Source organism: Pseudoxanthomonas helianthi (genome assembly GCF_017939625.1).
Lineage (GTDB): Bacteria > Pseudomonadota > Gammaproteobacteria > Xanthomonadales > Xanthomonadaceae > Pseudoxanthomonas_A > Pseudoxanthomonas_A helianthi.
The window spans coordinates 114,319-170,193 of record NZ_JAGKTC010000001.1 but is presented as its reverse complement, the minus strand read 5'-3'; the positions used below and the strand labels follow the sequence as shown (position 1 = coordinate 170,193).

The 55,875-nt window shown below is 65.9% G+C and carries 54 protein-coding genes and 1 tRNA gene (2 of these 55 cut by a window edge); 35 read left to right on the top strand and 20 right to left on the bottom strand.

Annotated features, from left to right (window positions below; genetic code table 11):
• The 8 genes from corA to J5837_RS00770 form a co-directional block, all read right to left on the bottom strand.
• Window positions 1-257, bottom strand: partial view of a magnesium/cobalt transporter CorA gene (corA, locus tag J5837_RS00805; protein WP_210534822.1) — the start only. The gene continues 748 nt to the left of window position 1, outside the view; only the first 257 of its 1,005 coding nucleotides appear in the window; its start codon is at window positions 255-257; its stop codon lies beyond the left edge, outside the window.
• A gap of 180 nt (window positions 258-437) precedes the next feature.
• Window positions 438-2,465 (bottom strand): glycoside hydrolase family 97 protein, encoded by a 2,028-nt coding sequence (locus J5837_RS00800; protein WP_210534821.1) that lies wholly within the window; start codon window positions 2,463-2,465, stop codon window positions 438-440.
• Window positions 2,466-2,500: 35 nt separating this feature from the next.
• Window positions 2,501-3,679: a lipoprotein N-acyltransferase Lnb domain-containing protein gene (locus tag J5837_RS00795; protein ID WP_244755482.1), complete on the bottom strand. Its 1,179-nt coding sequence runs from the start codon at window positions 3,677-3,679 to the stop codon at window positions 2,501-2,503.
• Between the two features lie 120 nt (window positions 3,680-3,799).
• Window positions 3,800-4,672: a CorC family transporter gene (locus J5837_RS00790; protein ID WP_210534819.1), complete on the bottom strand. Its 873-nt coding sequence runs from the start codon at window positions 4,670-4,672 to the stop codon at window positions 3,800-3,802.
• A gap of 68 nt (window positions 4,673-4,740) precedes the next feature.
• Window positions 4,741-5,325, bottom strand: coding sequence for a hypothetical protein (locus tag J5837_RS00785; protein ID WP_210534818.1), 585 nt, complete (start codon window positions 5,323-5,325; stop codon window positions 4,741-4,743).
• A gap of 191 nt (window positions 5,326-5,516) precedes the next feature.
• Entirely contained in the window at window positions 5,517-6,008 is a 492-nt protein-coding gene (ybeY, locus tag J5837_RS00780; protein WP_210534817.1) for an rRNA maturation RNase YbeY, read from the bottom strand.
• Between the two features lie 10 nt (window positions 6,009-6,018).
• Entirely contained in the window at window positions 6,019-6,999 is a 981-nt protein-coding gene (locus J5837_RS00775) for a PhoH family protein (RefSeq protein ID WP_210534816.1), read from the bottom strand.
• Window positions 7,000-7,020: 21 nt separating this feature from the next.
• Entirely contained in the window at window positions 7,021-7,344 is a 324-nt protein-coding gene (locus tag J5837_RS00770) for a hypothetical protein (protein WP_210534815.1), read from the bottom strand.
• Window positions 7,345-7,506: 162 nt separating this feature from the next.
• Here J5837_RS00770 and J5837_RS00765 point away from each other — a divergent pair, with 162 nt between their 5' ends.
• The 5 genes from J5837_RS00765 to J5837_RS00745 all read left to right on the top strand — a co-directional run bounded on the left by J5837_RS00765 (window position 7,507) and on the right by J5837_RS00745 (window position 12,997).
• A complete protein-coding gene (locus J5837_RS00765; protein WP_210534814.1) occupies window positions 7,507-8,202 on the top strand; it encodes a TetR/AcrR family transcriptional regulator in 696 nt (231 codons plus the stop codon).
• Complete coding sequence (locus tag J5837_RS00760; protein ID WP_210534813.1) at window positions 8,199-9,173, top strand: HlyD family secretion protein; 975 nt, start codon at window positions 8,199-8,201, stop codon at window positions 9,171-9,173. The genes J5837_RS00765 and J5837_RS00760 overlap by 4 nt, the downstream gene beginning before the upstream one ends.
• 80 nt (window positions 9,174-9,253) lie before the next feature.
• A complete protein-coding gene (locus J5837_RS00755; RefSeq protein WP_210536094.1) occupies window positions 9,254-10,177 on the top strand; it encodes an ABC transporter ATP-binding protein in 924 nt (307 codons plus the stop codon).
• Window positions 10,174-11,256, top strand: a complete 1,083-nt coding sequence (locus tag J5837_RS00750; protein WP_210534812.1) for an ABC transporter permease — start codon at window positions 10,174-10,176, stop codon at window positions 11,254-11,256. Before J5837_RS00755 ends, J5837_RS00750 begins: the two co-directional genes overlap by 4 nt.
• Window positions 11,257-11,335: 79 nt before the next feature.
• Entirely contained in the window at window positions 11,336-12,997 is a 1,662-nt protein-coding gene (locus tag J5837_RS00745) for an amidohydrolase (protein ID WP_244755472.1), read from the top strand.
• 20 nt (window positions 12,998-13,017) lie between these two features.
• Here the strand turns inward: J5837_RS00745 and J5837_RS00740 are convergent, their stop codons facing one another.
• Together J5837_RS00740 and miaB are read right to left on the bottom strand one after the other, a co-directional pair.
• Window positions 13,018-13,515 carry a GNAT family N-acetyltransferase gene (locus tag J5837_RS00740; protein WP_210534811.1) on the bottom strand — a complete coding sequence of 166 codons (498 nt, stop codon included), beginning with the start codon at window positions 13,513-13,515 and terminating at the stop codon, window positions 13,018-13,020.
• Window positions 13,515-14,930: a tRNA (N6-isopentenyl adenosine(37)-C2)-methylthiotransferase MiaB gene (miaB, locus tag J5837_RS00735; RefSeq protein WP_210534810.1), complete on the bottom strand. Its 1,416-nt coding sequence runs from the start codon at window positions 14,928-14,930 to the stop codon at window positions 13,515-13,517. The genes J5837_RS00740 and miaB overlap by 1 nt, the downstream gene beginning before the upstream one ends.
• 215 nt (window positions 14,931-15,145) lie before the next feature.
• Here miaB and J5837_RS00730 point away from each other — a divergent pair, with 215 nt between their 5' ends.
• From J5837_RS00730 to J5837_RS00705, 6 genes are all read left to right on the top strand, one after another.
• Window positions 15,146-16,087, top strand: a complete 942-nt coding sequence (locus tag J5837_RS00730) for a lytic transglycosylase domain-containing protein (protein ID WP_210534809.1) — start codon at window positions 15,146-15,148, stop codon at window positions 16,085-16,087.
• A gap of 173 nt (window positions 16,088-16,260) precedes the next feature.
• A complete protein-coding gene (petA, locus tag J5837_RS00725) occupies window positions 16,261-16,875 on the top strand; it encodes a ubiquinol-cytochrome c reductase iron-sulfur subunit (RefSeq protein ID WP_210534808.1) in 615 nt (204 codons plus the stop codon).
• A gap of 3 nt (window positions 16,876-16,878) precedes the next feature.
• Window positions 16,879-18,150 (top strand): cytochrome b, encoded by a 1,272-nt coding sequence (locus J5837_RS00720; RefSeq protein ID WP_210534807.1) that lies wholly within the window; start codon window positions 16,879-16,881, stop codon window positions 18,148-18,150.
• Window positions 18,143-18,886, top strand: a complete 744-nt coding sequence (locus tag J5837_RS00715) for a cytochrome c1 (protein ID WP_210534806.1) — start codon at window positions 18,143-18,145, stop codon at window positions 18,884-18,886. Before J5837_RS00720 ends, J5837_RS00715 begins: the two co-directional genes overlap by 8 nt.
• 141 nt (window positions 18,887-19,027) lie before the next feature.
• Window positions 19,028-19,663 carry a glutathione S-transferase N-terminal domain-containing protein gene (locus J5837_RS00710; RefSeq protein ID WP_210534805.1) on the top strand — a complete coding sequence of 212 codons (636 nt, stop codon included), beginning with the start codon at window positions 19,028-19,030 and terminating at the stop codon, window positions 19,661-19,663.
• A 77-nt stretch (window positions 19,664-19,740) separates the two neighbouring features.
• Window positions 19,741-20,184 carry a ClpXP protease specificity-enhancing factor gene (locus tag J5837_RS00705; RefSeq protein WP_210534804.1) on the top strand — a complete coding sequence of 148 codons (444 nt, stop codon included), beginning with the start codon at window positions 19,741-19,743 and terminating at the stop codon, window positions 20,182-20,184.
• A 126-nt stretch (window positions 20,185-20,310) separates the two neighbouring features.
• Here J5837_RS00705 and J5837_RS00700 read toward each other — a convergent pair whose 3' ends face one another.
• The 3 genes from J5837_RS00700 to J5837_RS00690 are packed head-to-tail and all read right to left on the bottom strand — an operon-like array spanning window position 20,311 to window position 21,790.
• On the bottom strand, window positions 20,311-20,640 hold the full coding sequence (locus J5837_RS00700; protein ID WP_210534803.1) for a DUF3301 domain-containing protein: 330 nt from the start codon (window positions 20,638-20,640) through the stop codon (window positions 20,311-20,313).
• Between the two features lie 2 nt (window positions 20,641-20,642).
• The gene (nadC, locus tag J5837_RS00695; RefSeq protein WP_210534802.1) at window positions 20,643-21,524 is read right to left on the bottom strand and encodes a carboxylating nicotinate-nucleotide diphosphorylase; all 882 of its coding nucleotides are present in this window, start codon (window positions 21,522-21,524) and stop codon (window positions 20,643-20,645) included.
• Entirely contained in the window at window positions 21,521-21,790 is a 270-nt protein-coding gene (locus J5837_RS00690; RefSeq protein WP_210534801.1) for a Trm112 family protein, read from the bottom strand. Before J5837_RS00690 ends, nadC begins: the two co-directional genes overlap by 4 nt.
• A 57-nt stretch (window positions 21,791-21,847) precedes the next feature.
• Between J5837_RS00690 and purE the strand changes: the two genes are divergently transcribed.
• Both purE and J5837_RS00680 read left to right on the top strand, forming a co-directional pair.
• Window positions 21,848-22,351, top strand: a complete 504-nt coding sequence (gene purE / locus J5837_RS00685; RefSeq protein ID WP_210534800.1) for a 5-(carboxyamino)imidazole ribonucleotide mutase — start codon at window positions 21,848-21,850, stop codon at window positions 22,349-22,351.
• Window positions 22,348-23,487, top strand: a complete 1,140-nt coding sequence (locus tag J5837_RS00680) for a 5-(carboxyamino)imidazole ribonucleotide synthase (RefSeq protein ID WP_210534799.1) — start codon at window positions 22,348-22,350, stop codon at window positions 23,485-23,487. Before purE ends, J5837_RS00680 begins: the two co-directional genes overlap by 4 nt.
• 107 nt (window positions 23,488-23,594) lie before the next feature.
• On the opposite strand, the gene J5837_RS00675 is transcribed toward J5837_RS00680, so the two are convergent.
• Complete coding sequence (locus J5837_RS00675; RefSeq protein ID WP_210534798.1) at window positions 23,595-24,173, bottom strand: superoxide dismutase; 579 nt, start codon at window positions 24,171-24,173, stop codon at window positions 23,595-23,597.
• A gap of 102 nt (window positions 24,174-24,275) precedes the next feature.
• Here J5837_RS00675 and grxD point away from each other — a divergent pair, with 102 nt between their 5' ends.
• The 5 genes from grxD to ppnN all read left to right on the top strand — a co-directional run bounded on the left by grxD (window position 24,276) and on the right by ppnN (window position 31,032).
• Window positions 24,276-24,596 (top strand): Grx4 family monothiol glutaredoxin, encoded by a 321-nt coding sequence (gene grxD / locus J5837_RS00670; RefSeq protein WP_210536092.1) that lies wholly within the window; start codon window positions 24,276-24,278, stop codon window positions 24,594-24,596.
• Between the two features lie 2 nt (window positions 24,597-24,598).
• Window positions 24,599-25,339: an SDR family NAD(P)-dependent oxidoreductase gene (locus J5837_RS00665; protein ID WP_244755750.1), complete on the top strand. Its 741-nt coding sequence runs from the start codon at window positions 24,599-24,601 to the stop codon at window positions 25,337-25,339.
• The gene (locus J5837_RS00660; protein WP_210534796.1) at window positions 25,336-25,938 is read left to right on the top strand and encodes a YhgN family NAAT transporter; all 603 of its coding nucleotides are present in this window, start codon (window positions 25,336-25,338) and stop codon (window positions 25,936-25,938) included. Before J5837_RS00665 ends, J5837_RS00660 begins: the two co-directional genes overlap by 4 nt.
• Window positions 25,939-26,171: 233 nt before the next feature.
• Window positions 26,172-29,519 carry a TonB-dependent receptor gene (locus J5837_RS00655; RefSeq protein WP_210534795.1) on the top strand — a complete coding sequence of 1,116 codons (3,348 nt, stop codon included), beginning with the start codon at window positions 26,172-26,174 and terminating at the stop codon, window positions 29,517-29,519.
• A gap of 130 nt (window positions 29,520-29,649) precedes the next feature.
• On the top strand, window positions 29,650-31,032 hold the full coding sequence (gene ppnN / locus J5837_RS00650; protein ID WP_210534794.1) for a nucleotide 5'-monophosphate nucleosidase PpnN: 1,383 nt from the start codon (window positions 29,650-29,652) through the stop codon (window positions 31,030-31,032).
• A 10-nt stretch (window positions 31,033-31,042) separates the two neighbouring features.
• On the opposite strand, the gene J5837_RS00645 is transcribed toward ppnN, so the two are convergent.
• Window positions 31,043-31,447 (bottom strand): type IV pilin protein, encoded by a 405-nt coding sequence (locus J5837_RS00645; protein WP_210534793.1) that lies wholly within the window; start codon window positions 31,445-31,447, stop codon window positions 31,043-31,045.
• Between the two features lie 168 nt (window positions 31,448-31,615).
• Here J5837_RS00645 and J5837_RS00640 point away from each other — a divergent pair, with 168 nt between their 5' ends.
• From J5837_RS00640 to J5837_RS00615, 6 genes are all read left to right on the top strand, one after another.
• Window positions 31,616-32,194: a prepilin-type N-terminal cleavage/methylation domain-containing protein gene (locus J5837_RS00640; protein WP_210534792.1), complete on the top strand. Its 579-nt coding sequence runs from the start codon at window positions 31,616-31,618 to the stop codon at window positions 32,192-32,194.
• A 17-nt stretch (window positions 32,195-32,211) separates the two neighbouring features.
• Window positions 32,212-33,003, top strand: coding sequence for a prepilin-type N-terminal cleavage/methylation domain-containing protein (locus J5837_RS00635; RefSeq protein WP_210534791.1), 792 nt, complete (start codon window positions 32,212-32,214; stop codon window positions 33,001-33,003).
• Window positions 33,004-33,017: 14 nt separating this feature from the next.
• Window positions 33,018-34,697: a hypothetical protein gene (locus J5837_RS00630; protein WP_210534790.1), complete on the top strand. Its 1,680-nt coding sequence runs from the start codon at window positions 33,018-33,020 to the stop codon at window positions 34,695-34,697.
• 13 nt (window positions 34,698-34,710) lie between these two features.
• On the top strand, window positions 34,711-37,206 hold the full coding sequence (gene pilV / locus J5837_RS00625) for a type IV pilus modification protein PilV (protein ID WP_210534789.1): 2,496 nt from the start codon (window positions 34,711-34,713) through the stop codon (window positions 37,204-37,206).
• Window positions 37,207-37,309: 103 nt separating this feature from the next.
• A tRNA-Asn gene (locus J5837_RS00620) sits at window positions 37,310-37,386 on the top strand.
• A gap of 331 nt (window positions 37,387-37,717) precedes the next feature.
• On the top strand, window positions 37,718-38,425 hold the full coding sequence (locus J5837_RS00615; protein WP_210534788.1) for a cupin domain-containing protein: 708 nt from the start codon (window positions 37,718-37,720) through the stop codon (window positions 38,423-38,425).
• A 77-nt stretch (window positions 38,426-38,502) separates the two neighbouring features.
• Here J5837_RS00615 and J5837_RS00610 read toward each other — a convergent pair whose 3' ends face one another.
• The 5 genes from J5837_RS00610 to J5837_RS00590 form a co-directional block, all read right to left on the bottom strand.
• Window positions 38,503-39,675 (bottom strand): M20 aminoacylase family protein, encoded by a 1,173-nt coding sequence (locus J5837_RS00610; RefSeq protein WP_210534787.1) that lies wholly within the window; start codon window positions 39,673-39,675, stop codon window positions 38,503-38,505.
• 14 nt (window positions 39,676-39,689) lie between these two features.
• A complete protein-coding gene (locus J5837_RS00605; RefSeq protein ID WP_210534786.1) occupies window positions 39,690-40,082 on the bottom strand; it encodes a helix-turn-helix domain-containing protein in 393 nt (130 codons plus the stop codon).
• Between the two features lie 261 nt (window positions 40,083-40,343).
• Window positions 40,344-40,838 carry an Lrp/AsnC family transcriptional regulator gene (locus J5837_RS00600; protein ID WP_210534785.1) on the bottom strand — a complete coding sequence of 165 codons (495 nt, stop codon included), beginning with the start codon at window positions 40,836-40,838 and terminating at the stop codon, window positions 40,344-40,346.
• 88 nt (window positions 40,839-40,926) lie between these two features.
• A complete protein-coding gene (locus J5837_RS00595) occupies window positions 40,927-42,375 on the bottom strand; it encodes an aminotransferase class III-fold pyridoxal phosphate-dependent enzyme (protein ID WP_210534784.1) in 1,449 nt (482 codons plus the stop codon).
• A gap of 162 nt (window positions 42,376-42,537) precedes the next feature.
• Entirely contained in the window at window positions 42,538-43,416 is an 879-nt protein-coding gene (locus J5837_RS00590; RefSeq protein WP_244755470.1) for a GNAT family N-acetyltransferase, read from the bottom strand.
• Window positions 43,417-43,825: 409 nt separating this feature from the next.
• Between J5837_RS00590 and J5837_RS00585 the strand changes: the two genes are divergently transcribed.
• The 11 genes from J5837_RS00585 to J5837_RS00535 form a co-directional block, all read left to right on the top strand.
• Window positions 43,826-45,187, top strand: a complete 1,362-nt coding sequence (locus tag J5837_RS00585) for an NAD(P)/FAD-dependent oxidoreductase (RefSeq protein WP_244755460.1) — start codon at window positions 43,826-43,828, stop codon at window positions 45,185-45,187.
• Window positions 45,184-46,452: a TolC family protein gene (locus J5837_RS00580; protein WP_210534783.1), complete on the top strand. Its 1,269-nt coding sequence runs from the start codon at window positions 45,184-45,186 to the stop codon at window positions 46,450-46,452. Before J5837_RS00585 ends, J5837_RS00580 begins: the two co-directional genes overlap by 4 nt.
• A gap of 187 nt (window positions 46,453-46,639) precedes the next feature.
• Complete coding sequence (locus tag J5837_RS00575) at window positions 46,640-47,386, top strand: DUF4198 domain-containing protein (RefSeq protein WP_210534782.1); 747 nt, start codon at window positions 46,640-46,642, stop codon at window positions 47,384-47,386.
• A 23-nt stretch (window positions 47,387-47,409) separates the two neighbouring features.
• On the top strand, window positions 47,410-47,778 hold the full coding sequence (locus J5837_RS00570; RefSeq protein ID WP_210534781.1) for a hypothetical protein: 369 nt from the start codon (window positions 47,410-47,412) through the stop codon (window positions 47,776-47,778).
• Between the two features lie 139 nt (window positions 47,779-47,917).
• Complete coding sequence (locus J5837_RS00565; protein WP_343227622.1) at window positions 47,918-48,643, top strand: HupE/UreJ family protein; 726 nt, start codon at window positions 47,918-47,920, stop codon at window positions 48,641-48,643.
• 6 nt (window positions 48,644-48,649) lie between these two features.
• A complete protein-coding gene (locus tag J5837_RS00560; RefSeq protein WP_210534780.1) occupies window positions 48,650-49,252 on the top strand; it encodes a hypothetical protein in 603 nt (200 codons plus the stop codon).
• 137 nt (window positions 49,253-49,389) lie between these two features.
• Window positions 49,390-49,773 (top strand): copper homeostasis periplasmic binding protein CopC, encoded by a 384-nt coding sequence (gene copC / locus J5837_RS00555; protein ID WP_210534779.1) that lies wholly within the window; start codon window positions 49,390-49,392, stop codon window positions 49,771-49,773.
• A gap of 10 nt (window positions 49,774-49,783) precedes the next feature.
• A complete protein-coding gene (gene copD, locus J5837_RS00550) occupies window positions 49,784-50,707 on the top strand; it encodes a copper homeostasis membrane protein CopD (RefSeq protein WP_210534778.1) in 924 nt (307 codons plus the stop codon).
• 680 nt (window positions 50,708-51,387) lie between these two features.
• Entirely contained in the window at window positions 51,388-53,574 is a 2,187-nt protein-coding gene (locus J5837_RS00545) for a TonB-dependent siderophore receptor (protein WP_210534777.1), read from the top strand.
• 87 nt (window positions 53,575-53,661) lie between these two features.
• Window positions 53,662-54,873: an acetyltransferase domain-containing protein gene (locus J5837_RS00540; protein WP_210534776.1), complete on the top strand. Its 1,212-nt coding sequence runs from the start codon at window positions 53,662-53,664 to the stop codon at window positions 54,871-54,873.
• Between the two features lie 81 nt (window positions 54,874-54,954).
• Window positions 54,955-55,875, top strand: partial view of an aldehyde dehydrogenase family protein gene (locus tag J5837_RS00535; protein WP_244755457.1) — the 5' portion only. Its footprint extends 525 nt past the window's final position; the window shows 921 of its 1,446 coding nt (coding positions 1-921); its start codon is at window positions 54,955-54,957; the stop codon falls past the right edge of the window.

Below are 55,875 nucleotides of genomic sequence, written 5' to 3'. Positions count from 1 at the left end.
TAGGCCTCGATCTTCGGGCGCTGGTGCGCGCGCTGCGCGTCCTCGACGGCCAGGTCGTGCAGGCCGAACTCCTCCTGCAGCTTGTCGAGGATCGCATCGCTGGGCTGGTACAGGCCGACCCAGACGAAGCTGCCATCGTCGTGCGCGAGCACGTCGCTGATCGCATCGAGGCCGATGTTGCTGCGTCTACCCTCGCGGTCGTAGACCGCGCAGTTGATCACGCAGGCGGGGACATCGGGCTTCGCGGCATCGGTCATGCGCGAATGGTGCGGCAGTCGTGCCGATGCGGCAAGCGTGGCCCTCCCCTGCGGAGGCAGGGGAGCCCGAAGCCGCGTCCGGCGGCTGAGGGGAGGGAGCGCGTGTTTCCGGAGAATTTCCGGACTCCGGCTTCACTCCCTCCCAACCTCCCCTCCTTTCGCAAGGGGAAGGGCAGTGGATTACTTCGCGGCGAAACGGATCGCCTGGCCGCCGCCGGGCGCCAGCTTCAGCTCCAGCGTGTCGTTCGAGGTGACTTCGTGCTGCTCGACCACGATCGACTCGCGCTTGCCCTTCCAGCTCGCATCCGGGCCGTCGCGGTAGATCTGGGCGACGTACTTGCGGCCCTTGTCGAGGAACGACAGCGGCACCTTCAGGTCGCGCGGGTTCTCGTCGGTGATCGAGCCGAGGAACCAGTCGTCGCCACCGCGCTGCTTGCGGGCGATGGTCACGTAGTCGCCGACCTCGCCGTTGAGCGTCTTCGATTCCTCCCAGTCCACCGCCACGTCCTTGATGAACTGGAACGGGCCGGGGTTGGCTTCGTAGTTCTCCACCAGGTCCGGCACCATCTGGATCGGGCTGTAGATCACCACGTACAACGCCAACTGTTTGGCCCAGGTGGTGGCCACGCCGTCCGGCGCGCGCGTTTTCATGCCGAAGATGCCCGGCGTGTAGTCCATCGGCCCGGCCAGCAGGCGGGTGAACACCAGGTTGGTTTCATGCTCCGGCGGATTGCCGGGCTGGCCCCACGCGCTGAACTCCATGCCGCGCGCGCCTTCGCGCGAAATCCAGTTCGGATAGGTGCGGCGCAGGCCGGTGTCCTTGATCGGTTCGTGGGCGTTGATCGCGATCTGGCGTTTGTACGCTTCGGTCACCACCTTCAAGTGGTGGCGCGCGCTGTCCTGGCCTTCATGCCAACCCAGGTGCACCTTGCCGTCGCGGCCAACCAGCTTGGCACCGCCGGCGTCGGCCACGTAGCCGGTCTTGACCGCATGGATGCCCATCTCCTTGTCCAGGTCGAAGGCCGCTTCCATCTGCGATTCGTAATGCGCGGCGTTGGCCGAGGTTTCGTGGTGGCCGATCAGCTGCACGCCCTTCGACTTCGCGTAGGCGGCCAGCTTGGGGAAATCGAAGTCGGGGTAGGGCTGGGTGAAGCTGAAGTCCTCGCCGTTGCCGAACCAGTCGCCGTCCCAGCCCACGTTCCAACCTTCCACCAGCACGCCGCCGAAGCCGTTCTTCGCGGCGAAGTCGATGTGCTTGATCACGTTCTCGGTGGTCGCTCCGTGCCTGGCGCCGGAAGCCCAGGTCTTCAGGTCCAGGTGCATTTCCCACCACACGCCGGCGTACTTCATCGGCTTGAACCAGGACACGTCGCCGAGCTTGTTCGGCTCGTTGAGGTTGAGGATCAGCGAGGAATCGGCCAGCGCGGCGGCGTTGTCGCCGATGGTGAGCGTGCGCCACGGCGTGTGGAACGGCGCCGTGCGCTCGACCTTGGCGAAGCCCTCGCTGCCCGGGGTCAGGTCGGCCTTCAGGCGCGTGCCTTCCACCCGGGTCAGGTTCATGCCCGAATAATCCACCAGCGCGGCTTCGTGGATCGAGACGTGGGTGCCGTCGGCGAAGCGCAAGGTGATCGGCGTCTGCGCATCGCCCACCTCGCGCAGCGGGGTGCGGTGGTACAGGTATTCCTCGCGGTTCCATTCGAACGACGGGATCCACCACGCCGTGGCGTCGTCGCGGGCGAAGTTGAATTCGGTGAGCTCCTCGCCGATCTTCACCTCGGTCAACGCATCCTGCTGCGGGAATTCGTAGCGGAAACCCAGGCCGTCGTCATAGAGGCGGAACACCACGTCGATCTTGCGGAAGGGCTTGTTCTTTTCCGTCAACGCCACCCGCATCTGGTTGTAGCGATTGCGCACATGGCGACGTTCGCCCCAGGGCTGCTCCCAGGTTTCGTCGAGTTTCGAGAACTGCGGTTCGCCGATCTGCAGCCCGCGCTCGATCTTCGGCGCATTGGTCAGGATGAAGCCCAGCCGCGACGGCGCCAGCAACGGCTTGCCATTGCGCGACACTCTGTAGCTGGGGCGACCGTCGTTGTCGGTGGAAATTTCCACCGCGATGCGGCCGTCGGGGGAGGCGACCTTCGCCGGTTGCGCCACGGCGACGCCGGCGGAGCAGAACAGCAGGATCGACGCGAACAATCGGATCAGCATGGAGGGCTCCGCGGGTCGGGGAGCCGCATCCTGCGTCAGCGCATGCGATACGGCCGTGTGAATACGTATGCGAGCGCCAGGTGCACCGGCAGCAGCAACGCGATCCAGGTCTGGTTGTACTGGTAGCCGAACGCGAAAGGCAGCCATTGCACGAACCATGCGAGGAATGCGCAAGCGGCGACCACCACCAGCGCCGCGCGGAACCAGCGCGCGCTGTTGCGGCGCCGCAACACGGCGATCGCGCCGATTGGCAGCAGCAGGCACAGCGGATTCAGCAACAGCAGGTTGTGGTTGCGCCATGCGGCCCAGTGCTCGGTGAAGCCCCATAGATAGACCAGGAGGAGGCCGAGCACGCCGCACGAGAGCCAGAACGGCAGTGCGAAAAACAGGGCCGCGCGTGGATGGCGTGGTCCGAACGCGACCAGGGCGATGGCGACGGCAAGGCCAGCGACCAGCCACGGCCACCAGCGCCGCGGTTTTTCCGGCGGCTCGGGTGCGATGCGGTGCGGCAGCAGTTCCACCTCGGCCTGCACCAGCGGGCGCCCGTCGCTGTTCTTCGCTTCGCGCAGGCTGTCGGCCAAGCGCATCGGTACGAAGGCTTCTTCCCAACGCGACATCGGCTTGTCGCCGGCCGGTCCGATCCCGATATCGAAGCCGAGCCACATCCACGTCGCCGGCGAGGCCAGGCGCACGCTTTCGCTGCGGTAGGTGTTGCCGCGCGAACGGCCTTGCAGCTGCGGTTTCAGCGCGCCGCCGAGCGCCGCGTCGATGGCGTCGCGCACTTCGGTGGCGCAGTTGGCGGCGAAGTAGTCGTAGTGATAGCGGGCGTTCTCGGGTCGCGCGCGCACCGCCAACGCATCGGCGAGCTTCTGCGCCTGTTCCGGTCGCAGGTCGAGCCATTGCAGGCGCACGCCGCGGCCGGATTCGCGATACTGCGACAGGTCTTCCTCGATCGGCAGGGCGACCAGGTAGTACTGCATCGCGCCCTTGGCGAAGTTGCCGACGAAGTTCGCTTCGCTGGGGTCGAAGAAGCCGAAGTTGTAACTGGTCGCGGCGCCAGTGGCTTCGTCCTGCACGATGATGGCGTTATGGCCGAAGCGTTCGAAGAAGATTTCGCCGGGGGCCATGGTCATCACGCCGACGCGGGGAGCGGCGGAGGCGAGTATCGGAAAAATCAGACCGAGGGTGATGAGAATGAGTTTGGCGAAGCGCATGCTCTTGCTCGTCATTCCCGCGAAGGCGGGAATCCAGTGTCTTTAGCTCTATGAGTAGGTCACGCCATCAGGCGGAAGTCGCTGGATTCCCGCCTTCGCGGGAATGACGACTTCGAAATTTCAACTATCCGCCGATACGGTGACATGGAACGCATGCACCCGTCGCGCATCCGCCTTGCTGACCCGGAAGGTGAAACGGCCCAAGGTCAGTTCCTCGCCGGCTTCCGGAAGGTGGCCGATTTCCGCGGTGACCAGGCCGCCGATGGTGTCGTACTCGTCGTCGGGGAATTCCGCGCCGAAGCGTTCGTTGAAGTCGGCGATCGGCGTCAGTGCGTCGACCACGAACTGGCCGTCGGCCTGCACCGCGATCAGCGCCGATCCGTCCTCGGCCTCGTCGTGCTCGTCGTCGATCTCGCCGACGATCTGCTCCAGCACGTCCTCGATGGTGACCAGTCCGGCCACGCCGCCGTATTCGTCGACCACGATCGCCATGTGGTTGCGCGAAAGGCGGAATTCCTTCAGCAGCACGTTGAGCTTCTTCGACTCCGGGATGAGCACCGCCGGGCGCAGCAGTTCGCGGATGCTGCCCGGGCCATTGTCGGCGACCACGCCGCGCAGCAGGTCCTTGGCCAGCAGCACGCCGAGGATCTCGTCCTTGTCGTCGCCGTGCACCGGGAAACGCGAGTGGCCGGATTCGACCACCTGGTGCATCAGGTCGAGGAACTTCGCGTCCACCGACAGCGAGACCATCTGTGCGCGCGGGATCATCACGTCGCCCACGGTCAGGTCGGCGATGCCCAGCGCGCCTTCCATCATGCGCAGGGTGTCGGAGGCGATCACGCCGTCGCTCTGCGCATCGCGCAGCAGCGCGACCACGTCGCCGCGCGAGGAGGGTTCGCCGGAGAATGCGGAACTCAGGCGTTCCAGCCAGCTGCGTCGTTTCTCGGGTTTCTCCGCCTCGGGCGCGGAGAGGCTACTGTCGTCTTCGGACATCATGTGCGAGGGAGCGCCCGTGTGGCGGGCGACGGGGGGAGTCTAGCAGGACGCGGCGACGGTTTCGCTCAACCGGCCTTTTGCGCCGGTGCCGGCGCGGCTTCTCCGGCCGGTGCGGCGGGCGTTTCCGGTTCCTCGAGCAATTCCTGGCTGTAGCTGCAGCCGGCCAGGGTCTTGCCGGGATGCGAACCGACGTTGGATACGCTGATCACCGCCGAATCGATGATGGCCTTGCCGTCGGCGCGGGTGGCATCGTCGCTGCGCACTTCCTTGCCGGCCATGAACTTCTCCGGCGCGTCGTAGGCGGTATCCAGGTCCAATTCCTTGGCCAGCGGGCGCGGATCGGCCAGGTCGAGCACGGCGACGACGCCGGTGCCGGTGAAGGCGATGCGGTCGGCGTCGCGGCCGAACACGCGAATTGGGCGCAGCAGGCGGAATTCGCTCATGAACATGTTCGCCTGCGGCAGCGGTTGCCAGCCGGCGGCGACGGCCTTCAGCGGCTCTTCCAGCAGCGGGCCCAGCGCGACGAAGTCGGCGTGGCTTGCGCGGCATTCGATCAGCGCGGGGAGGTCGATGGGCTTGGGCGTGTCTTCGGCGCAGGCATTCGTCGCGCAGGCGAGCAGCGAAAGCGTTAGCAGGTAATGGCGGGCCATGTTTCCGGGTTCGAAGTATGTCGACTGTCGATATCGTCATTCCCGCGATGGCGGGAATCCAGCGACTTTCGCTCGTGATCCTACGGTCGTTCCGAACAGCAACGACACCGGATTCCCGCCTTCGCGGGGCTTCCAACCGACGAACGTCGGGTCATGACGAGCAAAAGCAGGAGCGAGTTGGAGGAAAGGCGTCACTCGTCGTCCGCGTACGGATCCGCGATGCCGAGCTCGGCAAGGATCTCGCGTTCGAGCTGCTCCATCGCCTCGGCTTCCCTGTCGTCCTCGTGGTCCCAGCCGAGCAGGTGCAGCGCGCCGTGCACGGTCAGGTGCGCGTAGTGCGCGGCCAGCGGCTTCTTCTGTTCCTTCGCCTCGCGCGCGACCACCGGGGCGCAGATCACCAGGTCGCCGAGCAGCGGCATCTTCACGCCTTTCGGCAGCTTGACGCCCTCGGCCACGTCGGCCGGGAAGCTGAGCACGTTGGTGGCGTAGTCCTTGCCGCGGTAATGGCGGTTCAGCGCGCGGCCTTCCTTCGCGTCGACGATGCGGATGGCGAGGTCGGCCTCGCGGATGCGGCCCTTCAGCGCGGCGGCCACCCACTTGCGGAAACTGACCGCCGACGGCAGCCCGGCGCGGGGCAGGGCGTAGTTGACGGCGACTTCGAGACGGACGGGGCCTTGGGTCATGGCGTCGAGTTTACGCTGCTCCGGTTTCCGCATCCTTGCCGTCGCGCGCGTCGTAGGCGCGGACGATCTTCGCCACCAGCGGATGGCGGACCACGTCGCGGGCGGTGAAGAAGGTGAAGGAAATGCCATCGACGTCGCGCAGCACCTCCAGGGCGTCCTTCAGCCCGGATTTCACGTTGCGCGGCAGGTCGATCTGGGTCAGGTCGCCGGTGACCACCGCGGTGCTGCCGTAGCCGATGCGGGTCAGGAACATCTTCATCTGCTCGATGGTGGTGTTCTGCGCCTCGTCGAGGATCACGAACGCGTCGTTCAGCGTGCGCCCGCGCATGTAGGCCAGCGGCGCGATCTCGATCACGTTCTTCTCCAGCAGCTTGACCACCTTCTCCACGCCGAACATCTCGTACAGCGCGTCGTACAGCGGGCGCAGGTACGGGTCGACCTTCTGGCTGAGGTCGCCGGGCAGGAAGCCGAGCTTCTCGCCGGCCTCCACCGCCGGGCGCACCAGGACCAGCCGCTGCACGCGCGATTCGTTCAGCGCCTCGACCGCGCTGGCCACGGCGAGGAAGGTCTTGCCGGTGCCGGCCGGGCCGATGCCGAAGTTGATGTCGTGGGTGGCGATGGCGTGCAGGTACTTGGCCTGGTTCGGGCCGCGTCCGCGCACCGTGCCGCGCTTGACCTTGATGTTCACTTCCTGCGGCTGGTAGCCGCTTTCCGCGACGTGTTCGATGTTGGCCGAATTCAGGCGCAGGTGGATCGCCTGGCTGTCGAAGGTCTCTTCGCCGGCTTCCTCGTACAGCGCGCGCAGCAGCTTCTCGGTCGCGGCCACGGCCTTGTCCGGGCCGGTGACGCGGAACAGGTTGCCGCGGTTGGCGATTTCCACGCCCAGCTTCAGCTCGATCTGGCGCAGGTGCGCGTCGAACGGCCCGGCCAGGTTGGCCAGGCGCTCGGTGTTTTCGGGTTCCAGGGAGAATTCGCGTTTTTCAGCGGACATGTCGTTTGCGGGCATTTCGGTTCAATGTTTGGTTTCGCCGGCGCTGTCTTCCACCCGCCACTGGTGGAACACATAGGCCTCGTCGTCGATCAGGGCCTGTTCGAACGGCGCTTCGTCGGGCGCATCTTCGCAGGCCAGCAGGGCGGGAGTGGTTTCGGTGGCGACGACCTGCCAGCCGGCCGCGCGCAGGAAGTCGCTGGCATGGCGGACCGGGTCGTCGTCGAGGCCGGGCATCTGGTAGCAGGTGACGAAGGCACCGCCGTATTCGCTGAAATCCGGGCTGTCGGGCAGCGGCGCGGCATGCAGCACGAAGACCCAGAGTTTCGGCGGATCGGTATCGGTCACGGAGCGGGGTGGGAGCCGGGCGGGCAGGTTAGCGCGGCGGGCCCGTCGCGGCCAGAGGCGGGCCGGACCTGGGGCGGAGAAACCGGCGGTCCCGACCAGCCCCGGCAACCGCTCGTCGGCTCGCAATTGCATTTAATTAATCATTGAATTAAATATAGCGGCATGAACGATGCCACCCCCACTCCGACGCGCCGCAAACCCACGGCCACCGGTACTGCCAAGCCCCGAAAGCGCGCTCCCGGTCGCCCTGCGGCCGATTCCCCGGACCTGCGCGAACGCCTGCTGGATGCCGCGCTGGCCTGCTTCGTCCGCCAGGGCATCGCCGCCACCTCGCTGCGCGACATCGCCGCCGAGGCCGGGGTGACGCCGGCGCTGCTGCACTACTACTTCGGCGACAAGCCGCAGCTGCAGGAAGCGCTGGTCCAGCAGCGCCTGCTGCCGGCGTTCATGACCGTGCGCTCGCGGCTCGCCGCGGCGGGCGACGACCTCGCCGATACCATCGCCGCCTTCATCTGCGGCGTGACCGAGGCGATCAAGCAGCATCCGTGGTGGCCGCAGCTGTGGGTGCGCGAAGTGCTGTGCGAAGGCGGCGCGCTGCGCGATCTGCTGCTGACCCGGATCGCGCCCGACGTGGCACGGATGCTGTCCGGGCGTTTCGCCGCCGCGCAGGCGCAGGGCAAGCTCAATCCCGACCTCGATCCGCGCCTGCTGATGACTTCGCTGGTCGGCCTGACGATGTTCCCCGCGGCCGGCGCGCCGATCTGGCGACAGGTTTTCGCAGCCGACGATCTCGGCATCGACGACGTGCGCCGCCATGCCCTGGCCTTGCTCGACCGCGGACTGGAGTTGAAACCATGAACCGGAAACCGCGCGGCGCCTTCGCGCTGCTGTTCGCCCTGTCGCTGGCTGCCTGCCACAAGTCGCCGCCGCAGGCGCTGGGCACGCTGGAATGGGATCGCATCACCCTGCCTTCGCCGGTGGCCGAGAAGATCGTCCGCATCGACGTGCGCGAAGGCCAGCAGGTCGCAGCCGGCGCGCCGCTGCTGCAACTGGAGCTGACCCGCACCGAATCGCAACTGGCGGCCGCCCGTGCGCAGGCGCAGCAGAGCCGCGAGGCGTTGGCCGAACTGAAAGCGGGGCCGCGCAGCGAGCAGATCGCGCAGGCGCGCGCCAACCTCGCCGCCGCGCAAGCCAGTGCGCGCGACGCGCGCGCCTATTACGCGCGCCTGCAGCCGCTGGGCCGGCAGAAACTGGTCGCCGCATCCGACGTGGACCGCGCCCGCGCTGCTGCCGGCAGCGCCGACGGGCAAGTGCGCGCCGCACAGGCCGCGCTGGACGAGCTGTTGCACGGTACCCGCGCCGAGCAGATCGCCCAGGGCCAGGCCGCCGCCGCTGCCGCCGAGGCGCAGGCCGCGGTGCAGAGCGTCACCCTGGAAAAACTCAACGTCATCGCGCCGCGCGCGGGCCGGATCGACAGCCTGCCGTACAAGTTGGGCGACCAGGCTCCGGTCGGCGCCGCGTTGGCGATCATGCTGGTCGGCGACGCGCCGTATGCGCGTGTCTACGTGCCCGAGCCGATGCGCGCGAACGTGAAGCCGGGACAGGCGGCGCAGGTCTTCGTCGATGGCCGCGAAGGCGCCTACGCCGGCCACGTGCGCATGGTGCGCAGCGAGCCGGTGTTCACCCCGTACTACGCGCTTTCCGGCGACGACGCCGAGCGCCTGAGCTACCTGGCCGAGATCGTGCTGGACAAGCCCGCGGACCTGCCGGCCGGCGTGCCGGTGCGGGTCGAATTCTCCTCCTCCCCTGCGAAGGCAGGGGAGGATTGAGGAGGGGTGAAGTGAATCGCACGGAGCCCACAACTCCCTCCCAGCCGCCCCCTGCGTCCGCAGGGGAGGCCGACCTCGCCATCCGCGCCAGCGGGCTGAGCAAGCGCTTCGGCCAACTGCTCGCCGTCGACCACGTCGACCTGCGCGTGTCGCGTGCCTGCGTGTACGGCTTCCTCGGTCCGAACGGATCAGGCAAATCGACCACCATCCGCATGCTGTGCGGCCTGCTGACGCCGAGCGAAGGCGACATCGAGGTATTGGGTTTGCGCATTCCCGAGCAGGCGGAGGAATTGCGCAAGCGCATCGGTTACATGACCCAGAAGTTCGCCCTGTACGAAGACCTGACCGTGCGCGAGAACCTCGAGTTCATGGCCACCGTGCAGGGGTTGCCGCGCGACGCACGCCGGGCGCGCATCGACGAACTGCTCGCCGCCTACGATCTGGCCGACCGGCAGAAGCAACTCGCCGGCACGATGAGCGGCGGACAGAAGCAGCGCCTCGCGCTGGCCTGCGCGGTCGTGCACAAGCCGGAACTGTTGTTCCTTGACGAGCCGACCAGTGCGGTCGACCCGGAATCGCGGCGCGATTTCTGGGAGAAGCTGTTCGACCTAGCCGATGCGGACACCACGATCCTGGTTTCCACGCACTACATGGACGAAGCCGAACGCTGCCACCGGATCGCCATTCTCGACACCGGCCGTCTGGTCGCCGATGGCACGCCGGCCGAGCTGACCGCGAAGCTGGCCGGGCGCACGCTCGGTGTGCGCGCACGCGAGCCGCGCCGCGCGCAGGCCCTGCTGCATGCCGTGCCCGGCGTGCTCAGCGTGGCCCAGATCGGCAATGAACTGCGCGTGCTGTGCGCCGGCAACGGCGATGCCGCTGCACGCATGGGCGAGGCGCTGCGATCGCAAGGCATCGAGGCGGAGGTCGCGGCGATCGAACCGAACCTGGAGGACGTGTTCGTCTCGGCCACCCACGGCAGCGCGGAGGCGCGAGCGGCATGAAGGCGCGGCAGGTGTTCGCGGTGATGCTGAAGGAAGTGCGGCAGATGGCGCGCGACCGCATGACCGTGGCGATGATGATCGGCATTCCGACCCTGCAGCTGCTGCTGTTCGGCTATGCGATCAACCCCGACGTGCGCAACCTGCCGGCGGCGGTCGCCGATATGGCCGATACCGCCGGTTCGCGTGCGCTGGTACAGGACCTGTTCGCCACCGGCGTGATCCGGCCGGTCGCCGGTGCGCGGACGCCGCAGGAATTGCAGGCGCTGTTGCGCGAAGGGCGGATCAAGGTCGGCGTGGTGGTGCCACCGGATTTCGAACGCCGCCGAATCGATCGCCGCGAAGCCATGCAGGTGATCGTCGACGGCAGCGACATCTCGGTGCAGGCCACCGCTCGGCAACTGGCGGCGATGCCGTTGGACGGCAGCAGCGGCGTGCAGACAGGCCAGATCAGCGTGCTGCCGCTGTACAACCCGCGGCGCGTTTCGGCGATTAACGTGGTGCCGGGCCTGGTCGGGGTGATCCTGACCATGACCATGGTGATGTTCACCGCGATGGCGATTGTGCGCGAACGCGAGCGCGGCAACCTCGAATTGCTGATCACCACGCCGGTGTCCAGCGGCGAACTGATGGTCGGCAAGGTGCTGCCCTACATCGTGGTCGGCCTGGTCCAGGTGACGGTGGTGCTGCTGCTGGGTTCGCTGCTGTTCCAGGTGCCGATCCGCGGCGGCCTGCTCGATGTGTATGGCGCATCGATGCTGCTGATCGTCGCCAACCTGACCCTGGGCCTGCTGGTATCGACGGCGGCGAAGACCCAGTTCCAGTCGATGCAGATGGCGTTCTTCCTGTTCCTGCCGTCGATCCTGCTGTCGGGTTTCATGTTCCCGTTCGACGGCATGCCCCGGTTCGCGCAATGGATCGCCGAAGTCCTGCCGCTGACCCATTTCATGCGCCTGATCCGCGGCATCGTCCTGCGTGGCGCCTCGCTGGCCGAATTGTGGCCGGACGTGCTGGCCTTGCTGGCCTTCACCACGGCGATGATGACGCTGGCGATCCTGCGGTTCCGCAAGCGGCTGGATTGAGCCTTTGTGCGGTGCGTGCTTGCACCGCCACCGACGTTTGCGCACAGTCCGCGTTTCTGAGGCTGCGGGAGCGACGGGAATGCGCAAGTTCGGCTGGATGTTATCGGCGGTCATGGTCGCGGTGCCGGCGCAAGCATGGGCGGCGAAGGTGACCGTGCTCAGCGCCGCACGGATCCATACGATGGAAACCGCGCAGCCGCGTGCGCAGGCGATGGCTTTCGACGAGCAAGGCCGCATCCTGGCCCTCGGCGACACCGCGGCGTTGCTCAAGCGCTACCCGGGGGCGCAACGCCTCGACGTGGGCGCGGCTACGGTGATACCCGGCCTGATCGATGCGCACGCGCACGTCAGCGGGCTTGGCTTTTCGATGATGGGCGCGGACCTGACCGGCACCCGCGACAAGGACGAGATCTTCGCGCGCTTGAAAGCGAAGGCTGCGGGCCTGAAGCCCGGCGAATGGTTGCTGGGCAGCGGCTGGGACCAGAACGACTGGCCGGAAAAGGAATACCCGAGCGCGGCGGAACTGGATGCATTGTTCCCCGACCGTCCGGTGTGGCTGTCGCGCATCGATGGCCACGCGGGTTGGGCGAATACGCAAGCCATGCGTGCGGTGTCGCGCGACCTGTCCGGCACCTGGCAGCCGGACGGCGGCATGATCCGGCGCGACGCGGCCGGCAAGCCGACCGGCATCTTCGTCGACAACGCGATGGGCCTGGTCGAAAGCGCACGGCCCGCGCCCGACGGGGCCACTTCCGAGCGCGCCTTGGTACTGGGCATGCAGGCGGCGGTCGAACATGGTCTGACCGGCGTGCATGACGCCGGTATCAGCCTCGACGAACTGCATCGTTACCAGCATCTGGCCGACCGCGGTGCCATGCCGCTGCGCATCTACGCGATGGCCGACGGCAACAACGCCGCCTTGGAGTCGCTATGCGCCAATGGCCTGTACCGGCATCCGTCGGGACGTCTGCAGATGCGAGCGGTGAAGCTGTACGCGGACGGCGCACTGGGCAGCCGAGGGGCGGCGATGCTGGAGGACTACAGCGACGACCACGGCAATCGCGGCTTGCTGGTGATGTCGGCGGAAGAACTGGCCATGGCCAGCGCCAAGGCGAAACGCTGCGGCGTGCAGGCGGCGACCCACGCCATCGGCGACCGCGGCAACCGGCTCGCGCTGGATACCTACGAGAAAGCATTGGACGCGGATGCGGCCGGCGACCATCGCTGGCGCGTCGAGCATGCGCAGATCCTGGCGCCGGCCGACCTGCTGCGTTTCGCCAGGCTGCACGTGATCGCTTCAATGCAGCCGACCCATGCCACCAGCGACATGCCGTGGGCGGAAGATCGCATCGGTCCGCAGCGCATCGTCGGCGCCTACGCGTGGCGGAAGTTGCGCGACAGCGGTGCGCGGCTGGCCTTCGGTTCCGATTTTCCGGTGGAATCGGTCGATCCGCGCCTCGGCCTGTACTCCGCGGTTACCCGTGCCGATGCCGAAGGCAAGCCGGCCGGCGGCTGGATGCCGCAGGAGAAGCTGACTGCGTTCGAGGCCCTGCGTGGTTTCACCCTCGACGCCGCCTACGCCGGTTTCGCCGAGAACGAACTCGGCAGCCTCGCGGTCGGCAAGCGCGCCGATTTCGTCGTGCTGAAGGAAGACCCGCTCGCCGTGCCGGATGCGCAGTTGCGCACGCTGGACGTGCAGGCCACCTACGTCGACGGCAAGCCGGTGTACGAAGCGAAGTAGCCTGACGCGATCCGCGCGGCTTACAGGCTGCGGTACATCACCAGTCCGTCCACGGGTCCGTGCGAGGGATGGCGGAACGCGCCGGGCAGGGTGCCGACGATGGCGAAGCCGCAGCGTTGCCACAGCCGCACAGCCGCAGTGTTCGTGGACACGACGAAATTGAATTGCATCGCGGTGTAGCCGGCTTCGCGTGCGGTTTCGAGCGAGTGCCGGCACAGGGCTTCGCCCAAGCCGCGCCCGCGCGCACGCTTGGCGACCATGTAGCTGCCGTTGGCGACGTGGTCGCCGGGGCTGCCGACCATCTGGTTCGGCGCCAGCCGATAGCAGCCCAGCACTTCGCCATCCGCTTCGGCCACCAAACACTGTGCCGGCGGCGCGGTCCACATCGCGCGCGCCTGCTCCAGGGTCAGCCCGGGCGGATAGGTGTAGGTGTCGCCGGCGGCGAGCACTTCGCCGAAGATCGGCCAGACGGATTCGAATTCCGGGGCAGCGAGCCGGCGGATCGCGAAGTCCGCCATCAGGCCGCGGGCTCCAGCGTCGCCACGCGCCCGCGCAGCGAATTGCTCAGCGCCTCGGTGATGACGACATCGACGAACTGGCCGACCAGCCGTGGGTGGCCGGGGAAGTTCACCGAGCGCATGTTCTCGGTCTTGCCGGTCAGCTCGTTCGGGTTCTTCTTCGACGGACCTTCGACCAGAACGCTCTGCACGCTGCCGACCATCGCCTGCGAGATGCCGGCGGCGAACTCGTTGATGTGCTTCTGCAGGCGATCCAGCCGCGCGTGCTTGACCGCGTCCGGAGTGTCGTCCTCGAGGTCGGCGGCCGGCGTGCCGGGGCGGCGTGAGTAGATGAAGCTGAAGCTCTGGTCGAAGCCGACGTCTTCGATCAGCTTCATGGTCTTGTCGAAATCGGCATCGGTTTCGCCGGGGAAGCCGACGATGAAGTCCGAGGAGATCGAGATGTCCGGGCGCACCGCGCGCAACTTGCGGATCTTCTGCTTGAACTCGAGCGTGGTGTAGCCGCGCTTCATCGCGGCCAGCACGCGGTCGCTGCCGGCCTGCACCGGCAGGTGCAGGAAGTTGGCCAGCTTGGGCACGTCGCGATAGGCCTCGACCAGCGAGTCGGAGAACTCCAGCGGATGCGAAGTGGTGAAGCGGATGCGGCCGATGCCGTCGATCTCGGCGATGGCGCGGACCAGCAGGCCGAGGTCGGCGACCTCACCGTCGCCATAGGGGCCGCGGTAGGCATTGACGTTCTGACCGAGCAGGTTGATCTCGCGCACGCCCTGCGCGGCCAGTTGCGCGACTTCGACCAGCACGTCCTCGAACGGGCGGCTGACTTCCGTGCCGCGCGTGTACGGCACCACGCAGAAGCTGCAGTACTTGCTGCAGCCTTCCATGATCGAGACGAACGCGCTGGGGCCTTCGGCGCGCGGCTCGGGCAGGCGGTCGAACTTCTCGATCTCGGGGAAGCTGATGTCGACCTGCGGCTGGCCGGATTCGCGACGGGCGCGGATCAGTTCCGGCAGGCGATGCAGGGTCTGCGGGCCAAACACCAGGTCCACGTACGGCGCGCGCTTGACGATGGCGTCGCCTTCCTGCGAAGCGACGCAGCCGCCGACGCCGATGATCACCGGCTTGCCGCCGGCCTTCAGGGCTTTCCAGCGGCCGAGCTGGCTGAACACCTTCTCCTGCGCCTTCTCGCGGATCGAGCAGGTGTTGACCAGGACCACGTCGGCGTCTTCGGGGTTGTCGGTCAGCTCCAGGCCTTCCGACTCGGCGAGCACGTCGGCCATCTTGGCCGAGTCGTACTCGTTCATCTGGCAGCCGTGGGTCTTGATGAACAACTTGCCGCGGACCTGGGCCGGCTGGCGTGGCAGGGCGGAGGGCAGGGGCAGCAGGCCAGAAGCGGCCGGGGCGGTGGTATCGGTCATGGCGTTTCCGGGAAGCGGTGGTTAGTCCGCGCCGGAGGGCTGGGAAGAGGACGGATAGTGTAATCGGCCGCAAAGCCCCGGAGTTGCCGTTTGAGGGGAAGAGACGACGCTTCGGCGGCCGCTTCCGTGACCCTCGTCGGGCATTGCGCGGCGCGGAGTTTCTTTTTCCGGACAAGGACTTGGCAAGCATGGGCGAAACAGGGACACTGCGCCGGATGAGGGGGGCGCTGCCGCTGCTGGGGATGTTGCTTGCCGTGATCGCGCTGCCGGCCAGCGCGGGCACCCTGTACAAGTGCGTCGGCGCCGACGGCGTGCCCGCCTACGTCAACAAGCGCATGGCCGGTGCCCGCTGCGCCGTGGTCAGCCACTACACGCCGGATCGGAGGGTAGGCCGCGTGGCCGCGCCGGCCACGGTCGGCAGCGTGTCCACCGCCGCCGCGCCCGCGATCCAGTCCGGCAGCGTGGCGCCGAAGCTGGTCGACGTTTCGGCGTCTGGCGGCCTGGTTTCCACCGCTGCGCCGGCAACGGCTCCGAAACAACCAGGTGGCGTGGTACCGATCGGTCCGACCCAGCCGCGCCGGGTAGTCAGCGGGCAGGTCTATTCCTACATCAAGGACGGCGTGCGCCACTACACCAGCGCCAAACCGCGCGGCGCGGGCACCCTGGCCAGCCTGCGGGTCATCAAGTACAGCTACATCGAGACCTGCTACGCCTGCGGCAACCCGAACCTGAACTTCGGCACCCTGCGGCTCAACACCAGCGCCTACCAGTCGGAAATCGCTTCGGCCTCGCGCGAATTCGGGGTCGAGGAGGCGGTGATCCGCGCCATCATGCACGCCGAGTCCTCGTACAACCCGATGGCGCTGTCGCGGGTCGGCGCGCAGGGACTGATGCAGCTGATGCCGGCCACGGCCCGCCGTTTCGGCGTGACCGATGCGTTCAACGCCGGCCAGAACATCCGCGGCGGCGTGCAATACCTGTCGTGGCTGCTGAAGCGCTACAACGGCGACCTGACCAAGGCCGCCGCCGGCTACAACGCCGGCGAGGGCGCGGTGGACCGGCACGGGGGCGTGCCGCCGTACCGCGAGACCCAGCGCTACGTGGAACGCGTCGGCGTCCTTGCCGAGCGCTACCGGGGCATGCTGGCGACCCGCTAACCCGCCGGTCCGGGATTTTCCCGCCAAGTCCTTGATTCCATAAGTGAAGTTGTCGGCTGTTCAGGCCTTCCGCTACACTTGGCCGTCAACTGCATTACGCGGCTTGGGCGGGGGAGTTCACGCGCGGGCCATGGCAGCCACATAGCTACCTTTCAGTTTCCCTGGAGTGCCGGATGGCCAACGATGAGGTCCATGGCCCTGTGAATACGGGCCGACGCCGGTTCCTGACTGCGACCACGGCCGTGGTCGGTGCAGTCGGAGCCGGATTCGCAGCAGTGCCGTTCATCAAGTCGTGGAACCCCAGCGAACGCGCCAAGCAGGCCGGCGCTCCGGTTTCGGTCGACATCAGCGCCTTGCAGGAAGGCCAGCAGCTCAGCGGCATCGCCTGGCGCGGGCAGCCGATCTTCATCGCCAAGCGCTCCAAGGAAATGCTGGCCCAGCTGCCGAAGATGGACGCGCTGGTCGCCGATCCGAAGTCGGCCAATACCGACCAGCAGCCGAAGTACGCGCAGAACGAACACCGTTCGATCAAGCCGGAAATCCTGGTGCTGGTCGGCGTGTGCACCCACCTGGGCTGCGCGCCGGACTTCGTGCCCGAGATCAAGCCCGAACCGTTCGACCCCGACTGGAAGGGCGGCTACTTCTGCCCCTGCCACAAGTCGCGCTACGACCTGGCCGGCCGCGTCTACAAGTCGATGCCGGCGCCGGCCAACCTGCCGGTGCCGCCGTACCGCTTCGCGGACGACAACACCATCGTGATCGGCGAAGACCCGCAGGGGGCCGCGTAAGCCATGAGCAATGTCATCGTACGCACCGCCAACAACGCGTGGGACTGGTTCACCGCGCGCGCGCCGGGCTTCATGCCCTTCTACAAGAAGCACATGTCGGAGTACTACGCTCCGAAGAACTTCAACTTCTGGTACTACTTCGGTTCGCTGGCCCTGCTGGTGCTGGTCAACCAGATCGTCACCGGCATCTTCCTGACGATGCACTTCAAGCCGTCCGCGGCCGAGGCGTTCTCGTCGGTCGAATACATCATGCGCGACGTGGAGTGGGGCTGGCTGATCCGCTACATGCACAGCACCGGCGCCTCGCTGTTCTTCATCGTCGTGTACCTGCACATGTTCCGCGGCCTGATGTACGGCTCGTACAAGAAGCCGCGCGAGCTGGTCTGGGTGCTCGGCATGCTGATCTACCTGGTGCTGATGGCCGAAGCCTTCATGGGCTACGTGCTGCCGTGGGGCCAGATGTCCTTCTGGGGCGCGAAGGTGATCATCTCGCTGTTCGGCGCCGTGCCGGTGATCGGCCAGGGCCTGACCGAGTGGATCATGGGCGACTACATCCCGTCCGACGCCACGCTCAACCGCTTCTTCGCCCTGCACGTGATCGCGCTGCCGCTGGTCCTGCTGTTGTTGGTCGTGCTGCACCTGGGCGCGCTGCATGAAGTCGGTTCCAACAACCCCGACGGCGTCGAGATCAAGAAGGGCCCGAAGGGCAACCGCTGGTCGCCGACCGCGCCGGCCGACGGCATCCCGTTCCATCCGTACTACACGGTCAAGGACACCTTCGGCGTCGCGTTCTTCCTGATCATCGCCGCGTTCATCGTGTTCTTCGCGCCGACCTTCGGCGGCTGGTTCCTCGAGCACGACAACTTCACCGCCGCCAACCCGCTGGTGACGCCGACCCACATCAAGCCGGTGTGGTACTTCACCCCGTACTACGCGATGTTGCGCGTGGTGCCGTCGTTCTTCGGCATCAAGCTGTGGGGCGTGCTGGTGATGTTCGGCGCGATCGTGCTGCTGTTCCTGGCGCCGTGGCTGGACAAGAGCCAGGTCAAGTCGTTCAAGTACCGCGGCAAGCTGTCGTGGGCGATGCTGGCGGTGTTCGCGATCAGCTTCCTGTGGTTGATGAAGATCGGCGCCGGCCCCGGCACCGATCCGGTCGAAACCATCATCGGCCGCGTGCTGACCGTCCTTTACTACCTCTTCTTCCTGACCATGCCGTGGTGGACGAAGATCGACCAGACCAAGCCGGTGCCGGAGCGGGTGACGACGCATGACTAAGAACTTCACAGTCCGCCTGTTCGCCCTGGTCGGCGCGCTGCTGCTTTCCGCTTCCGCCCTGGCCAACGAGGGCGGCGACCTGCAGCAGGCCGGCAACGACCTGACCGACAAGGCTTCGCTGCAGCGCGGCGCCAAGCTCTACGTCAGCTACTGCTCGGGCTGCCACTCGCTGAAGTACCTGCGCTACTCGCGCATCGCCTCCGACCTCGGCCTGACCGAGGAGGAAGTGATGCAGAACCTCAACTTCACCGGCGGCAAGATCGGCGACCAGATCCAGGTGTCGCTGCAGGAAGACAACGCCAAGAAGTGGTTCGGCAAGATGCCGCCGGACCTGAGCCTGATTTCGCGCGTGCGCGGCAGCGACTGGGTCTACACCTACCTGAAGTCGTTCTACCTGGACGAATCGCGTCCGCTGGGCTGGAACAACAAGCTGTTCCCCAACGCGTCGATGCCGAACCCGCTGTGGGAGATGCAGGGCCTGCAGCACGCCGAGTTCGGCAAGGCCGACGCGGCCGGCGAACGTCCGGTCGAGGCGCTGAAGGTGACCCAGCCCGGCAACGTGCCGCCGCAGGCTTACGACCAGGCGGTGCGCGACGTCACCAACTTCCTCGAATACGCCGGCGAGCCGGCGGCGCTCAAGCGTCAGAACATCGGCGTGTGGGTGGTCCTGTTCCTGGCGGCGCTGGCCTTGTTGGCCTACCTGCTGAAGCAGGAATACTGGCGCGACGTGCATTGATGCGAGTCCGAGCGGAAAGCCTGCGAGACAGCGAGGTTTCCCGGGTTTGGGGCTGAAGCATCGCGCTAGAACCGTGGCGACCGCCGGCAAGGGGCTGGCGGCGCCGATGCGATCGGCGGTTTCCGGTCGTCGGAGAGCCAAATGGCTGCGAGTCCGCGTATGCGCAATACCCTGACCCTGTTTTCCTCGACCGATGACGTGCTGTGCCACCGGGTCCGCCTGGTGCTGTCGGCCAAGGGCGTCACCTACGACATGGTTGCGGTCGATCCGCAGAACCCGCCCGAGGACCTGATCGACCTCAATCCCTACCACTCGGTGCCGACGCTGGTCGAACGCGACCTGGTCCTGTACGCGGCTTCCGTGGTCAGCGAATACCTCGACGAGCGTTATCCGCACCCCCCGCTGATGCCGGTCGACCCGCTGTCGCGCGCGCGCCTGCGCCTGGCCATGCTGCGTATCGAGCACGACTGGGTGCCGCAGGTGCAGGCGATCCAGCTGGGCAACAAGGCCCAGGCCGACGCCGCGCGCAAGCGCCTGAAGGAACTGCTGACCGCCTCGGTACCGCTGTTCAAGGCCAGCAAGTTCTTCCTGAACCCCGAAATGAGCCTGGCCGACTGCGCGATGGCGCCGATCATCTGGCGCCTGCCGTCGCTGGACATCCCGCTGCCGAAGGACGGCAAGGCCATCGAGGATTACGGCAACCGCATCTTCCGCAACCCGGGCTTCATCCGCAGCCTGACCGACCAGGAAAGGAAGTTGCGGGAAATCCCGGCGTAAGCCGCGATCGGGGGTTCGCGGGCACGGTCGAAGTGCTAGGCTTCCCGCGAAATGTCCGAATTCCCGATCCAGGTTCCATGAACGACGCCACTCCCCGTATGACTAGCCACCGCCCTTATCTGCTGCGGGCGCTGGCGGAGTGGATCGCCGACAACGACATGACCCCGCACCTGCTGGTCGACGCGACCCAGGCGGGCGTGCAGGTGCCGGCCAGTGCGGTGAAGGAAGGCAAGGTGGTGCTGAACATCGCGCAGCGCGCGGTGGCCCACCTGCTGATCGACAACGACAGCGTCAGCTTCAGCGCGCGCTTCGGCGGAGTCAGCTATCCGGTGCGCGTGCCGATTCCGGCGGTGCTGGCGATCTATGCGCGCGAAACCGGGCAGGGCATGGCATTGCCGGACGACATCGTCGGAACGCCCGATCCCGACGGCGGCGACGATGCGCCGCCGCCCGATGCGCCCGCGCCGGACGATGCGCCCACGGGCGCAAAGCGGCCGCCGTTCCTGCGCGTGGTGAAGTAAGTCCGAGATTCCGTAGTCCTGGCGTGGGAGCGACGTCAGTCGCGATGCTCCTGACCCGCAACCGGAAGAACCGCGACGAAAGGCTTCGCGACTGACGTCGCTCCCACGTCGGATATCGCGGAAAGATCAGTTCAGCCGCTCGAACGGCACCACGGTCGGTTTCACCGGCCCGACGAACGACACCAGCTGCTCGCCACGCAGCACCAACCGGCCGCTGTGGCGCTCGACGCCATCGTAGGAATAGTCGAAGCGGAAAGTGCGCTCGAATCCGAGCCGGCCGTCCTCGTTGCGGCGCAGGCGCATGCCTGTCGCATGCACGCTCTGGTCCAACCAGATCACCTGGGCCGCCTCGCAGGCGTTGCGGCCCAGTTGCTCGGCGCGTTCGGCGGCGGCACGCGCCGCGTTCCAGTACGCGAATATCGCGGCACCGGCGATCATCAGCAGGATCAGGCCCATGCTCAGCCGCCGTACTGAGCCGGCACCGGGCCGAGCTTCATCGACAGGTCGATGGCCTGCACGTGCTTGGTCAGCGCGCCGATCGAAATGCAGTCGACACCGTCCTCGGCGATGGCGCGAACGCGGCCCAGGTCGACGCTCCCGGAAACCTCCAGCGGGATGCGCCCGTTGGCGATGCGCACCGCCTCCTGGCGCGTGTCCGCGTCGAAATCGTCGACCAGGATGCGTTCGCAACCCTCGCGCAACGCTTCTTCCAGTTGCGCCAGCGTTTCCACCTCGACGATCAGCGGCAATGCGGGTTGCGCCGCGCGCGCGGCACGGATCGCCGCGGTCACCGAGCCGAATGCGCGGATGTGGTTTTCCTTCAGCATCACCGCGTCGTACAGGCCGATGCGATGGTTGACCCCGCCGCCGACGCGCACCGCGTACTTCTGCGCCAGGCGCAGGCCCGGCAGGGTCTTGCGAGTGTCGAGGATCTTCGTCCGGGTGCCGCGCACGGCATCGACGAAGGCGGCAGTGACCGTGGCGGTACCCGATAGGGTCTGCAGGAAATTCAGGGCGCTGCGTTCGGCCGAGACCAACGCGCGGCTGCGGCCGGCCAGCGTGGCCAGCACGGTGTCAGCACGGACGTGGTCGCCTTCGTGCACGCGCCAGTCGATATGCACGTCCGGGTCCAGCGCGCGGTGGCAAGCGTCGAACCAGGGACGCCCGGCGATCACCGCCTCCTGCTTGCATAGCAGGTAGGCGACGTCGTCGCCGTCCGGCAACAGCGCCGCGGTGACGTCGCCCCGGCCCAGGTCTTCCGCCAGCGCGGCGGCGACATTGGCCAGCACCGCCGCGTACGGCGGCGGTTCGACGATATCGGCGATGCCGGTGCCGCTCATGCGCCGGGGAAGCCTTCGACCTGCGCGGTGGCGATGCCTTCCTCGATCAGCAGTACCGGGATGCCGTCGTCGACGCGGTACACGGTCTTGCGGTCGCGGGTGACCAGCGCCTCGCGCAGCGCGTCGGCCTGCGGCGCGTCGTCGATCCGCTTCACCGTGCCGGCGGCGATGGCGTGGTTCAGCGCTTCCAGCCCGCGCGGTTCCAGCAGGGCCAGCGGCTGGCGCGAGGCCGGGCAACAAAGGATGTCGAGCAGTTTGCGATCCATGGCATGGTCTGGCGTGGGAAGGCGGGTAGAATACGTCTTTAGGATCGGGGACGGCCAATGACCGCCAACCATTCCCAGCCGCTGGTCGGCATCGTGATGGGCTCGCGTTCCGACTGGGACACGATGCAGCACGCCGCGCACAAGCTCGATGCGCTGGGCGTGCCCTACGAAGTGAAAGTGGTGTCCGCGCACCGCACGCCGGACGTGCTGTTCTCGTACGCCGAAAGCGCGGCTTCGCGCGGCCTGCGTGCGATCGTCGCCGGGGCCGGCGGCGCCGCGCACCTGCCGGGCATGCTGGCGGCGAAAACCGCGGTACCGGTGCTCGGCGTGCCGGTGCAGTCGAAGGCGTTGAACGGCATGGATTCGCTGCTGTCGATCGTGCAGATGCCGGCCGGCATCCCGGTCGCCACCTTCGCCATCGGCAACGCCGGCGCGGCCAACGCGGCGCTGTTCGCCGCTGCGCTGCTGGCGACGGAACATCCGCTCATCGGCGAAGCGCTGGCCGCGTTCCGCGAGAAGCAGACCGGCGACGTCCTGGCCGCGGACGATCCGCGCCAATGACCACCGTCGGCATCCTCGGAGGCGGGCAGCTGGCCCGCATGCTCGCGCTTTCCGGCGCCCCGCTGGGCCTGCGTTTTCTGGTCATGGACACCGAGGCCGACGCCTGCGCCGGGCAGTTCGCACCGCTGCTGGTCGGCGACTACCGCGACGAGAAGGCGCTGGCCGAGTTCGCGTCGAAGGTCGACGTGACCACCTTCGATTTCGAGAACGTGCCGGCCGAAAGCGCGCAATGGCTGAGCGAACGCGTGCCGGTGTTCCCGAACCCGCGCGCACTGGCCATCGCCCAGGACCGGCTGGCGGAAAAGACCTTGTTCCGCGAACTCGGGATTCCGGTGCCGGACTTCGCCGCGGTCGCCACTCGCGAGGAGCTGGACGCCGCGCTGGCCCGGGTCGGCGTGCCGTGCATCCTGAAGACACGCCGGCTCGGCTACGACGGCAAGGGCCAGTTCCGCATCCGCGCGCTCGCCGACGCCGATGCGGCGTGGGATGCGCTCGGCGCCCAGGCGGACAAGGTCGGCCTGATCGTCGAGGCCTTCGTGCCGTTCCAGCGGGAATTGTCGGTGGTCGCGGTACGTGGCCGCGACGGCGAATTCCGCAGCTGGCCGCTGACCGAGAACTGGCATGTCGACGGGGTGCTCTCGGCCAGCCTCGCTCCGGCGCAGGCCGACGATGCGCTTGCCGAAGCGGCCATCGCGCATGCGCGCAAGCTGGCGGAAAAGATCGACTACGTCGGCGTGTTCGCGCTGGAGCTGTTCTGCAAGGACGGCGTCTTGCTGGCCAACGAAATGGCTCCGCGCGTGCACAACTCCGGCCACTGGACCATCGAGGGTTCCGAGACTTCGCAGTTCCAGAACCACCTGCGTGCGGTGCTTGGCCTGCCGCTGGGCGATACGCGCATGCTGGGCCACGCATGCATGCTCAACTGGATCGGTGCGATGCCCGACGCCGCCGCGGTGCTGGGCGAAGCCGGCGGCCATTGGCACGACTACGGCAAATTGCCGCGCGCCGGGCGCAAGGTCGGGCATGCGACGTTGCGGGCGGATTCGCGCGAAGAGCTCGCCGCGTCGCTGCAGCGTGTCGGCGTGGCGTTGCAGCGACAGCCGCAAGTGGAGCCGGTGATCGAACGGTTGCGCTGACGGGTTCGTGCATCGTTTCGCGACGCCACAAAAAAGAAGGCCGGGTTGAACCGACGTTCGTCGGTTGAAAACCCCCGGCCTTCTTCTTTCGCGGAATCCGTCGCTGATCAGCGCAGGTTCGAGGCGACGAAATCCCAGTTGACCAGCGCCCAGAACGACTCGACGTACTTCGGCCGCGCGTTGCGGTAGTCGATGTAGTACGCGTGTTCCCACACGTCGATGGTCAACAGCGGCTTGTCCTCGCCGGTCAGCGGGGTGGCGGCGTTGGAGGTGCTGGCCAGGCCCAGCGAACCGTCGGGACGCTGCACCAGCCAGCCCCAGCCGGAACCGAAGGTGCCGATGGCGGTCTTGGTGAATTCTTCCTTGAACTTGTCGAAGCTGCCGAACGCGGCGTTGATCAGCTCCGCCAGCTTGCCGGTGGGCTCGCCGCCGCCGTTGGGCTTCAGGCCGTTCCAGTAGAAGGTATGGTTCCAGACCTGCGCGGCGTTGTTGAACATGCCGCCCGACGACTTCCTGATGATTTCCTCCAGCGGCAGGCTGGCGAACTCGGTGCCTTCGATCAACTTGTTGAGGTTGTCGACATAGGTCTTGTGGTGCTTGCCGTAGTGGTAATCGATGGTTTCGCCGGAAATATGCGGCTCCAGCGCGGTGCGGTCGTAGGGCAGGGGGGGCAGTTCGATGGCCATGGCGGTTCCTCTGGCTTGGCGGTTGAAAGTCGTCCGGGGGATTACAATAGGAGTTTACCCCGGACGCCCCTTTGCAGGCCGTCAATGCTGGAGAAAAACACCATGCCGGTGATGGAACGCATCCAGGCCGAGATCGACGGCCATCCGCTCGTACTGTTCATGAAGGGCACGCCGGAGTTCCCGATGTGCGGCTTCTCCAGTCGCGCGGTGGAGGCGCTGCGTTCGGCCGGCGCGGAATCGATCTACACGATCAACGTGCTGGAAGAGCCGGAGATTCGCGCCAACCTGCCGCGCTTCTCGAACTGGCCGACCTTCCCGCAGCTTTTCATCCATGGCGAGCTGATCGGCGGCTGCGACATCACCCTCGAGTTGCTCGAGTCTGGCGAGTTGCAGCGCATCGTCGTGGAGGCGGCATCGCAGTGAGCCTGGTTTCCCTTCCCGTGCGCGACGCGCGCGCCCTGCAGGATCGCGTGGTGCTGGTCAGCGGCGCGCATGGCGGCTTGGGCGCCGCAGCGGCACGCGCCTGCGCCGAGGCGGGCGCCACGGTCGTGTTGCTCGGGCGTAAGCTGCCGAAGTTGAACCGCGTCTACGACGCGTGCACGCAGGTCGGCGTCGAACCGCTGCTGTATCCGCTGGACCTGGAAGGCGCGTCGCCCGACGACTATGTCGAACTTGCACGGCGCCTGCACGACGAGTTGGGCCGTCTCGATGGCCTGCTGCATTGCGCGGCCGAATTCCGCGGCCTGACGCCGCTGGAGCACACCGATCCGGCGGCCTTCGCCCGTGCCGTGCACGTCAACCTGACCGCGCCATGGTGGTTGACCCAGGCGTGTCTGCCGCTGTTGAAGCAATCGACCGACGCAGCGGTGGTGTTTGCGGTAAACGAGCCGGCGCTGACCGGACAGGCCTATTGGGGTGGCTATGGCGTTGTCCAGCCAGCGCTGCAGGCGCTGGTCGGCATGCTGCACGCGGAACTCGCTTCTTCGCCGGTACGCGTGTCCGCGTTGCGGCCGGGTCCGATGCGCACGCCGCTGCGTTCCAAGGCCTACGCCGACGACACGGATGCCGCATTGCGCGATCCGGACGCCTACGCCGAGGCCTGCGTCCGCCTGTTGTCGCCGGCCGGCGCGGAGCACCGCGGGCAGGTCTGGGGGCCGGGTGCATGACCACCCTTTCCGCTGCGCTGTTGTTGTTTCTGATCCTCGATCCGCTGGGCAACATCCCGATCTTCCTCAGCGTGCTGAAGCCGTTGCCGCCCAAGCGCCAGCGTGTGGTGGTGGTGCGCGAACTGCTGATCGCGCTGGTGGTGCTGATGGGCTTCCTGTGGGTGGGGCGGCATTTCCTCGAGTTGATGCACCTGCGTCAGGAGTCTGTGCAGATCGCCGGCGCGATCGTCCTGTTCGTGATCGGCATCCGGATGATCTTCCCGCGGCCGGAAGGCTTGATGGGCGAATTGCCCGGCGGCGAACCCTTCATCGTGCCGTTGGCCATCCCACTGGTCGCCGGACCGTCCGGCATGGCGGCGGTGATGCTGATGGGCAGCAACGAGCCGGACCGGCTGGGCGAGTGGAGCCTGGCCCTGTTGATCGCCTGGGGCGCGACGGCGGCGATCCTGTTTTCGGCGACCATGCTGTACCGCATGCTCGGCAGACGCGCCCTGACCGCCATCGAGCGCCTGATGGGCATGCTATTGGTGGCCATCTCGGTACAGATGTTCCTAGACGGCATAGGGACTTACCTGAAACTGTCACCATCCAGCCTCTAAGTCGTTAAGCATCAACGAGATAGCCGTTTGGTGCGCTGCCGCACAACGTCATGCGGGCGTCACAAAACCCGCCTATCGTGTTAACCTGTAATTAACCTTCGCGTCTTCGATCGAAGGCCGAGGGAATCTTTTTCTTTGCAGTTTCGATTGCCGTCGCTTCCGTGCGCAGGGGAACCGCGCGCCGCTCGACCAGACCATACCGATTCCAAGCCAATCCCATCTGAGGTCCAGTAATGAACCAATCCCGTCATCTTCGGAAATCCAAGCTTGCCCTCGGTCTGGTGGCCGCGCTGGCTGCTGCCCCGGTATTCGCGCAGAGCACCTCGGCCGGCGTCGGCGGCGTGGTCACCGATGCTGGCGGCGCGCCCGTGGCCGGTGCTGAAGTCACCATCACCCACGTGGAGTCGGGCACGGTCAGTCGTGCAACCACCGATGCCAACGGTCGCTACATCGCGCACGGCCTGCGCGTGGGCGGCCCGTACACGGTCAGCGTGGTCAAGCAGGGTGCGGGTACCGATACCGAAGAGGGCATCTACCTCGAACTGAACAAGGTCGGCAACGTCGACGCGCAGTTGCACTCGGGCGATGCCACCACGCTGGGCACCGTGGCCGTGGTCGGTTCGCGCGAAACCCTGGCCATCTTCAATCCCGACAACAAGGGCGTGGGCACCTCGATCAGCGGCCGTGCGCTGGAAACCGCCGTCAGCGGCAACCGCTCCATCGACGACATCGCCCGCCTGGATCCGCGCATCACCATTACCGATCAGAGCGAAGGCCAGATGTCCGTGGCCGGTCAGAACAACCGCTACAACAACATCAGCGTCGATGGTCTGTCGGTGGGCGATCCCTTCGGCTTGCAGGCGAGCGGCCTGGCCTTCATCGGCTCGCCGATTTCGGCGGATTCCATCGCGGCTTACGACATCAAGGTCAGCGATTACGACGTCACCTCGGACTCCGTGGGTGCCAACATCAACGCCGTCACCAAGTCGGGCACCAATGAATTCCATGGTTCGGTGTACCGCGCTCAGAGCAACGCCAGCAGCATGGTCGGCAAGCTCGATGGCAAGAAGTACACTGGCTACGACAAGAACGAAACAACCGGTGCTACCTTCGGCGGCCCCATCGTCAAGGACAAGCTGTTCTTCTTCGTTTCCTACGAAGAACAGAAAATCAGCGGTCTCGCCGGCGTCGGCAGCGATGCCCTCAGCACCGGCCGGCTGACCCAGTCGCAGGTGGACGAAGTCGCCAACGCGTTCAAAACCATCGGCGTCGATCCGGGTACCGCCACGGCGGCGGCCCTGGAGAACAAGCGCACGGTGGCCAAGCTGGACTGGAACATTACCGACAGCCAGCGCGCCAGCTTCACCTTCCAGCGCACCGAGGAAGCCAAACCCCAGCCGTACAGCTCGTACGCCAGGGAATACAGCGTCATCATGCCCAGCAACTGGTACAACGCGGCGAGCAAGACCGACAACTATTCGGTGCAGCTGTTCAGCGATTGGACCGACAACTTCAGCACCGAACTCAAGATCGGGTACCAGAAGTACGGTGCCGTCAATGGTGCCGCGGTAGACCAGCCGGAGGTGTTCGCGTGCTTCAGCGCGGTCGCGTGCCCCAACAACCCGACCCAGATCAGCTCCAGCGTTCCTTGGGTAATCGCGGGTGAAGACCGCTTCCGCCACGAGAACCTGATCGATAGCAAGCGCTTCACCGGCACCTTGTCTGGTACGTACTACGCCGGCAGCCACGTGATCAAGGGTGGCGTCGATTTCCTGAGCAACGAGATCGCCAACGCCTTCGGCCAGTTGCTGCACGGTTCCTATGGCTTCTACGACAAGAACGGCAATGGCACGCCGGCGGACGAGATCCTGGCCAAGAACTACGGCACGTTCGTCAAGAACGTCCTTCCGAACGGCGTCACCCTGAAGGACCTGGCGGGTGCGTGGACCTACCGCCAGATCAGCCCGTTCCTGCAGGACACCTGGCAGGTGAACGACAATCTGTCGGTCGTCTTCGGCGTGCGCCTGAACATTCCGAAGGCCGACCGCTCTCCGCCGGTCGCCGGATACCAGCCGGCCGGGCAGACCCTGCCGAATGGCCAGTACAACCCCGCCAATCCGGTCCAGCCGGCGGTATGGGAGCATTACTTCGGCTATCCGTCCGACACCACGCTGGGTTCCGGCAACAAGGTGTTCGAACCGCGCGTGGCCTTCAACTACAACTTCAATACGCCACGCATGATGCAGCTGCGCGGCGGCGCGGGTCTGTTCCAGAGCGTTCCGCCGTACGTGTGGCTGACCAACCCGTATACCAACAACGGTGTGGTCTCGTCCAAGCAGTACACCAGCACCAATCCGGTCACCGATCCCTTCAGCGCCGATCCGAACAACCAGCCCGGCGTGCAGTCCTCCGCGCTTCCGCCAGGCATCTGCGTCAGGGGCGCGAACTGCCAGATCGACGTCCTGGATCCGAACTTCAAGCTGCCGACTGCGTGGAAGTTCAGCCTTGGCTGGGACGCCGAGTTGCCGTGGTGGGGGCTGATCGGCACGGTCGAATACCAGCGCATCAAGCACAAGAACGCCATCGCCTATGTCCTGCCGAACGTCGGCACGCCGAAGGGCACCCTGCCGGACGGCCGTCTCTCCTACTGGCAGACCTATCCCAACGCCAACACCAGCCAGGTCGGCAACGGCAGCAACAATGGCGCGTATCCCGAGATCTACTACCGCTCCACCTTGCTGACCAACACCGATCTGGGCGGTTCCAGCGCGCTGACCTTCTCGCTGGACAAGCCGATGTCGCGCGGCTTCGGCGGCAACCTCAGCTTCACCTATACCCACGCCACCGAAGTCAATCCGGGCACCAGTTCGCAGGCCTATTCGAATTACAACTGGGTGGCCCGTGCCAACCCGAACGAGATCGTCGAAGCGCCGTCCCGCTACGACATCAAGTACTCGATCAAGGCTTCGCTGAACTGGGAGCACGCCTTCTTCGGCGACAACAAGACTTCGGTGAGCCTGTACTACAACGGCCACAGCGGGCAGCCCTACAGCTGGGTCTTCGGCGGCAACGACGTCAACGGCGATGCCGTCGCCAGCAACGTCGACCTGGCCTATATCCCGCTGGTCAATGACCCGATCGTGACCTACAAGGCCGGTACCACCGCCGAGCAGATCGCGGCATTCCAGGCCTTCATCGACAACGATCCGTATCTGGCGTCGCATCGGGGCCGGATCGCGGAACGCGGCTCCTCGCGCCAGCCGTGGTTCAACCAGGTCGACTTGGGCGTCCAGCAGGAATTCCCGGGCTTCTTCAAGAGCAACAAGATCGTCGTCCGCCTGGACGTCTACAACTTCCTGAACATGCTCAACAAGGACTGGGGCACGCAGGATGGCCTGGGTTTCTTCGCCAGCCGTCGTCTGGTCAACGTTTCGGATGTCGTGAACGGCAAGTACGTCTACGACCTGGGTACTCCTACCGCGCCGAACTGGCAGGAGTTCGGAATCTACGACACCTACACCAATCCGCATCGCGTCATCTCGCGGTGGCAGGCTCTGTTGACCCTGAAGTACAAGTTCTGATCCTCTGCATTTTCTGCAACACCGAAACGGCCGGGGCAACCCGGCCGTTTCTTTTTGGGAGGGCATGCCCCGAGCGCGCTTCTGCGCTAAAGTCACCGGCCAAATGAATACGACGACAGGAACGGAACCCATGAACGAAGCGGCATCGAGGGCGTTGCCGGTGCAGGATGCACGGATCTACCCGAAGGGCGGGCTGGACGTGCTATCGCGGGCGGAGGTGGCGCGCCTGCGCGATGCGTCCGCCGGCGGCATGCACGAGCTGCTGCGCCGTTGCGCGCTGGCGGTGCTGACCAGCGGCAGCGCATCGGACGATCCGCGTGCGGCGCGCGACCTTTACCCCGACTTCGATGTCCACGTTACCCAGCAGGACCGTGGCGTGCGCATCGACCTGAAGAACGCGCCGGCCATGGCCTTCGTCGATGGCGAAATTATCCGCGGCGTGGCCGAACTGTTGTTCGCCGTGGTCCGCGATCTCGCCTGGACCGCCATCGAGCTGGGGCCGGATTGCATCGAGGACCTGGAGACCTCGGCCGGCATCACCAATGCGGTGTTCGGCCTGCTGCGCAATGCGCGGATCCTGAGGCCGTCCGAGCCGAACCTGGTGGTGTGCTGGGGCGGGCATTCGATCAACCGCGAGGAGTACCTCTACACCAAGCAGGTCGGCTATGAGTTGGGCCTGCGCGGGCTGGACATCTGCACCGGATGCGGCCCGGGAGCGATGAAGGGGCCGATGAAGGGCGCAACCATCGCCCACGCCAAGCAGCGCCGCCGCACCACGCGCTACATCGGCATCACCGAGCCGGGCATCATCGCCGCCGAATCGCCCAATCCGATCGTCAACCACCTGGTGATCATGCCGGACATCGAGAAGCGTCTCGAGGCCTTCGTGCGCATGGGCCACGGCATCATCGTGTTCCCGGGCGGCGTCGGCACGGCCGAGGAAATCCTGTACCTGCTCGGCATCCTGCTGCGCGAAGAGAACGCCGGACTGCCGTTCCCGCTGATCCTCAGCGGCCCGACCGGCGCGGCACCGTACTTCGAACAGATCGACAAGTTCATCCGCCTGACCCTGGGCGAAGAAGCCGCCTCGCGATACGAAATCGTCATCGGCGACCCCGTCGCCGTGGCGAAGAAGATGACGGCGGGCATCCGCAAAGTGCGCGAATACCGCATCGCGCAGAAGGACTCGTTCTACTTCAACTGGGCCATCGACGTGCCGCTGGAATACCAGCAGCCGTTCGTGCCCACCCACGAGAAGATGGCCGCACTGGACCTGCACCACGGCCGTCCCGCACCGGCGCTGGCGGCCGATTTGCGACGTGCCTTTTCAGGCATCGTCGCCGGCAACGTCAAGGAAGACGGCATGCGCCGCATCGAGGAATTTGGTCCGTTCCTGATCCACGGCGATGCCGCGATGATGCAGGCGCTGGATGCGTTGCTGCGGGCGTTCGTGGAGCAGCGGCGGATGAAGATTGCCGGGGAATACCGGCCCTGTTATCGGGTGGTGACGTAATGCGCCTGAGTCACAGGCTGCAGTTGCTTGCGCCGGAGCTCACGGTCTTGGTAACCGTACCGTTGTTCATTGCGAAGGAGTAGGTGCCGCAACGATCTCCGCTCTGAGCGCCGATGGGCGTCGCGGTCACGGTGTACGCGGTGGCACTGACGGATCCATTCGTGATGGCAAAGGTGTAGTTATTGGACGAAGGCATGCTGCCGAACCCTGTGCCGGTCCCATCGAAATAGGTTGCGTGATTGGAACGCCAGCGTTCCTGACGAAGCTGCAGTTCCGTCAATCCTTGCAAGGCCTCGCTGCGCCGGCTCTTGCGCACCTGCTCGGTGAACGTGGGCAGGGCGATTGCCGCGAGGATGGCCACGATGGCGACTGTCACCATCAGTTCCATAAGGGTGAAGCCCCGGGACTGCTTCATGATGCGGTTCCCCTGACGCATGATACGGGCATCCTAACATTCCCGGACGATGGCTTCCCGGCCGCAATGTGACGCTGGCCGGCCCCAAACTACCGTTCATCCGGTGGGCGATTGCGTTCCCCGATCGGGGCTGGTTTCATCGCCGCTGGGGTTTCATGGAGGCAACACATGCCTGCCGGTCAAAGGGGCTTTACCCTCATCGAGCTGATGGTGGCACTTGCCGTGCTGGCGATCCTCGCCGTGCTCGCCGTGCCGTCGTTCCAGGACTTTCGCCAGCGTAGCGCGTTGAGGGGGGCCGCCGATCAGATCAGCATCTTCTGGGGCAACGCCCGCTTCGAAGCCTTGCGGCGCGATTCCTTCGTCAAGGTCGGGTTCCATACCGATGGCGATCAGTTCTGCATTGGCGCCGCTAGGAGGATCGATGAGGACGACAACACCGCTTGCGACTGCCTGACCGCTGGAGCTTGTGATATCGCCGCCTATCCCGCGAGCCAGCGCGAATGGAATGGTGTCAGGGTCGCATCGGCTACCACTCTGGGCTCCGGAGATGGCCTCGTGATCATCAACCCCAAACGTGCCGGCCTGACGGATTCGGACGACGAGGGCAGGATATTTCTGCAGGCGCCAGCAAACGGCCCGATGGATTACCGTCTCAACGTGGTGATAGACCGCAATGGTCGCGCGTTCCAGTGCGAACCCAGCGCGGCGCCATCCAAGCTTTCCGATTACACCGGTCGGCAGTGTTGAACATGGCAGCGTACCCGATGCGAAAACTGAACTTCCGTCACGGTCGCATGGCCGGCTTCAGCCTGATCGAGCTGATGGTTGCGCTCGTAGCGGGCCTGATCGTCAGTGGCGCCGTGCTGGCTTTCACGATGTCCAGCTTGCGCGCCAATTCCGAGTATGTTCGCGCGACGCGCCTTACGTCCGAACTGCGGAACAGCCTGAGCTTCATCACCGAGGACTTGCGCAGGGCCGGTTATGACGAGAGGGCGATGGACTATGTGTCTCGTCCGGCCGGATTCACCGGCTTCTCGCCCTTTTCGACGATGTCGATTGCCAATGCTGGCGCCAGCGATGGCTGCGTCGTGTACGCCTATGACCGCCTACCCGCGAACCCTGGGATGATGGATCTGAGCAATGGCGAGGTGCGGGCGATCCGGCGCAGGTTGCGTACGGTCAACGGTAGACAGGTAGGCGTCATCGAATTCGCGGAGAGCTCTGGGACGACGGCTCCAACCTGCGGCGGCGACGGACCGAATTACGCCTCCTACCCGCCTGCGTGTAATACGACGACAGGCTGGTGCGCATTGTCTGACCCTCGCACGATTGACATTACATCGCTCAGTTTCAACAAACCCGATGCAGGTTTTTATTCGAATTCGTTGGTTAGCCCGGGAATCCAGGTGCGCGAAATCGCGGTCGATATCCAAGGCCAGCTGATCGGCACTGAAACCGACACCATCAAACGGGGCGTGAACGCGGTGGTCCGGGTCCGCGCGGACTGCATCCGCGCGAATCCTGGATCGAACTGCATAGCTACCCCCACTCCATGAATCTCGAGCGCGCCATGAATTCCATCGCCCATCGTGTCCACCGAGTTGGTCCGAAACGGCAATCGGGCATCACCACGCTTGCCATAACGCTGCTCCTGTTGGGCATCGTCACGATCTTTCTGCTTTTCTCCAGCAACGTTTCGTTCTTCGACCAGCGCACGGCGACCGCGGAGAATCGTGCAACCGCAGCAGAGCAGATGGCGGAGCTCGCCGTGAACCTCGGCGGCGAGTACCTCAACGCGAAGCGGTCCGTGGTGGTGAACACCTCTGCCGCCGAAGGGGGGTGGCTCGCAAGTACCGGGACTTCCAGGCGCTGGGTGCGTTGCCCTGCGGGATTGTTGGCCAGCGAAGGCGGTCCCGTGGCGATGACCCACCCGTGTGCGGCCGAGCGCTCGCGAGTCCGGCGCGAGCAGATGTATTACTACGACAACGATCCATCCACCGCAGACATCGACCCGATCCCGAATGCCAACTTGGCTGGATTGCAGCAAGGCTCTTTGACCAGCGACACCGCCACTTCCACGTCGCGCTTCACTGGCACCACGACGGTCAATGCGTTGCTATGCCGCCTCGGTTACAGCGCGGCAACGCCGCCTGAGCCGGAATGCCAAGCTTCGCCGACTACTGGCGCCAACATTGCGATCACGCTCATTGCCAGCAACCAGCAGGCCGGCGAAAGTTCGTCGGCTACCGTGAAGGAGACGTGGGCCACGGCTGTCACTCGCGTGCCGAGTGCGGCCGTACCATTGATCGCATCGGGCACGGTTCAGGGGCTGGGCAATGCGCAGATCGTTGCTGCCCCGAACGCCGGTGGTTATGGTGTGGTCGGGAGTATCTGGTCGCCGAATAATGTCGATATCGGCAACAGCAGCACCGGCTGCGGTGGCGGGGGCGTCGGTAGCGTGACCACCTGTCACATCGGCGAATACCTCCAGGGCACTCCGCGCGACCAGCTGAAGACCACTTGCATCACCAGCAACACGGCGTGCGGCTGTCCTGCGGTCACGGCTTCGGGCGTGGACTTTCTCTCCGGCCATTCGCATGGCGTGAAGGTCGAGCGCGGAGACGTGTTGGACGCCGATGGTGATTGCGGTGGTGCGGATATCCAGTTTTTCCCGGCCCAGCATGGCGGCTCGTCGCCGAAGGACGACGACACGGATCCCAGCGACGACTCCCTGTTCGAATACATATTCGACGTCACCAACGTCGTGGACGAAAACGCCACGACGGTCAACACCAACTGCGGCAGCAGCGGTACCCAGAATTGCGCGGCGGCAACGCTGATCGATGACTTCAACGCGACCGTGCTGGCCGATTGCAGCTCGCTCAATACCGCTTCGACCGGCATTTTTTACGTAACCGGCAACTGCGACCTCGGCAACATCGGCTCGGCGAACAATTCGGTGGTGCTGGTGGTCGACGGTACCATCAGGATCAACGGCAACGTCGATTTTTTCGGCATGCTGTTTGCGCGCAGCAATTCCCCGGAGGCCAATGTGGATCGCGTCACCGGCAACGGCAACGTGAAGATCGTCGGCTCGCTGGTGGTGGAAGGCAATGTGAACACCACTGGCAGCATTGACCTGATCTATGACAACACCAGCGTCGGCGCCAACCCGAACGGTCCCATTCCTCCCGGCGTGCGCTTTGGCAAGGTGTCCGGTAGTTGGCTCGACAGCCAAGTCGGGATCTGAGGAGTTTCAGGCCATGAATCGCAATCGCGAATATTCACCTATCGCCGGCTTCAGCCTGATCGAGGTCCTGATCGCGGTCGTGGTGCTGTCGTTCGGCATCCTCGCTCTGACCGCGCTGCAAGCCAATCTGATCAAGGCATCGACCAACGCCCGTGCGCAGTCTGTGGCTCTGGCGCTGGCAAAAGACCAGCTGGAGAAAATGCGCGGCTTCCGGACCATGGCGGAATATCTGGCCTTGACTGATAGCACGTCGGCGCAGAACATCGACAACACGAATGCGGGTACCGGCCGCTTCTCCGGCGGTCTCGGAGGCGTGACTGGCACGCTTGGGGGCACCAACTTCACTCGTAGTTGGACGGTCGACCGCTATGCGATACCGGTGAATACCACCGGTTTCGTCAAATACACAGGTAGCGACACGGGTGCGTTGCCCGCTCCGAACCCCGCGGCGGGTACCGGCTATCTGGCCAATAGCGAATACAAAACCGTGACGGTGACGGTTACCTGGACGGATGCGGCCGGCCAGCAAGGCGTGGTCAAGCTGGAGGATGCGATCGCGGCGCTGGATCCCATGGACTCGGCACGCAACCAGCGCAGTATCGGTGGGCGATCGCGTGGTCCGAAGGTCATCATTTTCGACCCGAGTACGGAAACCGGCGTGATTCCGATCGCCGTGGGCGACGGTTCGGAAACGGCCGCCACCAATCCCAAGCCGGTGGTGCAGGCGCGTAGCGGCGACGACACGATTGAAACCCGGTTCGACGTGCTTACCTACTCGACGCTCTCGGGTGGCAAGGCGGAGGCGCAGGCAAAGGTAGAAACCACTGTCGTTGGATGCACCTGCTCCAATACGGCTTCCACCGAGATCGGCTATCGACCGACCTACTGGAACGGCTTGCGCTATGTACCGCCGGCGCGAGCCAGCGCCGTAGCGCCGGCGCGCGCAGCCAATGGCGTGACCCAGAGTCGCTATTGCGACGCTTGTTGCCGCGACCATCATGACCCCGACGGGGTGGTAGGCGCCAAGTTCTCGCCGCGGCGCGCAAGTCATACCCACTACAGCAGTGTAAATCCAACCACAGGCATAGGCGTAGTGGCGGCGCCCGGCGGCAACTACCTGGAAGCTTGTCGCCTGATCCGCGTCGACGGCATTTTCGATGTCGCGGCCGATCTCTCCGACGATTACATGAATCTGCTGGATACCGGGTCCAACGGTGGAACCCCTGCGCCCAGCACGACTTCGGTGAACGGTTACCAGAACTTCGTCCTGAACTATCTAGACCAGCGTTTCCGCGTGCCGGCTTCTGGCACGGCGTCGGTGTACAACAATCGGACCAGTCCGAGTCCGGCGACTTACGCTGCCGCGCAAGGCGTGGACGTGCCGCGGCCGGAACAGAACTTCAACCCCGTCAATGGTCTGCGCTGGCTGCATTCGCGCGGCCTGTACGTGGATTACTTGGAACCCGAGGCGGTCGATGCTCTGAACGATGCGAAGACGAACTGCTTGGGGACCGGCACGAATCCGCCCACCACCACACAATTGCGTGATTGCGCCCTGCGGGCCCTGCCGTTCACTTCGATCAATTTGACCGAGCTTGCGGAATGGACGCCTACCTCAGGTTCCCAGATCGTGGTGACCAATGCGGATTTCGACACTTCGCCAGGCTTCACCGATCCGGTTCGCGGCAAGGTCACTCCGGGCAGCAATCCGACCGATGGCCTGGTCACCAATGCGACTGCGCGCGCCAGCGCCTCGAACTCCGGCATCGCGATTGTCGGCGACGTCGATCCGGACGACTTCAACGGAGCCACGACCGCGGCGCAACCTTTGCGGATCAACGGATCGACGTCCGGTCCGCCGGGCGGGATATTCAGATTCGGCACTGCAAACTACACCATCAACTCGGCCAGCCCGCGCGAGCTTGGATTCACCCATCCGCTCGGCAGCGGCAATACGCCGTGCGGCGTGAGCGGAAGCACCAATCCGGTCGATTGCACCACGCACACTGGCGAGCCGCTGCCGGTGGTGGCCTCGGCGGCCGGGGCCATGGTGTTGCGCGTCGGCAACTACAACACGTCCGGCACGGATTCCGTCACCGCCGTTTCCTGCACCTACACGAACCAAGGGAACGGCAATACAAGCACGCAAAGCGGCCAGGGATCCATGCCTTATCGCACGGTCTATGACGTGACCGGGTTCGCGTCGACCAATGCGGCTGCGTCTTTCGGCACGGATGTATCGGCCGGCAATGGATTGATGACCGTGTACAACAACAATGCGGTGGGCGGCATTCCCAATGGCGAGTACACGGAGGTCAGGGCATCGATGATCGCGGCAGGCGACGTGATCACGGCCACCCTCGGCAGTCCGACCTATCTGTGCCCATCGAATTATCCGGGATCCGGCCAGACTTTGACCTGCGACAAGGTGACCGGCAACTACGTCATCAGCAACTGGTCGAATACGTACGTCAGCTGTCCGTCGCAGTCGGGGCCGCCGAACTTCTGACCCGGATCGGCGACAGAAGAAGGCCCGCAGAGATGCGGGCCTTCGCTTTGGCGCCGGGTGGGAATTGACGATGTCGGGCAGTGCCGGCATCATATGCGGCCCCGCCCGAATAGCTCAGCCGGTTAGAGCACTTGACTGTTAATCAGGGGGTCGTTGGTTCGAGTCCAACTTCGGGCGCCATAGAATTCAAGCACTTAGGCTCGCTTCGGCGGGCCTTTTTGCTGGGCTCCGTAAAGTTCAGTCCTCGGTGGAGGCCGGGTTTGCCCATAGGCCCCGATTCTGCCGGCTTGCGAGCGCTGGGTGAACGATCCGGACACCGGATCCAGGCGCCGCTGGCTGACTTCCCGAAACGCCGAGCTGGCCGATCTGGCATCGGTAATCCAGGAATGCGGCAAACCCGCGATGTTGCCGATCATATTCCGTCTGCGGCGGCGGCTTCGGCAGGTTCCACTTCGGCACGGCAAGTAACCTGACCGGCGTCGTTTTTCGCAAACGGATCCGGACGCGCTGTATGAACGCCCCTCTTGGTTATCCCTCGTTCTTCGATCTCCGCGAGTTCGCGCAAAGCGCCCGTGCGTCGCTTTCCGCGGGGGGCGGTTTGGCGCGGTCGTATGTGCAGCTGCCTCCGGGGCCGGTCGCCGTCGGCGCGTTGCGCGTGGCCCAGGGAGAACACCGGGAGCCCGTCGACGGCGACGAGTTCGTGATCGTGGAGGAGGGTGAGGTGTCGCTCCGCGTCGACGGCCTGGAATCGAAGCTGGCGCCGGGAGAGTCGGCGGTGATCCGTGCCGGCAGCGAGGTGCGCTGGACGGCCCGGGACGCGGCCACGCTGGTCTTCATGCGATACCAGGCGCAGCCCGGCCAGGATGCGGGGGTCGTGCCGATCGACTACGCCGCCGAATTGGCGCCTTCCGGCGCACCCTTGGCCGAATTGCTTACGACGCCAACGCCGGCCTGCAGGAACTTCACCGACCACCGTTCGACGGATGGGGAATTCGTTTGCGGGACATGGGATTCGACGCCATACACCCGCCGGGCCATGCGCTATCGCCATTACGAGTTGATGTACCTGCTCGATGGCGAGGTGAGTTTCGAGGACGAGGTCGGCGCGCGCGCGACCTTCGCGAAGGGGGACATCTTCCTGGTCCGGCAAGGCGCCGAGTGCAGTTGGGACAGCCAGGTCTACGTGCGCAAGGTCTACGCGATCTGGCGCCCGGCCTGATCCATCGGCGCAGCGTCTAAGCGGATTTCGCGACGATCGAATCCGCATGGCATGCGAATGCCACGCCGGGGCCGTTTTCAGGCCCGAAGCTGCCCTTCGACCAGCGCGACGAACCAGGCGATGCCCAGCGGCAACGCGTCGTCGTTGAAGTCGTAGCAGGGATGGTGCAGCGGGCGTTCGCCGTCCGCGCCGGGGTCGGCACGGCCCTGGCCCAGCCAGAGATAGGCGCCGGGGCGCGCACGCAGCATGAAGGCGAAGTCTTCCGAAGTGAACGCCGGCACCGGTGCGAACGACGACTGCAATCCCGCGGCCGCCGCCGCGTCCCGCGCGATGGCGGCCTCGTCGGCGGTATTGATCGTGGCGGGGTAGTAGCGCAGGTAGTCGATGTCCATGCGCGTGCCGGTGGACGCTGCGACGCCGGCCGCGACTTCGCGCAACCGCGCCTCGATGCGGTCCTGCACGTCCGGGTTGAAGCTGCGCACGGTGCCGACGACGACGACCTTGGGGGGCAGGACGTTGTGCGCGTGGCCGCCTTCGATCTTGGTCACCGACAGCACCGCCGATTCGGTCGGGTCGATGTCGCGCGAGACGATGGCGTTCAACTGCACGACCAGGTGGCTGGCCGCGAGGATCGCGTCGGGCGTGCTCTGCGGGAACGCGGCATGCCCGCCGCGGCCGTGCACGACGATCTCGAAACGGTCCGCCGCCGCCATGATCGGTCCGGGCCGGGTCTGCGCGGTGCCCAGCGGTAGCGACGGCCAGTTGTGCAGCGCGTAAACGGCGTCGCAGGGGAAACGTTCGAACAGGCCGTCCTTGATCATCGCGTCGGCGCCGCCTAAGCCTTCCTCGGCCGGCTGGAAGATGAAATGCACGGTGCCGTCGAAACCGCGCGTGCGCGCCAGATGCCGCGCGGCGCCGACCAGCATCGCGGTATGGCCGTCGTGGCCGCAGCCGTGGTGTGTGCCGGGGTGCAGGCTGGCATGCGGCAGGCCGCTGGCCTCGACGATCGGCAGCGCGTCCATGTCGGCGCGCAGGCCGATGCTGCGCGTGCCTTTCCCGTTGCGCAGCGTCGCGACCACACCGGTGCCGCCGATGCCCGTGGCCACGTCGAGTCCCAGTTCGCGCATCGCCTCGGCGATACGCGCGGCGGTGCGATGTTCGGCGAAGCCGAGTTCGGGATGCGCGTGCAGGTCGCGGCGCAGTTCCACGAGGTCGGGCAGCAGGTCGGCGTAGGCGGAAGCGGCGTTCATGGCGGGGGCTGGGCTCAGGCGGGATGGAGTTGCGCGGCGACCGGGTCGATCGTCGTCGTCCTGCCACAACGCTGGGCGTACTGTCCCGGTGTCATTCCGCAATGATGCTTGAAGTGGCGGGAGAAATGGCTCTGGTCGTAGAAGCCGCAGGCATCGGCGACCGCGGCGGCGGACATGCCCTGGCCGAGCAGCTGGCGCGCGCGTTCGATCCGGCACAGGCTGATGTAGCGATGCGGAGGCACGCCCATGTGCCGGCGGAACACGATGGAGAAGCGCCACGGGCTGAGCCCGGCCAGTTCGGCCAGGGTCTGCAGCGGAATGGGTTCCGCAAGATGCTGCCTGACGTACTCGGTCGCGCGGGTCAGCGCGGCCTTGCAACGGGGCTCGTCGGGACGGGACGGATGCATGGTTCGAGGTTAAACCCGGCGCTGGCGGCAGCGGTGCCGCGACGGCCGGGGGCAGCGGCAGATCGTGGGGTTGTCGCGGTGGCGGCGGCAGAACATTCCGCCGTCACACAGGGCGGGTCGCGGAAGCGGAAGGCGACCCGTGCAGCGAAAGATCGATGCCTTCCGATGCTGGAGATTCCGTCGTGGACGGCCCATGGTCGCCGCTCAAGCGGATGCGGTGCCGGCGGCATCAGGTCCAGTCCGGCCCGGTGGGCATGGCCCTCAGAGGTGCTGGCTGAACAGTTGCTCGATCGGCAGGTGCGATTTGACGAACGGCGTCTTGATCACGATGTAGCTGAAGTACTTCTCGATGCCGATGTTGCGTTCCAGCAGGCCTTCCATCAGCGTCTGGTAGTGGTTGACGCCGCGCACGACGAACTTGAGCAGGTAATCGTAGCCGCCGCTGACCAGGTGGCATTCGATGATCTCGTCGACCTGGCGGATCGACTTCTCGAAGCGGCTGAAGTCCTCGGCGTGGTGGTCGGAGAGGGTGATTTCGGTGAACACCGTCAGCACGTCGCCCAGCTTGGCCAGGTCGATGTGCGCCGAATAGCTGGTGATGTAGCCGGCCTGTTCCAGGCGCTTGACCCGGACCAGGCAGGGGCTGGGCGACAGGCACACGGCGTTGGAGAGTTCGACGTTGGTGATCCGGCCGTTCTTCTGCAGGTGGGCCAGGATGCGGAGGTCGATGCGGTCAAGCTTGAAGGATGTGACCACGGTGGTTGCCTGCAGGAAGTGGACGCCAATGATTCTGTTTTAAGAGGAGAGAACCGGTCAATGTCCGTGAGCGCCGGCGAATGCGTAGTCAGCCTTTCACGATGGCGCGCACTTCCGGCAATGCGAGCGTCTCGTCGAGCACGCGGCGCAGGCGCTGGCCGAGCAGTTCGCATTCGGCCTCGGTGATGCACAGCGCCGGGGCGAAGCCGAGGATCTGGTCGGCGAAGGAACGGAACACCAGTTTGTTGCGGTAGGCGATGTCGCTGATCCGGTCGGCCAGGCCGAGCTTCGGGTCGAAGCCTTGCTTGGTCGCCTTGTCGCTGACCAGCTCGATCGCGCCGAGCAGGCCGCGATGGCGCACGTCGCCGACCAGCGGATGATCGGCCAGGTCCTCCAGCGCCTTGGCGAAATGACTGGCGACCTTTTGTCCATGCGCCAGGATTCCGCCTTCCTGGTACAGGCGGATCACCTCGAGGGCGACGGCCGCGGCCACCGGATGGCCCGAATACGTCGCGCCGTGGCCGACCACCACGCCGGGCGGGGTGTTGTCGGCGATGCCGGCGTAGACCTTGTCCGACAGCAGGGTCGCGCCCATCGGGATGTAGCCCGCGGTCAGGCCTTTGGCCAGGGTCATCAGGTCGGGCTGCACGCCTTCGGCGTCGCAGGCGAACATCGGGCCGGTGCGGCCAAAGCCGGTGATGACTTCGTCGACGACGAACAGGATGTCCAGTTCGCGTGCGGTGTCCTGCATCGCCTTCAGCCAGCCTTTCGGCGGGATGATCACGCCGCCCGAACCCTGGATGGGTTCGCAGAAGAAGGCCGCGACGTTGCCCGCCCCCAGTTCCGCCACCTTGGCGCGCAAGGCCGCGACCGATGCGGCGATGACCGCCTGCGGATCGGCGTCGGCGCTGCGATAGGGATTCGGCGAGGGAATGTAGTGCTGCGTCGGCAGCGGGAGGTCGAAGCCGCGATGGAACGCCGGGAGCGCGGTCAGGCCGGCGCCGGTCGAGGACGAACCGTGGTAGCCGCGCTGCAGGGTGACGAAGTGTTTCTTGTCAGGCTTGCCGACGCTGTTCCAGTACTGCACGATCAGGCGCACCGCGGCGTCGACCGCGTCCGAACCGCCGCCGCTGAAATACACGTGGCGCAGCGATGCGGGGCTGATCTCGATCAGCTTGTCGGCCAGGCGGATCGCCGGTTCGCTGCCGAACGAGAAATAGCCGGTCGCGTAGGGCAGCTTGCGCAGCTGCTCGGTGGCCGCGTCGACCACGCTCTGCTGGCCATAGCCGATGTTGACGCACCACAGCCCGGCGAAGGCGTCGAGCAGTTCGTTGCCGTCGGCATCGCGCAGGGTGCAGCCGTGGCCGGATTCCAGCACGGTCACGCCGCGTCGCTCGTGGGCGCGCCACGCGGACACGGGATGGATCAGGTGTTCGCGATCCAGGGCGCGCAGCGATTGCAGGGCGGACTGTCCTTGTGCCGCCGACGGGCGGGCCGGGGCTTCGACGACGATCGGAGCGGGGATCGGTTGTTGCATGACGCGTGGCCTGACCGTGGGAGTGGCTACAGGGTAGGACCGCGGCGCTGGTGTTAGGTGCCGTCGCTCGACCGCCACGCCCGCGCGCGTGCCGTTGTTCGTGCGTTGCCGGAAGAAGATGCGGCGGGCAGGGGTTTCGTGGGAGCAACTATCTTGTGGACTTCAACCCATGGCCTGGGTGGCGAGCGCGAACAGGCGTGCGCCGTCAGCGTCCTGGCGCAGCGGGCCGCGGGTCATCGAGGTCACCGTGCCCACGCGCTGCAATTGCAGTTCTTCGACCCAGGAACCCAGGCCGGAATCGAAGTCGAGATCGATGCGCACGAAGCGGCCCGCGGCCGCGCCGATCAGGTAGCCGATCAATGCGCGCGCGCCGATGTCGTCGGAGGCGACGACCGGGCCGACCACCACGCCGCGGCCGAAGCGGCGCAGGATCGCATAGCCGTCCAGCGTGCCGTTGTGGTCCAGCACCATGACCTGTTCGGCGGTATCCAGCCACGTGCGCAACAGTTGCGGACGTTCCCAGCCGCGCGCCTGCAGGTCCAGTTCGAACAGTGCGGCTTCGTCGCTGTGATCCATCGGGCGCAGCCGCCAGCCTTCGTCCAGCGCCATCAACGGCGCGTTGCTGGCCGTGCCCTGGTGCTGGCGGATCTCCCCGGTGCGCACAAAGCCCAGGCGCTCGTACAGGCCGCGGCCTTCCTCGGTGGCATGCAGCGAAACGATGCGGTCTTCCAGGCCTTCCAGGATGCGGTTCATCAGCGCGCTGCCGATGCGGCGGCCGCGCATCTGTTCGGACACGATGACCAGGCCGATGGTGGCGTGCGTCTCGCCCCACAGCCAGCGCATCGCCGTGCCGACCAGCTGGCCGTCGACTTCGGCGACGATGCCTTCGCCCAGCGCGAACGCGGTGGACCAGTCGAGCGGGCGATGCGGCCAGTGCTGGTCCAGCGACAGGTCCCATGCGGCATCGAGATCGCTTTCCCGCATCTGGCGGTAGACGACGCCCTGTTCGGTCGGGAAGACGGGTTTGCGGATCGTGTTCATCACATGCAACCGGGGGGACGGGTCGATACGAGTGGCTCGCACCATACGTACGTGGATGCATACCCTATAGGACATTCTTGTCGCGTCGAAGACCGCGGCGAAAAGCAGCAGCTTACGCTGCCGCCGGGCCGCGGGGCGGTATTTGTTGCGCGGCGATCCTTGCCGAAGCGGAGCAAATTCGGTCGATCGGCCCGGCCGGTTGGTTGCCGGCGCAACCGTTTCGCGGGTGCAGCAACGCGATGGCGCGGCGTTCCGGATCGCATGTGCGCCGGGCGGCATTCCCTGCTGCACGCCGCGGGCAGAAACGCATGCCCGCGTCGTCGTGGGGCGTCGATCGCGGAGATCGTCCGCGCGGCGGCGTGTTCCAATCCCGTTGCGTCCACGACGAAGGCGAAACGTGGACCGGCGCATGCGTCGGCAGGGCCGCGCCCATGCGATATGTATTCGCCAGGTCCGGGTAGTGGAAGGTGGGGCGATGAAGGTGCAGTCGTACTGGATGGACACCGCGCCGCGGTACGAACCGCGCGTACGCGATTGGCCGGGTTCGGTCGACGTGGCCATCGTCGGTGCCGGCTTCACCGGACTGTCCGCAGCGTTGGCGCTGGCGGCGCGTGGCGCCAAGGTCGCCGTGCTCGAGGCCGGCGACCGCGTCGCTTCCGAGGCGTCCGGCCGCAACGGCGGCCACGTCAACAACGGGCTGGCGCACGATTACGGCGAACTCGCCGCGCGGGTCGGCGTCGAGCAGGCGCGCGCGTGGTACCGCGCCTACGATGCCGCGGTCGATACGGTCGAGCGCATCGTGCGCGAGGAAGCCATCGATTGCGGCTTCGCCCGCAACGGCAAGCTGAAGCTGGCGACCCGCCCCCATCATTACGATGCGCTTGCGCGCAGCGCCGAACGCCTGGTCGCCGATGGCGTGGATACCGACCTGGAGCTGCTGGACGCCGCGCGCGTCCGCGCCGAGGAAATCTGCAGCGGCCGTTTCGTCGGCGGCCTGGTGTACAAGCGCAGCGCGCAGATGCACATGGGCCGTTTCGCCAACGGCCTGGCCGCGGCGGTCGAACGCAACGGCGGCCGCATACTGCTGAACGCGGAAGTCGAGCGCATCGAGCGCGGCGGCGCTGGCAAGCCTTCGTTGCTGCGCACTTCGCGCGGCCCGGTCCAGGCCGGGCAGGTATTGCTGGCCAGCGGTGCGGGCCGCCATGGCAGCTACCGCGAATTCGGCTGGCTGCGCCGGCGCATGGTGCCGGTGGGCAGCTTCATCATCGCCACCGCGCCGCTGGGCCGCGAGCGCGCGCAGCGGCTCATCGCGCGCCGTCGCACCTGCACCACCGTGGCCAACATCCACCACTACTTCCGTCTCACCGACGACGACCGGCTGATCCTCGGCGGCCGCGCGCATTTCGGCGTGTCTTCGCCCAAGGCCGATGCGCGCAGCGCGCCGATCCTGCGCGAAGGCATGCTCGGCATCTTCCCGGAACTGGCCGACGTCGCCATCGATTACTGCTGGGGCGGGGTGGTGGACATGACCCGCGACCGCCTGCCGCAAGCCGGCGAACGCGACGGCGTCTGGTACAGCACCGGCTACAGCGGCCATGGCACGCAGATGTCGGTGCACATGGGCCAGGTGATGGCGAAGCTCATCGCCGGCGAGGCGCTGGACAACCCGTGGGGCGGGCGGCCGTGGCCGGCCATTCCGGGCCATTTCGGCCCGCCGTGGTTCCTACCGCTGGTCGGCGCTTATTACCGGGCCAAGGATCGGTTCTCATGAATCGGGCTTCGTTGCGAACGGGGCTTCGCCGCCATGCGGGCTTCCTGGCCGCCGCATGGCTGGTCGCCGCACCCGCGACCGCGGCAGTCGAAGGTCGCGCGCCCGGCCTGGCGCGAGCCGTCGATGCCGCCTGGCAACGCGCGGTCGAAGCGCGTCACGCCGAAGGCGAAACCGTGCGCGCCGCCATCGGCCAGCGCATCGCGCGCAGTTTCGCCGCCGACGAGCCCGCGCTGACCTATGCGCGCACCGATGGCCAGTGGTACGGCGGCAGCCGCGCCGCGGCCGGCAGCGAAACCGAAGTGGCGTTGAGCTGGCCGCTGTGGATGCCCGGCCAGCGCGGTGCCGCATCGCGCGCGGCGAGCGCCGATGTCGGTTGGGCCGACGCCAACCTGGCGCAGGCACGGCTGGAAGTGGCCGGCAAGGTGCGCGAGGCCGCTTGGGCCATCGCCATGGCCACGGCCGAAGTGGGTCTGGCGCAGACGCGGGTGGATTTCCTGAAGAAACTCGCCGACGACGTCGATCGTCGCGTCGGTGCCGGCGACCTGGTGCGGGCCGACGCGCTGGCTGCGCGTGCGGATGCGCTGGAGGCCGAGACGGGGCTGGCCGATGCGCAGCGCGAACTGCAGGCCAGGCAGGCGGAATGGCGCGTGCTGACCGGACTGGAGCAAATGCCCGATGCCGGCGAAATCGAAAACGAATCGCACATCGACGTGGACAAGCTGGTCGCCGCCGCCGGCACGCCGCCGGCCGTGCTGGCCGCCGAACAGGCGGTGCAGCGCGCCGAAGGCCAGTTGACCGCGGTGCGGCGTTCGCTGGGCGCGCCGCCGGAACTGAGCATCGGCACCAAGCGCGAAGTCGCGGGCCCCGGCCAACCGGGCGAACGCAGCCTCGTGGTGGAGTTGAGCGTGCCGTTGGGCGTCACCGCTCGCCGCAGCCAGTTGCGCGCGCAGGCACAGACCGAACTGGATGCCGCCCAGGCCGAGCTGGCCCTGGCGCGCAGCCGCCATGTCGCCGAGCTGGATGCGGCGAAGCGGGCGATTGCGCTGGCCGAGCGCCAACTGGACGCCGAACGCCAACGCATGCAAATGCTGGGCGAACGCTCGCAACTGCTGCAGCGCGCCTTCGCCACCGGCAAGATCGACCTGGCCGAACTGCTGCGCACGCTGAGCGCTTCCGCCGAAGCCGACCACTCGCTCGCCCACCGCCAGGCCGAGCATGGACTGGCCCATGCCCGCCTGCTGCAGGCCATCGGCATGCTGCCCTGAGTGCAGGGTTCGGCTTGCTTTCCGCGATGGCGGAAAACCGGCCGTTGTGCGGACGCACATCGCATGTGCCGAAATCCCCGCGCATTTCCGCAGGAAGCGTTGCCTGCCCGCGTCGTTCCCGACATTCGCGCCGCGCGATCCGTACTAAGGTGAGGCGTCCCCCATCCAATCACCAAGGGCTGGCCCGATGAAACATTCCAAGTTGTTCACGACTGCTGTCGTTGCCGCCGTCGCCGGCGGCCTGCTGCTGGCGGCGACCCAGGTTTCCGCGCATGCCATCTGGTTCGCCCAGCGTTCCAAGCAACTGGCGATGATCTACGGCGTCGGCGCCGACGACCTGGACGCGGTGAAGCGCCTGCCGCTGGTCACCGGTTCGAAGGGCTACAACGCCTCGTGGCAGGAAGTGCCTGTCACCTTGAAGGCCAACGGCCCCATCGTCACCGTGGACAGCGACGAACCGTTGACCGCGGTGACGGCGGTGATGGACTACGGCGTGTGGGCGCGGGCGAAGGATGGCGAGTTCTACAAGAAGACCCGCGAGGAAATGCCCGACGCGGTGATGGTCGAACACAACTACAAGTACGGCGTGTTCCTCAATTCGCTGACGGCGGAAGTGCCGTTGCTGGCCGGGCAGGTGCTGCAGATCGTGCCGGTGGGCCCGATCCCCGAGCTTTATGGCAAGCCGGCCAAGTTCAAGGTGCTGTTCAACGGCAAGCCGCAGGCCGGCGTGCAATTCCTGCACGACTACGTCAACGATCCCGACCAGACCCCGCAGGTCACCGACGCGAACGGCGAGGTCAGCCTGGACATCCGCAACCAGGGCTTGAACGTGCTGGCCGCCATCTACATCGGCCCGACCGACGACAAGGCCAAGTACGACCACATCGAACACCGCGCCACGCTGTCGTTCATCCTGCCGCACAAGCCCGAATAACGAATCGAAACCGGAGAATCCGCATGCGCAAGTTCCTGATGGCCGTGGCCGCGACCCTGGCCTTCGCCCCAGCCGCCGTGTTCGCCCACGGCAACATGAAGCCGCAACACGGTGGCGTGGTGAAGATGTCCGGCGAAACCGTGTTCGAACTCGTGGTCAAGCCGGCCGCCGTCGAACTGTACGTCAGCGAAGACGACGAAGCCGTGGCGCCGGCCGACGCCACCGCCAGCCTGGTGGTCACCGCCGGCGGCAAGGAAACCAGCGTGCCGCTGACCGCCGGCAAGGGCAATGCCTTCGTCGCCAGCCAGAAGCTGCCCAAGGGCGCCAGCGTCGGCGTGGTGGTGAAGTACAAGAACGGCACCAAGACCTTCACCACGTTCAAGCTGCCGTAAGTCTTTGGCCGGCCTTCTCCGTGAAGGCAGGAGCCGTTGCCCCTTGGGAGCGAGCTTGCTCGCGAATGCTCTTTTGCGATGCCTGAAAAGCATTCGCGGACAAGCCCGCTCCCACAAGACGATCACCGGGGAAACACTCATGAACATTGCCCTCCCGCCGCCGCGGGAAAGATGGCGCACTGCCTGGACGCCGGGCCTGACCCTACTGATGGTGGCGCTGGCCTTGTTGGCGACGGATGCGCTGGCCCATGGCGTGTCCGACAAGGACAAGGCCTTCATCCAGTCGATGAGCGGCGTGCACGTGCTGCCGTACATGTACCTGGGCGCCAAGCACATGGTCACCGGCTACGACCACCTGCTGTTCCTGGTCGGCGTGATCTTCTTCCTGTACCGACTGCGCGACGTGGTGCGCTACGTGACCCTGTTCGCGGTGGGCCATTCCGTGACCCTGCTGGCCGGCGTGCTGCTCAACATCCACGCCAACCCGTATGTCATCGACGCGATCATCGGCCTGTCGGTGGTGTACAAGGCCTTCGACAACCTGGGGGGATTCCAGCGCCTGTTCGGTTTCCAGCCCAACCCGAAGGCGGCGGTGCTGGTGTTCGGCCTGTTCCATGGCTTCGGCCTGGCGACCAAGATCCAGGAACTGTCCTTTTCGCGCGACGGCCTGCTGGGCAACCTGGTCAGCTTCAACGTCGGCGTGGAAATCGGCCAGTTCATCGCCTTGTCGATGATCCTCATCGTGATGACCTTCTGGCGCCAGACCCGATTCTTCGGCCAGACCGCCGTCGCCGCCAACGGTGCGCTGATGTGCGCCGGCTTCATCCTCATCGGCTACCAGCTTTCCGGCCTGGCAGCGGGATAAACCACCATGAATACCATCGCCGATTCGTATCGCGTCTCCGGACGCACCCTGTGGAAGGTGTCGCTGCTGGCCCTGGTGGCCGCCGGGATCATCCTGTTGCTGTTCGTGCTGCCGGCCGAACGCGGCATCGACCCTACCGGCCTGGGCAAGGCCATGGGACTGACGCGCATGGCCGACGGCGAGGACGCCGAAGACGACGCCCCGGTCGCCGCGGCGCCCGCCACTCCGCCGGCCTACGTGGTGCCGGAACAGACCAAGGCATCCATCGTCAAGGCCACGCCGTTCCGCAGCGACGAGAAGGAAGTCACCATCGCCCCGCACGAAGGCATCGAGATCAAGGCCCACATGAAGCCCGGCGACCACTTCATCTACACGTGGGAGTCCAGCGCGCCGGTCAAGGCCGACATGCATGGCGAAAAGAAGGGTGACACCAGCGGCGATTTCACCCAATACTGGAAGGAGAAGGGCCTGAGCCACGACCAGGGCGCGCTGACCGCGCCGTTCGAAGGCACCCATGGCTGGTATTTCCGCAACCAGGGCGAAACGCCCCTGACCGTGAAGGTAAAGACCTGGGGTTTCTACGAAGACTTGTTCGAACCGAAACCCTGAAGTCGATACGGCAACACGGCCGGCCCGTGCCGGGGCGAACATGGCCGTATCGATGACATCCGCGTTGTCGTCGGTATCCGCATCGGATCCTGGACGCGGCCCGCAGATCCCCCCATTCCCCCCATCAGGAGTCGAAAATGTCCCGCATCCGTTCCGCCTTCATTGGCCTGTTCGCCGCCGCCGCGATCCTCGGCAGCGCTTCCGTGTTCGCGCACCCCAAGCTCGTTGCTTCCGTTCCCGCGGCGAATGCCGCGGTGGCCGCGCCAGCCAGCATCACGCTGTCCTTTTCCGAAAAGCTGTTGCCGAAGCTCTCCGGCGCGGAACTGGTCATGACCAAGATGCCCGGCATGGAAATGCCGCCGATGAAGATCGCCGCCAAGGTCGCGCCCGGCGCCGACGGCAAGTCGCTGGTGCTGACCCCGGCGAAGCCGCTGGCCACCGGCGTGTATCGCGTCGACTGGCATGTGGTCAGCGGCGATACGCATCCGGTGAAAGGCACGCTGGTATTCAGCGTGAAGTAGGAAGCAAGCGATGCCCGATGCGTTGCTGGTAGCCAGTCGCCTGGCGCTTTATCTCAGTTTGGCCCTGGCGTTCGGCCTGCCGGTGTTTGTGCTGCAGGCGATTGAGGGCGACGGCTCGGGTTTGCCGATCGTGCGGCGCCTGGCCCGGTTGACGGGCGTTGCCGCGCTGTTGGCCCTTGCCGCCTCGGGCCTGGGACTGTGGGCGATGGCGCGGGGCATGAGCGAGTCCGGCGATCCGGCCGCTGTGCGGGATGTCGCCGTGCTGCTGCTGACCCAGACCAGCGTAGGCATCGCATGGGACATCCGGGTCGCGGCATTGCTGTTCGCCGTGGGCGTGCCCTTCCTGGGCTTCGGCCGGCAACCGGTTCGCGTCGGCGCGCAAGTGATGCTGGGTGGGGTCGCCCTCGCAACGTTGGCATGGGCCGGGCATGGCGCGATGAGCGAGGGAGCGCTGGGTTGGTTGCATCTGGGCTCGGACATCGTCCACCTCTGGGTCGCCGGCGCATGGGTCGGGGCCATCGTGGCCCTGATCGTCCTGGCCTTCCATGCGGCTGGGCAGGAAGGTCCTGAAACCGTGCGCCTGCTGTCGGGCGCAGCCAGCGGGTTCGCCCGCTTCGGCACGGTGATCGTCATCGTGCTTGTCGTCAGCGGCGTCCTCAATTACCTGCTCATCGTCGGTCCTTCGCTCGATGGCCTGGTCCACGGCCTGTATGGCCGTCTGCTGCTGGCCAAACTGGGCGCTTTCGCCGGCATGCTGGTGCTGGCGGCGGCCAACCGGTTCCGGCATGCCCCGGTACTGCAACGCGCGCTGGACGATGGCGATACCTCCGCAGCGATCCGGACATTGAAACAAAGCCTGTGGGCGGAGATGGGGCTGGCCGTCCTGGTCCTTGCGCTCGTGGCTTGGCTGGGGACATTGGATCCGACGGGGTGATGTTGCCGGAGCGGGACCGGCAGCGAGCGATCATCCTGCCGGTGGCGTGGAAATCGTAGACGCGTGATCCTGTCGTACTGCTGCCGCTCGCACGAGCCAGTCGATTCGCTACCTGCTTCCCTGATCGCGTCGCCTTGGCATGCTCATTGCCGTTTGCACGGGAGAACCTGCGGGAGCCTGTTTGCCGTGCAGGCATGGCAAACGCCTCTCTTCTGCGGGCGAGCTTGCTCATGAATGCCTTGCGGAGGCCTCGAGAAAAGCATTCGCGGCCGAGGCCGCTCCCACGAAAAGGCATGAACCATCGGGGTGCACACGCACCCGCTGCGTGCATGGAAACGCCTTGCAGCGAGGTTTCAACGGAAACGATAACCCGCCTTATCCCGCCGCTTGCGGCCGACTGTGGTTTGCATGCGCGAAGCTCCCGGCGGAACAAGGCTTGTGCGATGCAGAGGGGTTCCCGGGCCGGGATGGTTACGGCAGCGTGATCTGCCGGGGAGGCCCTTTTGCCAATGCAAATGTATGGGGAGGCGAGGGCAGTCCGGCGCGTAATGTCGTTTTGATGACGGCAATATGTTTCGTACAAGACGACGGCAAAACGATCTCTGGATGCTTCGGTCCGTGCGACGGAACCGCACCGAACAAACCCTTCCCTGTGCCACCCTTCGCAACAGGAAACGCCCATGTCCCGCCGCTCCGCATTCCGAATCCTCATCCCCACCTGCCTCGCCGTTTGCACCCAGATGGCGCTGGCGCAGGAAGCCGCCCAGTCCGCTTCCGCCACCGCACAGGCAAGCACCTCCGAAACCAAGGCCAAGACCCTGGACGCGGTCAACGTCCGCGACGAACGCAAGCCCTACCGCAACCTCAGCGTGACCGGCGCCACCAAGACCGACGCGCTGATCAAGGACCTGCCGCAGAGCATCCAGATCCTCGACTCCGGCCTGCTGCGCGACGCCGGCGTGACCGACCTGAAGGGCGCGCTGGATCTGTCCAGCACCATTTCCCAGCAGAGCAACTTCGGCGGCCTGTGGGACAGCTACGCCATGCGCGGCTTCGCCGGCAACCTGGACTTCGGCTCCGACTACATGGTCAACGGCTTCAGTGCCAGCCGCGGCTTCAACGGCGTGCGCGACGGCGGCAACACCAACAGCGTCGAGATCCTGAAAGGCCCGTCGTCGGCCCTGTACGGCCGCGGCGAGCCCGGCGGCACGGTCAACATCAACACCAAGAAGCCGTTGTTCAAGGCGGCCAACACGCTGGACCTGAGCGTGGGTACCTTCAACACCTATCGCGGCGCGATCGACTCCACGGGCCCGCTGGGCGAAACCGTCGCCTACCGACTGAACGCCGCGTATCAGGAAGGCGACAGCTTCCGCGATTACATCCACTACAAGCGCTACCTGGTGGCGCCATCGTTCCTGTGGATGATCTCGCCCGATACGACGCTGTCGTACGAAATCGAGGCGGTGCGCCAGGAAATCCCGTTCGATCGCGGCGTGGTCGCCATCGACGGCTTTCCGCCCAACGTGGACATCCACAACTTCTACGGTGAACCCAACGATGGCCCGCACATCATCAAGTCGCTGGGCCACCAGGTATTCCTGCAGCACTGGTTCAACGACAACTGGCAGTTGCAGACCGGCTTCAGCTTTCGTGAAAGCTCGATGGAAGGTAACAGTTCCGAGGTGCGCCCCTATGGCGCGCTGCGCCCCGGGAACATCCTGCGTCGCCGCTACCGCGACCGCGACAACAATGCGGTCGACCGTTCGGCGCGTTTCGAGATCATTGGCAAGGTCGCTACCGGCAAGGTTACCCACAATCTGCTGTTCGGCGTGGATGGCTATCGCTTCGACGATCGTCGCAAACAGAACGCAGCCGATCCGGCCGGCACCATCTATGGCATAAACGCCTACGATCCGGTCTACGGTGCGCCCAAGCCGGTGAAGGCGATTTCGATCAACACCGATGAAGACCAGAAATCCTATGCGGTTTACGCCCAGGATCAGATCGACTTGGGCGAACGGTGGAAGGCGCTGGTTGGCGTGCGCTACGACAAATACGAGCAGACCGTGCACAACCTGAGGACCGGGAACTTCGTGCACCAGGAGCCCACCGCCACCAGTCCGCGCGTGGGCCTGGTCTACCAGCCGAACGAGCATTGGTCGTTGTACGCCACCACTTCCAGCAGCTTCCGTCCGAACAGCGGCGCCAGCCGCCCCGACAGCAACAATGTCCAGCACGCTTTCGATCCCGAAGAAGGCAAGTCCTACGAGATCGGCGCCAAGTGGGACACCGGTCGCGTCAACACCACGCTGGCGCTGTACAAGATCACCAAGAACAACGTGCTGACCCCCGACCCGATCGATCCGAACAACTACAGCATGGCGGTGGGCGAGGTCGAGAGCAAAGGCGTGGAACTGGACGTGAGCGGCCAGATCGCCGAAGGCCTGCGCCTGTACGGGTCGTATGCCTATACCGACGCACAGGTGACCAAGGACAACGCCGCGCTCACCGGCTTCAGCCTGACCGGCCGGCAGATGGCCAACGTTCCCAAGGACTCGGCCAACGTGCTGTTGATCAAGGACTTCGCCGTGGCCGGCAACAAGGCCTATCTCGGCGGCGGCGTGCAGTACGTGGGTGAGCGCGAAGGTGCGCAGGCCGCCTTCAGTGCGGTCGACTTCTTCAAGCTGAAGTCGTACACGACGTGGAAGGCGGTCGCCGGCTACGATGTCACCGACAAGCTGAAGCTGACCCTGGACGTCAACAACTTGTTCAACAAGCGCTTCTACGCCAGCTCTTACAGCCTGTATTGGGTGATGCCGGGCAGCGAACGCACCATTACGCTGAACGCCCGCTACGCCTTCTGAGTAGTTGGCCGTGGAATGCGGCCGGCCCGTCCCGGGCCGGTCGCACGGTTTGCAGGGCAGTCGTTTCAGATCAGCCGGAGGTCCACCATGTCGAGCAGCATCCAATCACTCTCCGGCGCACCGCCGCTGGCGTCCGCCGTGGCGGCGCACGGCAAGCGCATCACCTCCATCGACGCGCTGCGCGGCCTGGTGATGTGCGTGATGATGATGGACCACGTTCGCGAGAACCTTTACTTGCACCATCCGGTCAGCGATCCGATGACGATCTCGGATACGCCGCCGTTCCTGTTCTTCACCCGGCTGGCGGCGCACTTCTGCGCGCCCATCTTCGTTTTCCTCACGGGTCTTGGCGCCTGGCTGTATGCCAATCCGCCGGGTGCGCCACCGCGTTCGGCGCGGGATTTCCTGCTCAAGCGCGGCGCGCTGCTGATCTTCCTGGAAATCTTCGTGATGAGTTTCCTGTGGGTCGGCCAGTGGCCGGAAAAGATCTGGCTGCAAGTGTTGTGGGCGATCGGCTTCTCGATGATCGTGCTCGCCTTCGCCTCGGGCTTGCCGCGCAAGGTACTGTTGGTTGCCGGCCTGGCCATCGTCTGCACGCACAACCTGTATACCTGGATCGCGCTGCCGCCGGAGCATCCGCTGCACGCCTTGTGGACCTTGTTCATGCATCGCGACGTGCTGTTCGACACCGTGCCGCAGGTGCGCGTGACCTATCCGGCCTGGCCGTGGGTCGGGGTGATCTTCCTGGGCTGGTGCGCGGGGCCGATCTTCGCGCGCGGTTTCGATAGCGCGCGCCGCCGCAAGCTGTTGGTGTTGATGGGAGCCTGTTGCTGGCTGGCCCTGCTGGTGCTGCGCGGCTTCAACATCTACGGCGAGAACGCGCCGTGGACGCATTGGCCGACCACCGTGCAAACGGTGATGGATTTCCTCGACTACACCAAGTACCCGCCCTCGCTGGATTTCCTGCTGATGACCCTGGGCGGCGGTTTCTTCATACTGGCGGCGATAGACCAGGCCGACAATGGCTTCACCCGCTTCATGTCGACCTTCGGTGGGGCGCCGATGTTCTATTACCTCCTGCACCTGCTCGTGTTGATCACCGGCTACAAGATCCTGCTGGCGACTTTCGGCCCCAACCAGGTGAGTCCGAGTGGCGTGGAGCGCTTCGGCGTGGGCCCGGACCAGTTCTGGATCGTCTGGCTGGTCACGGTGCTGATGTGGTTCGTGCTGTATTACCCGACCCGCTGGTTCGGCAATTTCAAGCGTCGGACTTCCATCGGTTGGGTGAAGTATTTCTAGCGAAACCGGCGTCCTGATGGCGCCGACATCGCTCGACGACAGGCAGGTGCAACTCCTTCTTCGCGGTATCCCATGACAGCCTTGTTCGAAACCATAATGGCGGGCGGCCCGATCCGCCACGGCGCCTACATCGACGGACGCTGGGTGCCGCTGGAAGGCGCCATGCTGCCCATCGTGAACCCGGCCACCGAGCAGGCCGTTGGCGAAATCGCCGTCGGCAGTGCGGCCGACGTGGATCGTGCGGTGGCTGCCGCGCGCGCCGCTTTTCCGGCCTACGCCGCGTTGTCCGCCGGCGAGCGCGCCACCTATCTCGACCGGATCCGCGCGCTGGTGCTGGAACGCGCGGAGGAATTCGCCCAGGCCATCTCGCGCGAGATGGGCGCGGCGATCAGCTACGCGCGCAATGCACAGGTGCCCTTGGCGGCGGAGCACCTGCGCGTGGCCCGCGACCTGCTCGCGGATTACCCGTTCCTGTCCATGCACGGCACCACCGCGATCTCACGCGAGCCGATCGGCGTGTGCGCGCTGATCACGCCGTGGAACTGGCCGCTGTACCAGATCACCGCCAAGGTGGCGCCGGCCCTCGCCGCGGGGTGCACCATCGTACTGAAGCCCAGCGAGCTCTCTCCGTTGAGCGCGTTGTTGTTTGCGCAGGCCATCCACGACGCCGGCCTGCCGCCCGGCGTATTCAACCTGGTCAACGGCACCGGTCCCGAGGTCGGCGAAGCGATGGCCGCCCATCCCGGCGTGGACATGATCTCGATCACCGGTTCGAATCGTGCAGGCGTGCTCGTCGCGCAGGCGGCCGCGCCGACGGTCAAGCGGGTGACCCAGGAACTGGGCGGCAAGTCGCCCAACGTGCTGTTGCCCGACGCCGATTTCGCCCGGGTCGTTCCGCTCGGGGTGATGACCGCGTTCCGCAATGTCGGCCAGTCGTGCAGCGCGCCGACTCGCATGCTGGTGCCGCGCTCACGATTGGACGAAGTGGAAAGGCTCGCGGCG

What these genes read in the sequence shown, in the direction of transcription:
- J5837_RS00800 (WP_210534821.1), bottom strand. Translation starts at nt 2,465, where the DNA reads ATGCTGATCCGATTGTTCGCGTCGATCCTGCTGTTCTGCTCCGCCGGC.
- J5837_RS00795 (WP_244755482.1), bottom strand. Translation starts at nt 3,679, where the DNA reads ATGCGCTTCGCCAAACTCATTCTCATCACCCTCGGTCTGATTTTTCCG.
- J5837_RS00790 (WP_210534819.1), bottom strand. Translation starts at nt 4,672, where the DNA reads ATGTCCGAAGACGACAGTAGCCTCTCCGCGCCCGAGGCGGAGAAACCC.
- J5837_RS00785 (WP_210534818.1), bottom strand. Translation starts at nt 5,325, where the DNA reads ATGGCCCGCCATTACCTGCTAACGCTTTCGCTGCTCGCCTGCGCGACG.
- ybeY (WP_210534817.1), bottom strand. Translation starts at nt 6,008, where the DNA reads ATGACCCAAGGCCCCGTCCGTCTCGAAGTCGCCGTCAACTACGCCCTG.
- J5837_RS00775 (WP_210534816.1), bottom strand. Translation starts at nt 6,999, where the DNA reads ATGTCCGCTGAAAAACGCGAATTCTCCCTGGAACCCGAAAACACCGAG.
- J5837_RS00765 (WP_210534814.1), top strand. Translation starts at nt 7,507, where the DNA reads ATGAACGATGCCACCCCCACTCCGACGCGCCGCAAACCCACGGCCACC.
- J5837_RS00760 (WP_210534813.1), top strand. Translation starts at nt 8,199, where the DNA reads ATGAACCGGAAACCGCGCGGCGCCTTCGCGCTGCTGTTCGCCCTGTCG.
- J5837_RS00750 (WP_210534812.1), top strand. Translation starts at nt 10,174, where the DNA reads ATGAAGGCGCGGCAGGTGTTCGCGGTGATGCTGAAGGAAGTGCGGCAG.
- J5837_RS00745 (WP_244755472.1), top strand. Translation starts at nt 11,336, where the DNA reads ATGCGCAAGTTCGGCTGGATGTTATCGGCGGTCATGGTCGCGGTGCCG.
- J5837_RS00740 (WP_210534811.1), bottom strand. Translation starts at nt 13,515, where the DNA reads ATGGCGGACTTCGCGATCCGCCGGCTCGCTGCCCCGGAATTCGAATCC.
- miaB (WP_210534810.1), bottom strand. Translation starts at nt 14,930, where the DNA reads ATGACCGATACCACCGCCCCGGCCGCTTCTGGCCTGCTGCCCCTGCCC.
- J5837_RS00730 (WP_210534809.1), top strand. Translation starts at nt 15,146, where the DNA reads ATGAGGGGGGCGCTGCCGCTGCTGGGGATGTTGCTTGCCGTGATCGCG.
- petA (WP_210534808.1), top strand. Translation starts at nt 16,261, where the DNA reads ATGGCCAACGATGAGGTCCATGGCCCTGTGAATACGGGCCGACGCCGG.
- J5837_RS00720 (WP_210534807.1), top strand. Translation starts at nt 16,879, where the DNA reads ATGAGCAATGTCATCGTACGCACCGCCAACAACGCGTGGGACTGGTTC.
- J5837_RS00715 (WP_210534806.1), top strand. Translation starts at nt 18,143, where the DNA reads ATGACTAAGAACTTCACAGTCCGCCTGTTCGCCCTGGTCGGCGCGCTG.
- J5837_RS00710 (WP_210534805.1), top strand. Translation starts at nt 19,028, where the DNA reads ATGGCTGCGAGTCCGCGTATGCGCAATACCCTGACCCTGTTTTCCTCG.
- J5837_RS00705 (WP_210534804.1), top strand. Translation starts at nt 19,741, where the DNA reads ATGAACGACGCCACTCCCCGTATGACTAGCCACCGCCCTTATCTGCTG.
- J5837_RS00700 (WP_210534803.1), bottom strand. Translation starts at nt 20,640, where the DNA reads ATGGGCCTGATCCTGCTGATGATCGCCGGTGCCGCGATATTCGCGTAC.
- nadC (WP_210534802.1), bottom strand. Translation starts at nt 21,524, where the DNA reads ATGAGCGGCACCGGCATCGCCGATATCGTCGAACCGCCGCCGTACGCG.
- J5837_RS00690 (WP_210534801.1), bottom strand. Translation starts at nt 21,790, where the DNA reads ATGGATCGCAAACTGCTCGACATCCTTTGTTGCCCGGCCTCGCGCCAG.
- purE (WP_210534800.1), top strand. Translation starts at nt 21,848, where the DNA reads ATGACCGCCAACCATTCCCAGCCGCTGGTCGGCATCGTGATGGGCTCG.
- J5837_RS00680 (WP_210534799.1), top strand. Translation starts at nt 22,348, where the DNA reads ATGACCACCGTCGGCATCCTCGGAGGCGGGCAGCTGGCCCGCATGCTC.
- J5837_RS00675 (WP_210534798.1), bottom strand. Translation starts at nt 24,173, where the DNA reads ATGGCCATCGAACTGCCCCCCCTGCCCTACGACCGCACCGCGCTGGAG.
- grxD (WP_210536092.1), top strand. Translation starts at nt 24,276, where the DNA reads ATGCCGGTGATGGAACGCATCCAGGCCGAGATCGACGGCCATCCGCTC.
- J5837_RS00660 (WP_210534796.1), top strand. Translation starts at nt 25,336, where the DNA reads ATGACCACCCTTTCCGCTGCGCTGTTGTTGTTTCTGATCCTCGATCCG.
- J5837_RS00655 (WP_210534795.1), top strand. Translation starts at nt 26,172, where the DNA reads ATGAACCAATCCCGTCATCTTCGGAAATCCAAGCTTGCCCTCGGTCTG.
- ppnN (WP_210534794.1), top strand. Translation starts at nt 29,650, where the DNA reads ATGAACGAAGCGGCATCGAGGGCGTTGCCGGTGCAGGATGCACGGATC.
- J5837_RS00645 (WP_210534793.1), bottom strand. Translation starts at nt 31,447, where the DNA reads ATGAAGCAGTCCCGGGGCTTCACCCTTATGGAACTGATGGTGACAGTC.
- J5837_RS00640 (WP_210534792.1), top strand. Translation starts at nt 31,616, where the DNA reads ATGCCTGCCGGTCAAAGGGGCTTTACCCTCATCGAGCTGATGGTGGCA.
- J5837_RS00635 (WP_210534791.1), top strand. Translation starts at nt 32,212, where the DNA reads ATGCGAAAACTGAACTTCCGTCACGGTCGCATGGCCGGCTTCAGCCTG.
- J5837_RS00630 (WP_210534790.1), top strand. Translation starts at nt 33,018, where the DNA reads ATGAATTCCATCGCCCATCGTGTCCACCGAGTTGGTCCGAAACGGCAA.
- pilV (WP_210534789.1), top strand. Translation starts at nt 34,711, where the DNA reads ATGAATCGCAATCGCGAATATTCACCTATCGCCGGCTTCAGCCTGATC.
- J5837_RS00615 (WP_210534788.1), top strand. Translation starts at nt 37,718, where the DNA reads ATGAACGCCCCTCTTGGTTATCCCTCGTTCTTCGATCTCCGCGAGTTC.
- J5837_RS00610 (WP_210534787.1), bottom strand. Translation starts at nt 39,675, where the DNA reads ATGAACGCCGCTTCCGCCTACGCCGACCTGCTGCCCGACCTCGTGGAA.
- J5837_RS00605 (WP_210534786.1), bottom strand. Translation starts at nt 40,082, where the DNA reads ATGCATCCGTCCCGTCCCGACGAGCCCCGTTGCAAGGCCGCGCTGACC.
- J5837_RS00595 (WP_210534784.1), bottom strand. Translation starts at nt 42,375, where the DNA reads ATGCAACAACCGATCCCCGCTCCGATCGTCGTCGAAGCCCCGGCCCGC.
- J5837_RS00590 (WP_244755470.1), bottom strand. Translation starts at nt 43,416, where the DNA reads ATGAACACGATCCGCAAACCCGTCTTCCCGACCGAACAGGGCGTCGTC.
- J5837_RS00585 (WP_244755460.1), top strand. Translation starts at nt 43,826, where the DNA reads ATGCGTCGGCAGGGCCGCGCCCATGCGATATGTATTCGCCAGGTCCGG.
- J5837_RS00580 (WP_210534783.1), top strand. Translation starts at nt 45,184, where the DNA reads ATGAATCGGGCTTCGTTGCGAACGGGGCTTCGCCGCCATGCGGGCTTC.
- J5837_RS00575 (WP_210534782.1), top strand. Translation starts at nt 46,640, where the DNA reads ATGAAACATTCCAAGTTGTTCACGACTGCTGTCGTTGCCGCCGTCGCC.
- J5837_RS00570 (WP_210534781.1), top strand. Translation starts at nt 47,410, where the DNA reads ATGCGCAAGTTCCTGATGGCCGTGGCCGCGACCCTGGCCTTCGCCCCA.
- J5837_RS00565 (WP_343227622.1), top strand. Translation starts at nt 47,918, where the DNA reads ATGAACATTGCCCTCCCGCCGCCGCGGGAAAGATGGCGCACTGCCTGG.
- J5837_RS00560 (WP_210534780.1), top strand. Translation starts at nt 48,650, where the DNA reads ATGAATACCATCGCCGATTCGTATCGCGTCTCCGGACGCACCCTGTGG.
- copC (WP_210534779.1), top strand. Translation starts at nt 49,390, where the DNA reads ATGTCCCGCATCCGTTCCGCCTTCATTGGCCTGTTCGCCGCCGCCGCG.
- copD (WP_210534778.1), top strand. Translation starts at nt 49,784, where the DNA reads ATGCCCGATGCGTTGCTGGTAGCCAGTCGCCTGGCGCTTTATCTCAGT.
- J5837_RS00545 (WP_210534777.1), top strand. Translation starts at nt 51,388, where the DNA reads ATGTCCCGCCGCTCCGCATTCCGAATCCTCATCCCCACCTGCCTCGCC.
- J5837_RS00540 (WP_210534776.1), top strand. Translation starts at nt 53,662, where the DNA reads ATGTCGAGCAGCATCCAATCACTCTCCGGCGCACCGCCGCTGGCGTCC.